Origin of the sequence: Pseudoalteromonas piscicida (assembly GCF_000238315.3) — a bacterium.
GTDB classification, from domain to species: domain Bacteria; phylum Pseudomonadota; class Gammaproteobacteria; order Enterobacterales; family Alteromonadaceae; genus Pseudoalteromonas; species Pseudoalteromonas piscicida.
This window is the reverse complement of the sequence record NZ_CP011924.1, coordinates 2935001-2992671: the sequence shown is the minus strand read 5'-3', so window position 1 is coordinate 2992671 and position 57671 is coordinate 2935001. Positions and strand designations below refer to the sequence as shown.

At 44.9% G+C, this 57671-nt stretch carries 49 protein-coding genes and 1 pseudogene (1 of these 50 cut by a window edge); 37 read left to right on the top strand and 13 right to left on the bottom strand.

Annotation, left to right across the window (positions count from 1 at the left end; all coding sequences use genetic code 11):
* Positions 1-975, top strand: the 3' portion of a protein-coding gene (locus PPIS_RS13935; protein ID WP_010378197.1) for a mechanosensitive ion channel family protein. It extends 255 nt beyond the left edge of the window; 975 of the gene's 1230 nt are visible here — the last part of the coding sequence; the start codon falls outside the window, past its left edge; its stop codon occupies positions 973-975.
* A 24-nt stretch (positions 976-999) separates the two neighbouring features.
* Here PPIS_RS13935 and chrA read toward each other — a convergent pair whose 3' ends face one another.
* The gene (gene chrA / locus PPIS_RS13930) at positions 1000-2130 is read right to left on the bottom strand and encodes a chromate efflux transporter (protein WP_010378199.1); all 1131 of its coding nucleotides are present in this window, start codon (positions 2128-2130) and stop codon (positions 1000-1002) included.
* Positions 2131-2232: 102 nt separating this feature from the next.
* Between chrA and PPIS_RS13925 the strand changes: the two genes are divergently transcribed.
* Both PPIS_RS13925 and PPIS_RS13920 read left to right on the top strand, forming a co-directional pair.
* Complete coding sequence (locus PPIS_RS13925; RefSeq protein WP_010378201.1) at positions 2233-3024, top strand: substrate-binding periplasmic protein; 792 nt, start codon at positions 2233-2235, stop codon at positions 3022-3024.
* A gap of 83 nt (positions 3025-3107) precedes the next feature.
* A complete protein-coding gene (locus tag PPIS_RS13920) occupies positions 3108-3734 on the top strand; it encodes a YiaD family glycine zipper/OmpA-like lipoprotein (RefSeq protein WP_010378204.1) in 627 nt (208 codons plus the stop codon).
* 34 nt (positions 3735-3768) lie between these two features.
* Here PPIS_RS13920 and PPIS_RS13915 read toward each other — a convergent pair whose 3' ends face one another.
* Positions 3769-4113 (bottom strand): rhodanese-like domain-containing protein, encoded by a 345-nt coding sequence (locus tag PPIS_RS13915; protein ID WP_010378206.1) that lies wholly within the window; start codon positions 4111-4113, stop codon positions 3769-3771.
* A gap of 37 nt (positions 4114-4150) precedes the next feature.
* Positions 4151-4303: a YgaP family membrane protein gene (locus PPIS_RS13910; RefSeq protein WP_010378208.1), complete on the bottom strand. Its 153-nt coding sequence runs from the start codon at positions 4301-4303 to the stop codon at positions 4151-4153.
* Between the two features lie 329 nt (positions 4304-4632).
* On the opposite strand from PPIS_RS13910, the gene PPIS_RS13905 reads away from it, so the two are divergent.
* The 5 genes and pseudogenes from PPIS_RS13905 to PPIS_RS13885 all read left to right on the top strand — a co-directional run bounded on the left by PPIS_RS13905 (position 4633) and on the right by PPIS_RS13885 (position 10569).
* Positions 4633-4938 (top strand): ArsR/SmtB family transcription factor, encoded by a 306-nt coding sequence (locus tag PPIS_RS13905; protein ID WP_010378211.1) that lies wholly within the window; start codon positions 4633-4635, stop codon positions 4936-4938.
* A 15-nt stretch (positions 4939-4953) separates the two neighbouring features.
* A pseudogene (locus PPIS_RS13900) lies at positions 4954-5616 on the top strand (efflux RND transporter permease subunit); the annotation flags it as partial.
* A 290-nt stretch (positions 5617-5906) separates the two neighbouring features.
* The gene (locus PPIS_RS13895) at positions 5907-6212 is read left to right on the top strand and encodes an ArsR/SmtB family transcription factor (RefSeq protein WP_010378211.1); all 306 of its coding nucleotides are present in this window, start codon (positions 5907-5909) and stop codon (positions 6210-6212) included.
* 15 nt (positions 6213-6227) lie between these two features.
* Positions 6228-9533 carry an efflux RND transporter permease subunit gene (locus PPIS_RS13890; protein ID WP_010378214.1) on the top strand — a complete coding sequence of 1102 codons (3306 nt, stop codon included), beginning with the start codon at positions 6228-6230 and terminating at the stop codon, positions 9531-9533.
* A complete protein-coding gene (locus tag PPIS_RS13885; RefSeq protein WP_010378216.1) occupies positions 9523-10569 on the top strand; it encodes an efflux RND transporter periplasmic adaptor subunit in 1047 nt (348 codons plus the stop codon). The genes PPIS_RS13890 and PPIS_RS13885 overlap by 11 nt, the downstream gene beginning before the upstream one ends.
* A gap of 17 nt (positions 10570-10586) precedes the next feature.
* Here the strand turns inward: PPIS_RS13885 and PPIS_RS13880 are convergent, their stop codons facing one another.
* A complete protein-coding gene (locus PPIS_RS13880) occupies positions 10587-11264 on the bottom strand; it encodes a nitroreductase family protein (protein ID WP_010378219.1) in 678 nt (225 codons plus the stop codon).
* Between the two features lie 151 nt (positions 11265-11415).
* On the opposite strand from PPIS_RS13880, the gene PPIS_RS13875 reads away from it, so the two are divergent.
* From PPIS_RS13875 to PPIS_RS13855, 6 genes are all read left to right on the top strand, one after another.
* The gene (locus PPIS_RS13875) at positions 11416-12297 is read left to right on the top strand and encodes an ABC transporter ATP-binding protein (protein ID WP_010378221.1); all 882 of its coding nucleotides are present in this window, start codon (positions 11416-11418) and stop codon (positions 12295-12297) included.
* Positions 12298-12308: 11 nt separating this feature from the next.
* Positions 12309-15878, top strand: a complete 3570-nt coding sequence (locus tag PPIS_RS13870; protein WP_010378223.1) for an ABC transporter permease/M1 family aminopeptidase — start codon at positions 12309-12311, stop codon at positions 15876-15878.
* Between the two features lie 59 nt (positions 15879-15937).
* Positions 15938-16276, top strand: coding sequence for an ATP-binding cassette domain-containing protein (locus PPIS_RS25710; RefSeq protein ID WP_321527285.1), 339 nt, complete (start codon positions 15938-15940; stop codon positions 16274-16276).
* Positions 16277-16341: 65 nt separating this feature from the next.
* The gene (locus tag PPIS_RS25705; RefSeq protein WP_407873785.1) at positions 16342-16896 is read left to right on the top strand and encodes an AAA family ATPase; all 555 of its coding nucleotides are present in this window, start codon (positions 16342-16344) and stop codon (positions 16894-16896) included.
* Positions 16886-18082 carry an ABC transporter permease gene (locus PPIS_RS13860; RefSeq protein ID WP_010378225.1) on the top strand — a complete coding sequence of 399 codons (1197 nt, stop codon included), beginning with the start codon at positions 16886-16888 and terminating at the stop codon, positions 18080-18082. The genes PPIS_RS25705 and PPIS_RS13860 overlap by 11 nt, the downstream gene beginning before the upstream one ends.
* Before the next feature lie 87 nt (positions 18083-18169).
* Positions 18170-18832 (top strand): fumarylacetoacetate hydrolase family protein, encoded by a 663-nt coding sequence (locus tag PPIS_RS13855; protein ID WP_010378227.1) that lies wholly within the window; start codon positions 18170-18172, stop codon positions 18830-18832.
* Positions 18833-18866: 34 nt separating this feature from the next.
* On the opposite strand, the gene PPIS_RS13850 is transcribed toward PPIS_RS13855, so the two are convergent.
* The 4 genes from PPIS_RS13850 to PPIS_RS13835 are packed head-to-tail and all read right to left on the bottom strand — an operon-like array spanning position 18867 to position 35529.
* On the bottom strand, positions 18867-20120 hold the full coding sequence (locus PPIS_RS13850; protein WP_010378229.1) for an MFS transporter: 1254 nt from the start codon (positions 20118-20120) through the stop codon (positions 18867-18869).
* Positions 20117-24229: a non-ribosomal peptide synthetase gene (locus tag PPIS_RS13845; protein WP_010378231.1), complete on the bottom strand. Its 4113-nt coding sequence runs from the start codon at positions 24227-24229 to the stop codon at positions 20117-20119. Before PPIS_RS13845 ends, PPIS_RS13850 begins: the two co-directional genes overlap by 4 nt.
* Positions 24230-24232: 3 nt before the next feature.
* Positions 24233-30544: a non-ribosomal peptide synthetase gene (locus tag PPIS_RS13840; RefSeq protein WP_010378233.1), complete on the bottom strand. Its 6312-nt coding sequence runs from the start codon at positions 30542-30544 to the stop codon at positions 24233-24235.
* Positions 30535-35529 (bottom strand): non-ribosomal peptide synthetase, encoded by a 4995-nt coding sequence (locus PPIS_RS13835; protein WP_010378235.1) that lies wholly within the window; start codon positions 35527-35529, stop codon positions 30535-30537. The genes PPIS_RS13840 and PPIS_RS13835 overlap by 10 nt, the downstream gene beginning before the upstream one ends.
* Positions 35530-35691: 162 nt before the next feature.
* Here PPIS_RS13835 and purT point away from each other — a divergent pair, with 162 nt between their 5' ends.
* Together purT and PPIS_RS13825 are read left to right on the top strand one after the other, a co-directional pair.
* The gene (gene purT, locus PPIS_RS13830; RefSeq protein ID WP_010378237.1) at positions 35692-36879 is read left to right on the top strand and encodes a formate-dependent phosphoribosylglycinamide formyltransferase; all 1188 of its coding nucleotides are present in this window, start codon (positions 35692-35694) and stop codon (positions 36877-36879) included.
* Positions 36876-37769 (top strand): aldo/keto reductase, encoded by an 894-nt coding sequence (locus PPIS_RS13825; RefSeq protein ID WP_010378240.1) that lies wholly within the window; start codon positions 36876-36878, stop codon positions 37767-37769. Before purT ends, PPIS_RS13825 begins: the two co-directional genes overlap by 4 nt.
* A 268-nt stretch (positions 37770-38037) precedes the next feature.
* Here the strand turns inward: PPIS_RS13825 and PPIS_RS13820 are convergent, their stop codons facing one another.
* The 4 genes from PPIS_RS13820 to PPIS_RS13810 form a co-directional block, all read right to left on the bottom strand.
* Complete coding sequence (locus PPIS_RS13820) at positions 38038-38727, bottom strand: hypothetical protein (RefSeq protein ID WP_249031218.1); 690 nt, start codon at positions 38725-38727, stop codon at positions 38038-38040.
* A 40-nt stretch (positions 38728-38767) separates the two neighbouring features.
* Positions 38768-38938, bottom strand: coding sequence for a hypothetical protein (locus tag PPIS_RS25145; protein ID WP_155940712.1), 171 nt, complete (start codon positions 38936-38938; stop codon positions 38768-38770).
* 346 nt (positions 38939-39284) lie between these two features.
* The gene (locus tag PPIS_RS13815; RefSeq protein ID WP_010378243.1) at positions 39285-39956 is read right to left on the bottom strand and encodes a TorF family putative porin; all 672 of its coding nucleotides are present in this window, start codon (positions 39954-39956) and stop codon (positions 39285-39287) included.
* A gap of 269 nt (positions 39957-40225) precedes the next feature.
* Entirely contained in the window at positions 40226-41392 is a 1167-nt protein-coding gene (locus PPIS_RS13810; protein WP_019647582.1) for a hypothetical protein, read from the bottom strand.
* Positions 41393-41591: 199 nt separating this feature from the next.
* Between PPIS_RS13810 and PPIS_RS13805 the strand changes: the two genes are divergently transcribed.
* The 3 genes from PPIS_RS13805 (at position 41592) to PPIS_RS13790 (ending at position 45141) form a co-directional block, all read left to right on the top strand.
* A complete protein-coding gene (locus tag PPIS_RS13805) occupies positions 41592-43535 on the top strand; it encodes an AsmA family protein (RefSeq protein ID WP_010378247.1) in 1944 nt (647 codons plus the stop codon).
* Between the two features lie 229 nt (positions 43536-43764).
* Complete coding sequence (locus tag PPIS_RS13800; RefSeq protein ID WP_010378249.1) at positions 43765-44223, top strand: hypothetical protein; 459 nt, start codon at positions 43765-43767, stop codon at positions 44221-44223.
* 453 nt (positions 44224-44676) lie between these two features.
* Positions 44677-45141 (top strand): hypothetical protein, encoded by a 465-nt coding sequence (locus PPIS_RS13790; protein ID WP_010378252.1) that lies wholly within the window; start codon positions 44677-44679, stop codon positions 45139-45141.
* Here PPIS_RS13790 and PPIS_RS13785 read toward each other — a convergent pair.
* Positions 45138-47690: a serine/threonine-protein kinase gene (locus tag PPIS_RS13785; protein ID WP_010378254.1), complete on the bottom strand. Its 2553-nt coding sequence runs from the start codon at positions 47688-47690 to the stop codon at positions 45138-45140. The genes PPIS_RS13790 and PPIS_RS13785 overlap by 4 nt on opposite strands.
* Before the next feature lie 167 nt (positions 47691-47857).
* Between PPIS_RS13785 and PPIS_RS13780 the strand changes: the two genes are divergently transcribed.
* The 18 genes from PPIS_RS13780 to rplQ all read left to right on the top strand — a co-directional run bounded on the left by PPIS_RS13780 (position 47858) and on the right by rplQ (position 57588).
* Positions 47858-48697, top strand: a complete 840-nt coding sequence (locus PPIS_RS13780; RefSeq protein WP_010378255.1) for a polysaccharide deacetylase family protein — start codon at positions 47858-47860, stop codon at positions 48695-48697.
* 413 nt (positions 48698-49110) lie between these two features.
* The gene (gene rplN, locus PPIS_RS13775) at positions 49111-49479 is read left to right on the top strand and encodes a 50S ribosomal protein L14 (protein ID WP_010378257.1); all 369 of its coding nucleotides are present in this window, start codon (positions 49111-49113) and stop codon (positions 49477-49479) included.
* 10 nt (positions 49480-49489) lie between these two features.
* Entirely contained in the window at positions 49490-49804 is a 315-nt protein-coding gene (rplX, locus tag PPIS_RS13770; protein WP_010378260.1) for a 50S ribosomal protein L24, read from the top strand.
* Positions 49805-49819: 15 nt separating this feature from the next.
* Positions 49820-50359 (top strand): 50S ribosomal protein L5, encoded by a 540-nt coding sequence (gene rplE, locus PPIS_RS13765; RefSeq protein ID WP_010378262.1) that lies wholly within the window; start codon positions 49820-49822, stop codon positions 50357-50359.
* A gap of 10 nt (positions 50360-50369) precedes the next feature.
* Positions 50370-50675 (top strand): 30S ribosomal protein S14, encoded by a 306-nt coding sequence (gene rpsN / locus PPIS_RS13760; protein WP_010378264.1) that lies wholly within the window; start codon positions 50370-50372, stop codon positions 50673-50675.
* A gap of 20 nt (positions 50676-50695) precedes the next feature.
* The gene (gene rpsH, locus PPIS_RS13755; RefSeq protein WP_010378266.1) at positions 50696-51088 is read left to right on the top strand and encodes a 30S ribosomal protein S8; all 393 of its coding nucleotides are present in this window, start codon (positions 50696-50698) and stop codon (positions 51086-51088) included.
* 13 nt (positions 51089-51101) lie between these two features.
* On the top strand, positions 51102-51632 hold the full coding sequence (gene rplF, locus PPIS_RS13750; RefSeq protein ID WP_010378268.1) for a 50S ribosomal protein L6: 531 nt from the start codon (positions 51102-51104) through the stop codon (positions 51630-51632).
* A 9-nt stretch (positions 51633-51641) separates the two neighbouring features.
* Entirely contained in the window at positions 51642-51992 is a 351-nt protein-coding gene (gene rplR, locus PPIS_RS13745; protein ID WP_010378271.1) for a 50S ribosomal protein L18, read from the top strand.
* Positions 51993-52001: 9 nt separating this feature from the next.
* Positions 52002-52508 carry a 30S ribosomal protein S5 gene (gene rpsE / locus PPIS_RS13740; RefSeq protein ID WP_010378273.1) on the top strand — a complete coding sequence of 169 codons (507 nt, stop codon included), beginning with the start codon at positions 52002-52004 and terminating at the stop codon, positions 52506-52508.
* A gap of 6 nt (positions 52509-52514) precedes the next feature.
* Complete coding sequence (gene rpmD, locus PPIS_RS13735; protein ID WP_010378276.1) at positions 52515-52694, top strand: 50S ribosomal protein L30; 180 nt, start codon at positions 52515-52517, stop codon at positions 52692-52694.
* A gap of 4 nt (positions 52695-52698) precedes the next feature.
* The gene (rplO, locus tag PPIS_RS13730; protein ID WP_010378278.1) at positions 52699-53133 is read left to right on the top strand and encodes a 50S ribosomal protein L15; all 435 of its coding nucleotides are present in this window, start codon (positions 52699-52701) and stop codon (positions 53131-53133) included.
* A gap of 11 nt (positions 53134-53144) precedes the next feature.
* Positions 53145-54473, top strand: coding sequence for a preprotein translocase subunit SecY (gene secY / locus PPIS_RS13725; RefSeq protein WP_010378280.1), 1329 nt, complete (start codon positions 53145-53147; stop codon positions 54471-54473).
* 22 nt (positions 54474-54495) lie between these two features.
* A complete protein-coding gene (rpmJ, locus tag PPIS_RS13720; RefSeq protein WP_002959476.1) occupies positions 54496-54609 on the top strand; it encodes a 50S ribosomal protein L36 in 114 nt (37 codons plus the stop codon).
* Positions 54610-54740: 131 nt separating this feature from the next.
* The gene (gene rpsM, locus PPIS_RS13715) at positions 54741-55097 is read left to right on the top strand and encodes a 30S ribosomal protein S13 (RefSeq protein ID WP_010378282.1); all 357 of its coding nucleotides are present in this window, start codon (positions 54741-54743) and stop codon (positions 55095-55097) included.
* A 13-nt stretch (positions 55098-55110) separates the two neighbouring features.
* Positions 55111-55497 (top strand): 30S ribosomal protein S11, encoded by a 387-nt coding sequence (gene rpsK / locus PPIS_RS13710; protein ID WP_010378285.1) that lies wholly within the window; start codon positions 55111-55113, stop codon positions 55495-55497.
* A 21-nt stretch (positions 55498-55518) separates the two neighbouring features.
* Complete coding sequence (gene rpsD, locus PPIS_RS13705) at positions 55519-56139, top strand: 30S ribosomal protein S4 (RefSeq protein ID WP_010378286.1); 621 nt, start codon at positions 55519-55521, stop codon at positions 56137-56139.
* Positions 56140-56163: 24 nt separating this feature from the next.
* Positions 56164-57150 carry a DNA-directed RNA polymerase subunit alpha gene (locus PPIS_RS13700; protein WP_010378288.1) on the top strand — a complete coding sequence of 329 codons (987 nt, stop codon included), beginning with the start codon at positions 56164-56166 and terminating at the stop codon, positions 57148-57150.
* 39 nt (positions 57151-57189) lie between these two features.
* Complete coding sequence (gene rplQ / locus PPIS_RS13695) at positions 57190-57588, top strand: 50S ribosomal protein L17 (RefSeq protein WP_010378290.1); 399 nt, start codon at positions 57190-57192, stop codon at positions 57586-57588.
* Positions 57589-57671: the final 83 nt, after the last annotated feature.

Below are 57671 nucleotides of genomic sequence, written 5' to 3'. Positions count from 1 at the left end.
TTTTCCGCCTACCACGAGCGTCTATTTGTCGCGCCTGCTTGGGTGTTTATCGTGCTGGAAACACTGGTGTATGTCATGTTGGTGGTGGCATCTGGATTTTTATTTAGTAGTTTAGTCAATTTAGGTAATGGCGTTTATAACCTCTTTCCATTCGCCAAAGAAGTGCCGATCCAAGGGATTATTCAGGTAATTAAGCTACTGATATTTATAGTTTGTTCTATATTGGTGGTCAGTATCTTGGTAGATAAATCACCAACTTATATTCTTTCCGGTTTTGGTGCTATCGCGGCAGTCATTATTTTGGTATTTAAAGATACGATTTTGGGATTGGTTGCGAGTATCCAAATAGCAGCCAATCGACTGGTAACCACTGGCGACTGGATCCAAGTTGACGCATTTGGTGCAGATGGCGAGGTGATTGATCTGGGTTTAAATACCGTTAGGGTACGTAACTGGGATAACACCGTCACCACCATACCAACCTATATGCTGATCTCTGATTCATTTAAAAACTGGCGTGCCATGCAAGAGTCAGCAGGACGCCGTATCAAACGCGCTATTCACATTGATTTTACTAGCATTGAGCCGTTGCCTGAGCAAAAGCAAGCGTTGCTAACCGAGCAGTATCCACTGCTGGAAAAGCTTGAAGATGTACCAAGCGATATCACCAACTTAGGCTTATTTAGACGCTATGCAGAGGCCTACTTGAAGCAGCATGATGCCATCAATCAAGATTGTTTATGTATGGTCAGGGAACTTGCCCCCACGCAACATGGTTTGCCTCTAGAGTTTTACTGTTTTAGTCGCGATAAGCGCTGGGTGTTTTATGAGCACCTACAAGCCGATATTCTGGACTACATGCTAAGCGTAATGCCTGCATTTGGGTTACGTCCATACCAAAGTGTGAGTGATTACTTCGGTGCACACCGCGTGAAGGTGCGCGCCGGTAGCAAACCTGACGCAACTTCAGAATAATCAGCCAGGCCACTGAAAGGTGGCCTATACACTTCCAGCGATAACCCCAAACACCATAAAGGCGATAAGCAACTGCCATATCGCGGGCTTTAACCATTTAAGTGCTACAAAGCCTAATATCACCGCGATGATATCGAGCAAGCTATGCACCGCAGAAAGCCAAATTGGTTGATAAAACGCAGCGGCTAAAATCCCCACAACACCGGCATTTAAGGCCGCGCTAATGCTGGCAAACCTTGGCAATGCAATAAGTGATTGCCACTGTTGGTTAAACGCCCACATTAACAGTAGGCCCGGCAAGAAAATAGCGAGCGTTGCAATTGCTGCGCCCAAAATGGGATGGGTATTGTCGACAACGGCGCCTAAAAAGCTTGCGATGGTAAACATCGGCCCTGGAATGGCTTGCGCGGCAGCATAAGCCGTTAAGAAGGTTTCTTGCGCGACTCCCTCTACACTGGTTTGTAGTAGCGGTAGCACGACATGACCGCCGCCAAAAACCAAGGAACCTGCTTGATAAAACTCGGCAAATAGTTGATTTGGTAGCGCGGCAAAGGTTAACGTAAATAGGCCAATAAATAGCGCAAATACAGACCAATTGATTTGGCTTTTTGATTGACTCGGTTTACTTGGCGCATTGCTGAATGAGTAAAAGTAACCCGCGACGACAAGCACCATAAGTACACCCAATTGCGCGCTTAAATTCGGCAGCATCAACAGCGTGAATGTGGCGAAGAATGCGACGAATTTGAGTGCTGTGGTTTTACAAAAGCTTTTCGCCATACTCATTACCGCATCGGCAACGATGACAACAGCAAACAATTTCAACCCATCGATGACATTCAACGCAGTGCCCGAAAGCTGCTCAGCGGTTAATGCCAGCATGACCATGAGCAAAAAAGACGGTAGCGTAAACCCTAAGAAGGCGGCGATCCCTCCTAGTATTCCAGCTTTTTCTAAACCAATCGCGAATCCTACTTGGCTAGAACCTGGTCCTGGCAGTATTTGTGACAGACTGATCATACTGGCATAGCGCTCGTTACTCAGCCATTTTAAGTTATCGACAAAGTGTTTTTTAAAGAATCCAAGATGAGCCGCAGGCCCCCCAAAGCTCGTACATCCTAATAACAAAAACTGGTAAAATATTTTCAGAAACATAGTGTACCTTGTGATATTGTTAACCTTATATCTTCACAATTTTATATGACATATTTATGACTTTTGGCGCGAGTGCGCCTCAGTTGGATAAGTATTATGCGAATGACTTTTTTATCGCCGTGTTTACTTTTTTTGTTGGCGAACTTCTCTTGTTTTGCTCAGCAAATTAATGTCGCTGTTGATCACGCGCCACCATATAGCATTATTGAAGACAGTGGTGAAGTGCAAGGTTTAATCTTAGATATATTGGCAACAGTACAGGCTCAAGCTGGTGTTGATTATCAAATAAATGCCGTTCCCTGTCCTTTCTCACGCTGTATGCGGATGATAGCGCAAGGTGAGGTAGACGTCATGGGTGGTTTGATCCGTACGCCTCAACGAGAAAAGTTAATCGACTTTGTCGAACCCGCCTACATGGCGCTGACATCTTCGTTCGTGTTTTACGCTAAGCAAGACAGCGATATTCGGGTGGAGCAATATACGGATCTTTATACCAAGCGGATTGCAGTGATGCGTGGCGGCGTTTTTTACCCTCGCTTTGATGAAGACCGTCAACTCAATAAAGTCCCTGTGTTTAGTGAGCAAGTGGCGTTTGATTTATTGCTTAAAGGACGTGTTGACCTTGTGATCGCAGTTGAAGACACCGCTGAGGTGGCGATGGAAGTGCTTGGTCAGCCCATTGAAAAGTTGAAAAAAGTCTCCTATCACCACGCTCAGCCGATTTATGGCCATATGGCAATGAGCAAACGCTTCAGCGGCACCGAGCTTGCGCAAACCATTCGTTTAACGATGAAGCAATTGGCTGAGAGAAAGCAGCTTGATGCTGTGGTTGCAAAATATAAACTGCCACCAGTTTCTGAGCATATAAGCGACTTAATCCCTGCTCATCCTTAAAAAAACCGGCAAGGCTTCAGCCAGAGTTAATTGTTTATTGCAACAATATAGACAATCAAGTTGAAACGAACTCAGGTGGGAAGATGATTGCAAGAAATATGTTAATTGGTGCAGCCGTTGTGGTTGCTTTGTCTGGATGTGAAATGAATAACACAGGTAAAGGTGCGGCGATTGGTGCTGCAACCGGCGCGGTGTTAGGTAAGGCTACTGGTAACCACAAAGATAAGCGTCTTGCCATTGGTGCTGCGGTTGGTGCAATTGCAGGTGCCGCAATTGGTAACTATATGGACAAGCAGGAAGCCGCTTTTAACCAAGAGCTCGCGGGCACGGGAGTTGAGGTGGTTCGTGAGGGTGACCAAATGCGCTTAGTGTTGCCATCAAACATAACCTTTGCGACAGGTAAGTCAGCTATCAGCCCAGGCTTTTACAATACGCTTCAAGGCATCGCGCGTGTGATGCAGCAGTACGATAAGACATTCTTAACGATTGTCGGGCATACAGACTCTACTGGTTCAGCGAGCTTCAATCAGACTTTGTCTGAACAGCGCGCGAATAGCGTAAAGCAGTATTTATTATCGCAGCAGGTACTTCCTGCGCGTTTGTACGCAGAGGGCATGGGTGAGTCTCAGCCAATCGCGAGCAATAGCACCGAGCAAGGTAAGGCACAAAATCGCCGAGTAGAAATTAAAATTATTCCAAACCGCGCGTAGGAAAAATCAAGGAGTGCTGCACAGCACTCCTTTTTTATAAAGTGTCACACACCACTTCAGCTTTGCAGGTAATTACGCTGACATTTGTATAACCGATACGTGTTAGTTGCTCTGCGGCAAAAATAGCACGGCCACCAGCAGCACAGTGTAAATAAATTGGCCTGTCTGCGTCTTTTTCTAGCTCTGGAAGCTTAAATTCTAGCAGTCCTCTTGGGATATTTACCGCGCCGTTGGCTGCTTTTTGACTATGTTCAGCCGGCTCTCTCACGTCGATAACCAGACCATTGTTTTGTGCAATCTCTGATTTTGCTTGTACCGCGTCAATGCAGCGTTGATTAGGCTTAACTGTCTTTAATACATCTTGGGCAGATATCAGCATATATAGCTCCTTATTGGGTTATCGGTTTCATTATGACTCACCTTTCCTGAATGCCAAGTTTCTTCAATATAACGATCATAGGGCACCAGTTAGTAAAAGCAGACTGCACTAAATTGACACAAATAAACACACTAAACCAAACCCAATGTGGGCTGACAAAATGTGTGAGCAGTAAAGAAATGGCAAACATAACACCAGCGATTAATCTAAATAACCTGAACTTCGGATAATTAATGCCTTTCTAGCAGCCAGTTTTAGCGCTAACTGCGTTGAATTCACTTCCAATAGCTCGCTATTGGTGCGTAAATTCGCCTTGTTTTCCCTAAATCTTGCTGGCTAGACAAGAAGAAAAGCCTTTTTGACTAAAAATAATGAATTAGCCATTTCTTATCCAAACCTCAGGTTAACGAGGATGTAAGGTCATAATGAGTGTCACCTTAAATATTAGATTTTTCTAATATTAGACATTGCTAATGTTTGTGTCTATACTTTAAGCGTATTTATTTTTTGGGAGTCAACATGGAACTGCAGCAAATGGCGCAAAATGCCGAACAGGCAGAAGCCTTGTTAAAGCTTATGGCGAATAAAAATCGCTTGATGATTTTGTGTGCATTGCAAAAGCAAGAGCTCAGTGTTAGCCAGCTTAATGAAATGGTGCCGTTAGCGCAGTCTGCCTTATCACAACATTTAGCCAGCATGAGAAAGGCACAAATCGTGGCGACTAGGCGTGAGGGGGCGACGATTTATTATCATGTTAAAGATAGCCGAGTCGCTGTACTACTCGATAGTTTATATCAGCTGTTCTGCGCCTCAAGTGCAGAGTAACTAGGAACGAATGAGATGCAAAAGTTAGATGGTGTCATTCGGTATGCTCTACAAGGCAGTTTGCCAACGATTATCTTCTTGTGCGCTGTGGTACTTGGATTATTTGCATTGCAAATGACACCAAGAGAGGAAGAACCACAGATAGTGGTGCCTATGCTGGATATTCATGTGTCGGTACCAAATACTGCCTCACCAGAAGTGGCACGATTGGTCACCACTCCACTTGAAAAGTTACTGCTGCAAATTCCAGGCGTTGAACACGTCTATTCTACGACCCAAACCGGTGGTACGGTTGTCACGTTAAGGTTTCATGTGGGTGAAGACAGAGAGAAAGCCATTCTCAACACCTACACTAAGCTGTATGCCAATCAGCATACTATGCCGGGAATTGTCACTCAGTGGCAGATCCGTCCAATAGAAGTCGATGACGTTCCGATTCTTATGCTCGGACTGACAAGTTCAAAGCCGCAACTATATGATGACTACGCGCTAACGCGCTTTGCACAAGAACTAGCTATCCAGTTACAGAGTATCGCAGATACCAGCGAGGTTTCGGTTATTACCGGGCGCACGAGAGCACTTAGGGTGGAGTTGAACTTAGCTGCGCTTGCCGCACATCAAACAACACCTATGGATGTTTTAGGTGCTATCCAAAGTAGTAATCTAGTGACACGGATAATTAATGCCTTTCTAGCAGCCAGTTTTAGCGCTAACTGCGTTGAATTCACTTCCAATAGCTCGCTATTGGTGCGTAAATTCGCCTTGTTTTCCCTAAATCTTGCTGGCTAGACAAGAAGAAAAGCCTTTTTGACTAAAAATAATGAATTAGCCATTTCTTATCCAAACCTCAGGTTAACGAGGATGTAAGGTCATAATGAGTGTCACCTTAAATATTAGATTTTTCTAATATTAGACATTGCTAATGTTTGTGTCTATACTTTAAGCGTATTTATTTTTTGGGAGTCAACATGGAACTGCAGCAAATGGCGCAAAATGCCGAACAGGCAGAAGCCTTGTTAAAGCTTATGGCGAATAAAAATCGCTTGATGATTTTGTGTGCATTGCAAAAGCAAGAGCTCAGTGTTAGCCAGCTTAATGAAATGGTGCCGTTAGCGCAGTCTGCCTTATCACAACATTTAGCCAGCATGAGAAAGGCACAAATCGTGGCGACTAGGCGTGAGGGGGCGACGATTTATTATCATGTTAAAGATAGCCGAGTCGCTGTACTACTCGATAGTTTATATCAGCTGTTCTGCGCCTCAAGTGCAGAGTAACTAGGAACGAATGAGATGCAAAAGTTAGATGGTGTCATTCGGTATGCTCTACAAGGCAGTTTGCCAACGATTATCTTCTTGTGCGCTGTGGTACTTGGATTATTTGCATTGCAAATGACACCAAGAGAGGAAGAACCACAGATAGTGGTGCCTATGCTGGATATTCATGTGTCGGTACCAAATACTGCCTCACCAGAAGTGGCACGATTGGTCACCACTCCACTTGAAAAGTTACTGCTGCAAATTCCAGGCGTTGAACACGTCTATTCTACGACCCAAACCGGTGGTACGGTTGTCACGTTAAGGTTTCATGTGGGTGAAGACAGAGAGAAAGCCATTCTCAACACCTACACTAAGCTGTATGCCAATCAGCATACTATGCCGGGAATTGTCACTCAGTGGCAGATCCGTCCAATAGAAGTCGATGACGTTCCGATTCTTATGCTCGGACTGACAAGTTCAAAGCCGCAACTATATGATGACTACGCGCTAACGCGCTTTGCACAAGAACTAGCTATCCAGTTACAGAGTATCGCAGATACCAGCGAGGTTTCGGTTATTACCGGGCGCACGAGAGCACTTAGGGTGGAGTTGAACTTAGCTGCGCTTGCCGCACATCAAACAACACCTATGGATGTTTTAGGTGCTATCCAAAGTAGTAATCTAGTGACACGAGTGGGACAAGTGACGGCAGGCAGTAACACGATTGCCTTTGAATCTGGTGATGTCCTTCGTAATAAGTCAGCACTTGAAGGTCTCACGGTGAATGTAATCAATGGCCGTGCCATAGTTTTAAAAGAAGTTGCTCGGGTTATTGATGGTCCTAGTGAACCCGATAGCTATCAGTGGTTAGCAAGCAGCGACAGTCAGGCTGATGCACCATTAGTGACGATTGGTGTGGCGAAGCAAAAGGGAAGTAATGCGGTAACGGTTGCAGAGCAAAGTTTAGCGCTTGTAACCCAGCTACAACATGAGATCCTTCCCGCTGAGGTATCGGTAAAAGTACTAAGAAACTATGGTGAGACGGCCAATGACAAAGTCAATAATCTTACCTCTAGCTTGGCCTTTGCGGTATTTACCGTTGTGGTATTTGTCGGTGTATTTTTAGGTTGGCGGCCTGCCGTTGTGGTTGGTCTTGCTGTGCCAATTTGCTATGGCATTACACTTGGGTTGGACTTTGCGTTTGGTTACACCATTAATCGGGTCACCTTGTTTGCGCTTATTTTGTCTCTGGGATTGTTAGTCGATGACCCAATCACTGGGATTGATAATATTAGCCGTTTTATTCATCGCGGCGCGGCGGCTGACACAGATCATAACATTGTCGCTGCTATGGTCGAGATCAAATCTGCGCTTTTGATGTCAACGTTAACTATCATCATGGCGTTTATTCCATTGGCGTTTATTACTGGCATGATGGGCCCATATATGGCACCGATGGCATTTAATGTTCCCATTAGTGTCATTGCCTCGACGTTGGTGGCTTTTTTAGTGACGCCTTGGCTGTCTAAAAAGTTACTCAAAGCGGATTCAAAAACAAGTGAAGTCGCGCCTCAAGACTCGTACTACAGCAAAATCATGCTGCCAATTTTACAAAACCCACGCAAAGCCAAGTGGTTATTATGGGGCGTGTTAGGGTTATTTGTTGCGAGTGTGAGCCTCCCTATTTTTAGAGCCGTACCACTGAAATTGCTGCCGTTTGACAATAAAAGTGAAATCCAAGTACTGATAGATATGCCTGAGGGCACCAGCCTTGAGCAAACGGCCGCAATGACGAGGCAAGTACAGCAAATCGTTTGGTCAGAAGCTGAAGTGACCGACATCGCCGCTTTTGTCGGTAAGCCTTCCAGTATGGATTTTAATGGTATGGTGCGAGGCTATTATCGTCGTAGTGGTACGCATCTTGCCGAACTTAGAGTTTTACTGGTGGATAAGCGTGAACGCGAACATCAATCTCACGCCATCGTCATGCGACTGCGTGAAAAGCTTCAGCCTTTTAACCAAACTTTGACGCAAATAAAAGTGGTGGAAGTGCCACCTGGACCTCCGGTATTAAGTACACTCGTTGCAGAGGTTTATGCAGATCCGTTTGTTGCTCGTGATACGCAAGAGCAAGCAGCCCAGAGGTTAGCGCATCGTTTAAGGCAGGAGCCACATGTGGTTGAGGTTGACACCTCAATGGCTTCGCCAACATGGTTAAAGCGGTTTGTGGTTGATAAACAAAAGGCCGCGTTATCAGGTGTGGCCACAGGGGATATTAATCAATCTCTAGTAGTTGCAAGCCGCGGCATGTCAGCAGGCTTTTTATATACTCAAGGTGAGGTCGCAACGGTGCCCATCGAGTTAGGTGTGAGTTACGCGCAGCGTAATCAGTGGCAAAACGTATTGGCGATGCAAGTTCGTGGTCGTCAGGAGTTGGCTAAAACCACTCAAGAATATGGCTTAGAGCAGGCTGCTAGGCCCCTTGTGGCGATTGGTGAACTTGGCGAATTAACATCTATCCCTACGGCTCCCGTGATCCTTCGAAAAGACCTACAAGAGGTGATTTATGTGTTTGCGGAGCTAAATGGCCGCACGCCAGCTGAGGTGATTGCCGATGTGGTTGCGGATGAAAACCAACAGGTAACGCCGAGCAATTGGACGTCTCGTACCTTTCTACAAAGTGGCGGTGGAGTCATTTGGTCGATGTTAGAAGGAACCCACTATACCTTTAAAGGCGAAGGTGAGTGGCGCATTACCATAGATGTATTTAGGGATATGGGGATCGCATTTGCATTTGCACTGGTGGCGATATTTATCATCCTGCGGATACAAACGGCATCTAGTAGCTTATCACTTATCATTATGTCGGCTATTCCCCTCACCATGATAGGGATTATGCCGGGCTTTTGGTTGCTCAATCAATTTGGTGAGCGTGTGATTGCAGGTGCGCCAGAGCCCGTGTTATTTACAGCGACCGCGATGATAGGGATGATAGCGCTGGCCGGAATTGTGGTGAGAAATTCTCTGATTTTGGTGGAATTTATTAATCAGTCTCGCGCGGCTGGTATGGCACTTATCGACGCATTGATTGCGGCGGGAAGTGTAAGAATGCGACCAGTATTACTTACAGCAGGTACGACGTTATTAGACAACTTGGTGATTATCTTAGATCCCGTTTTTAGTGGCCTCGCCCTTGCTATTATCTTCGGGATCATTGCTTCAACGTTATTTTCACTGTTAGTCGTGCCTATCGTTTATTACTTAGTATTCAAAGAATCATCGACATCTAATCAATCCCTTAATACCTCATCAGTTCAGGAGTCTTCTCATGTCTCGTAATAAAATCTTTATTCCTGTTCTTGCTATTTTTTGCCTATTATTGATGGTCGTATGGCTTGCTGGTGGATTCCAAAATAAGCTAGCTCCGGGTAATAAGTCCGAACTTCCAGCTTATCAAGGAGCACGTTATACCGTTCAAAAGTCGCTGATTGCGATGATTGAACAAGTGCCTGCGAGTGTGGTCGCAAAAGAAAATACGTTAGTGTCCAGTCGGTTATTGGCGGAGCTTAAAACGCTTAACGTCAGAGCCGGTGATAAAGTCACTGCGGGACAGCTGATAGCAACACTCGATGATGCCGAGCTTAAAGCTGAGCTGCAAAGAGTGGCGGCGCAGCAAGCGGCGAATTCAGCCAAGCTAGAGCAAGCAACTAAGCAATTAGTACGCAATAAATCTCTTAATGAAAAAGGGCTTATCGCGATTAACCAAGTGGATGAATGGCAAGCCACTGTGAACGAGTTACAAGCACAAGATAAGGCATTGCAAGAAGCGTATCGCAGTGCTGAAGTCGCGCTGGGTTACACGCAAATCACAGCCCCTATTTCGGGTAAAGTGGTGGCGCGTTTACAAGAGCCGGGCAGCATGGTTAGCCCCGGTGGCGCCATTATATCGCTATTCAATCCATTACAATTACAGATTGAAGCGCCAATTCGCGAGAGCCAAGTTAAGCATATTCAGTTAGGAAGTGAGATTAAGGTGCGCATACCTGCGCTAGATATAAGCCAAACCGCGCGTGTGTCGGAAATGGTGCCAATTGCCGACAGCCAAGCGCGTAGCTTTATTATTAAATTGGATATGCCTTTGCTGAAAAATGTGGTGCCTGGCATGTACGCGCTGGTTGAGCTTGTGCTTGGCGAGCAGGCGGTTATCCAAATTCCAACGAATATGATCAGCAAGTATGGTCAATTGGCGATGGTTGAAGTAATAGAAAGTGGCCTGCTTCACAAACGCTACCTCAGGTTGGGCGAAGAGACTGGTAATAAAACGATTGTTATCAGTGGCCTAAACGAAGGCGATCAGCTAGCTGTGCAGCGATAGTTAGCTGATCTGAACTATTAAATAAACGAAGCGATTTCGGCGAGTGATTTTTTCACTGTTGCGTGCTCTGGAATAGTTGCATCTTCACTGGGATAGCCCGCAATCAATAACATATAAGGACGTTCGTTATCTTTATCTCTACCGCACAACTCGCTTAAAAAGCTCATCGGTTTAGGTGTATGGGTCAGTGTGGCTAGTCCTGCATTATGCAGGGCTTGGATAAGAAACCCAGTAGCTATCCCAACCGATTCATGGACATAGTAGTTGGTATTTTTGTCTTCCGCGTGGATCCCACCTTTTTTCTGACTAAAAATAGCGATAAGCCAAGGTGCATGTTCTAAGTAGGGTTTTTGTGCATTTGTGCCCAAAGGTTTTAACGCATCCAACCACTCATCTCCGGCACGGCCTTGGTAAAACGAGCGCTCGAGGTCCTCGGCTGCAGCTCGGATCTGCTTTTTCTTTTCTGCGCTGCCAATCGCCACGAAATGCCATGGTTGATGATTTGCACCACTGGGGGCTGTGCCCGCTGCTTTGATACAGGTTTCGATGATTTCTTGCGGTACTGGGCGGTCGCTAAAAGCACGGATACTATGACGTCTCTTACTGTTTTCCAAGAATGCTTCCGCGCGACTTAGCATTTCTTCGTGAGGGTATTCAATAAAATCCGTCAGTGGGTGGTTGGCGTGATCTTGCATGTTAGTTTTCCTTGGGTTTTGTAAACTAAGAACGTTTCTTAGTGTTTCAGTGTTTACTTTTATTTGCAATTGATATGTTTATGTTAATTGTCACTAACCTAGGTAAATGTTATAAAAAGGACAATAATAAAAATCCGAAAAGGAAATAAAAATGCTCGAAATATCAGGACTTTCAAAAACCTATGATAATGGTGTTCATGCTTTGAGAGGTGTAAACCTGACTATTCCAAAGGGAATGTTTGGTTTACTTGGACCCAATGGCGCTGGAAAATCATCGTTGATGCGCACGATTGCCACATTACAGTCAGCGGATGCTGGCACCATACAGTTCGATGGTGTGAATGTCTTAAAAGAGCCCAAGGCACTCCGCGCTCGTCTAGGCTATCTGCCGCAAGATTTCGGTGTTTACCAACGTGTTAGTGCGTATGATTTATTGGATCATATGGCAATTTTAAAAGGGTTGAATAATAAAAAAGAGCGTAAAGAAGCCGTTGACGGGTTGCTCGCACAAACGAACTTATATGATCACCGTAAAAATGCGGTCAGCGGATTTTCCGGAGGTATGCGTCAACGTTTTGGTATTGCCCAGGCATTACTTGGCGATCCTGATTTACTTATTGTGGATGAACCGACTGCGGGATTAGACCCAGAAGAACGTAATCGTTTTCACAACCTACTCGTTGGTTTAGGTGAGAGTAAAGTGGTTATCTTATCAACGCATATCGTGGAGGATGTATCTGAGCTATGTCCGAATATGGCCGTGCTGGCGAGCGGACAAATTTTACTTGAAGGTAATCCTATTGCACTCACTGAGCAGCTACAGGGGAAAATCTGGCGTAAGTCGGTCACACTTGCGGAAGCGAAAGAAGTAGAGCAAAACCTACCGGTTATTTCTAAGCGCTTATTCGCGGGTCAGACTTTACTTAACGTATTTGCTGATCAAGCACCTGAAGGGTTTGAAGCGGTACCTGCCGATTTAGAGGACGTTTATTTTTCTACTCTGCATACTCATCGAAATAATCAAGCAGCGTAAGGAGTAGGCAGATGCTATTTAAAATGATGCGTTTTGAGCTGCGGTATTTTGTCCGTCAGCCTTCCTTTTATGTGACTTCTCTGATTCTATTTTTGCTCACCTTTTTTGCCTCAGTTTCGGACTCCGTACAGATTGGTGGTGGCAGTAACGTCAATGTAAACTCGCCCTTTGCCATCTTGCAAACTGTTGCCATCATGACCATTTTTTCCATCTTTTTGGTGGTTAACTTTGTTGGTAGCGCTGTAATAAGAGACGATCAAAGTAAGTTCAGTGAACTTATTTTGAGTAAGCCCTTGCACTTAGCTCAATATCGTTTAGGTCGATTTTTCGGTGCATATCTTGTCACCTTGCTGGTATTTTCAATGTGTTTAGTGGGGATCTGGGTAGGTTCTGGTATCGGCGGGTTAGTCGGTTGGTTGGATACCGAACTGATCGGGCCTAATAAACTCAGCTATTACCTAACGCCACTATTTGTCATCGCGGCCCCTTCACTGTTCTTTATGGCGAGCCTATTTGCGCTGGTGGCGCAAAAATTTAGAACCATGATAGCAATGTACTTGGTTGCTGTGGGTTTGTTTGTGACTTATCTTGTGGCAAATAGTATTTTTTCAGATATCGAATACCGTACTATTGCTGCATATTTAGACATGTTTGGCCTATCAGCTATTTCGGCGCAATCAGAATATTGGACCATTGCAGATCGCAATACGTCAGTCATAAGCCTAGTTGATGAACTGCTCTATAACCGCTTAATTTGGATGTCAGTTGCACTGCTCAGTTTAGGTGCTTTAGCCTTAAATACTTCTCATTATTTACCGCAAAAACAAAAAACCAAGAGCAAAGCCAAAGAAGATGGTAGCCAAGCGTCGGCATTACTGAATCGTTTTGATTTTAAAGCGAGCGTAGGTAGTAGTTGGGTGCACTTTTGTACCAGAACCACTTTTGAAGTAAAGCAAGTGCTTAAAAGCTATCCATTCTTAGTGCTATTAATTTTGGCGGTGGCAACCTTAATACCTGCATTGGTTGGTTCATTTAATTGGTATGGCACAGAAGTATGGCCAGTGACCTTTAGAATGGTAGAGCTTATCCACGGCAGCTTCTGGCAATTATTGGTCATTGTGTTGGTGTACTACAGCGCTGAGCTGGTATGGCATGATCGTGATTCGCGAATGGGAGACATTGTTGACTCTTATCCTGTTGCAAACTGGGTATTTTGGGGCTCTAAATACATAGCCTTAGTTGCGGTGATGACGCTGCTATGTGTATTTGGTAGCTTGATAACCATTAGCTATCAACTATTGTCGGGTGTGACACAGATAGATCTTGCCCAGTATATTGTGCGCTTGGGTTATTTGTATGTGTTAGGTTTTGCTTTCCAAACCACCTTAGCATTTTTGATACAGGTGATGAGTCCGAGCAAATACATGGGTATGGGAATATATGTCGTTTATTTCATTATTTCGATAGTCCTGACCAACTTTGGTTTTGAGCACAACATGTATCACTTAGGCGAAACTTCCCCAGTGCCGTACTCAGATATTAATGGTTATGGTCATTTCCTCAGCGCGGCACATTGGTACAATGTGTACTGGTTTGGTTTTAGCATGATGTTAGCGACACTAAGCTATGCACTTTGGCCTCGTGGTGCGGGGCAAACGCTGAAAGCACGTATTGCACTGATGGGCTATCAGTTAGGTAACGCTGGTAAAGCGTTATTGGCTTGTGGTGCTTTAATCTTCGTGGGTAGTGGTGGCTACATTTACTACAACACGCAAGTGGTCAATGAGTTTATTACACAAGATGAAGCTGAAGATATCGCAGAGCAATATGAGCAACAATTTGCCCAGTATCGAGATGACCCTGTACCAATCACGTTAGATGTACAGCTCAATGCTGAGGTATTTCCAAAGACACGTCGTATTGAAGCGCAGGTAAAGCTGTTGGTTGAAAACCGCTCAGATAAAGAGATTACTCGCTTCTTGGTCAATAAACCTGATCATACATTAGAGTGGCAAGTTGAAATGGCTGGCGCTACGCTTGGTGAAGAGGATAAAATCTTTAAGCATGCTTGGCTTGAGCTCTCACAACCAATGACACCGGGTGAGCAGCGTGAAATTACGATGTCAGTTGTACGGCAAACACTTGGCTTTGTAGATAGAGGCAATGATGAAACCTTGGTGAACAATGGTACTTTCATCGATAACACGACGTTGTTCCCGACATTTGGTTACAGCATCTATAAGCAAATTCAAGACAAAAGTGAGCGCCGCCAGCGCGGCCTTGAACCACTAAAACGTGGTAATAAGATTGAAGAAACACACTATCATCATGAACCATTATTTGCGGAAAATTTCGTCACATTCGCCGCAACGGTGACGACGGATGAATCGCAAGTTGCGATGGTGCCGGGCTATTTGCAATCAAAATACAGCAAAGACGGCCGTACGACCTATGTCTATGAAATGGATGCGCCAATGCTGCACTTCTATAACATCTTGTCAATGGATCTTGAGGTGAAACAGGAAGAGTATAAAGGCATTGCGCTCGAGGTTTACTACCATAAAGATCATGCCTGGAATGTCGACACTATGCTGCAGTCGACTAAAGACTCTATTGATTATTTCACGCGAGAGTTTGGACCTTACCAACATAAGCAAATGCGTATTATTGAGTTTCCTCGTTACCGAGACTTTGCGCAAAGCTTTGCCAATACAGTGCCTTACTCGGAAAATATTGGCTTTTTGACGGACACCCGTAACCCAGACAATATCAATGTACCTTACTATGTGACGTCACATGAGCTGGCGCACCAATGGTGGGCGCATCAGGTGATTGGTGCTAATGTGGAGGGGTCAAATACCCTGTCGGAAATGTTGTCGCAATATTCAGCCATTATGGTGATGAAAGAAAAGTACGGCGAGCATAATCTCCGTAAATTCTTGAAGTATGAACTAGACACCTATTTAAGTGGACGAGGTTCTGATCCGTATGAAGAGCGGGCGTTATCCAGAACAATCGGTCAGCAGTACATTCACTACAATAAAGGTTCTGTCGTGATGTTAGCGCTGCACGATTTACTTGGAGAAACGCGACTCAATAGCGCACTAAGAAGCTTCTTAAATGACTATCGTTTTAGAACTGATATCTATCCAACAACACTCGACTTTTTGACTTACTTAAAAGCGGGGGCTTCAGAGCAAGAACAAGTATTTATCGAAGATCAGTTCAATGCGATTACGTTGTATGAGCTTAAGCTTGCAGGTGTTGAAGTGCAAGAAGCGACGCAAGCGGGAGAACTTCATACAGTGACCTTAACGGTTGAGGCTGCGAAAAAGCATGCAGATGGAGAAGGTAACGAAGAAGAAATTCCGCTTAATCAAGAGATTGATATAGCCTTATTCTCTGCCGATCCGAACAACATTCAAAGTGACGAAACACTGCTATATCTACAAAAACACGCGATCACATCGGGTGAAAATAAGATTGAGCTGAAAGTAACAGAGTTACCGAAATTTGCGGGAGTTGATCCGTTTGTAAAACTGATTGATAAGAAAACCGCCGATAACATCAAGTCACTCTAATCGATATATAGGTAGGAGAGGGCTTTTCGAAAGCCCTCATTCGTTTTTAAAGGAAAGTTATGCCAGATTTATTGCAAGTAACAGGGGTGTCGAAGCAATATGTTTCGGTAAAAGCAGTAGACAATCTAAGTTTTAGCGTTAAACAAGGTGAGATCTTTGCACTACTGGGCCCCAATGGTGCGGGTAAATCATCCCTCGTGAGAATGCTGGTTGGATTTACCTATCCAGATAGCGGCACAATCTCCGTCAATATTGATGGGCAAGCATATCAATCGATCCCTCATCAAAGTTTAGGTTATCTCCCTGAAGATAGAGGGCTGTACGCTGAAAAAACCGTGCAGCAGAATTTGCTCTATTTTGCCAAGCTACGCGCGGTGTTGAGAAAAACGCAGCGCTAGCACAGATAGAGTCTTGGCTAACGCAGTTTGACTTAAGTGACAGAGCGCATGAGCGGTTGAAATCGTTGTCAAAAGGCAATCAGCAAAAAGTACAGTTAATATCGGCAGTATTGCACAAACCCAAGGTTGTATTGCTTGATGAGCCTTTCTCTGGTCTTGACCCCATCAACCAAGAAAAGGTGGTGGTGTTTTTAGAAGCGTTAAAAGCACAAGGCATGACAGTTATTTTAAGCGCACATCAGATGGCGATGGTAGAAAAGCTTGCCGATCGAATGCTGTTAATGAATCACGGGCAAGCCGTGCTTTATGGCACATTAGCCGAAATAAAACAGGACGTTGGTGTTGGCATCGACATCACAGTGAGTTTCAGTGAGGCAACGAACTACGCAGAGCTCAATTTAGGTAACTACAGGGTCGCGTGTACTCAATTAAGTCAGAATAAGATTAAGTTTGAGTTGAGTAACTCCTCAGAGCTTAATTTACTGCTCGCCGATTTGTCTAAATCAACGACTTTGCAAGGAATAGAAACCAAAACGATGGACTTGCATCAACTCTATCTAAAAGCAATCGAATCCCATCAAGGCAAAGTGCAATCTCAGGAGAATATTCATGTCTCATAAGCTGCAACAGATACTGCAAGTGACCAAATGGGAGTTTATGTACTTTTTTAAACTCAAGCAGGAGCTGATCGGTAAAGCAATTATGCTGGCGATAGGCTTGCTTATCTATTTTTGGCAAAGCACTTCGTTTTTTGAACCTGAGCAATATGTTATCGCGACACCATCCGCCATGAACTTAACTCAGCTACCTGAGCCTTTGCTTCTAAAGCGAGTTGATGCTTCAAAAGCTGAGCTTCTGACTCAGTTAGAACAAGAGGAAATTGACGGTATTTTGATACTTCAAGCCCAAGCGGGTGAGGCGTTACAGTTTGAACTGATTACCACGGGTAAAATGTCTTGGCAGAATGAAGTTGAGGTAGCGCTTACGCAGTTTTACAGCAACGAACTCGCACAGAGCTTTAATTTATCTGCCGCTCAGCTCGCTTTGTTACAGCAACCTGTGAGCGTTTCCAATCAATATACCAAGGATGCGGTTAAGGAGGCACACAACCAGTCTTCGATGACAGCATTTGGCGTGATGCTATTGATGCTCATCGGTATTTTTACGTCATTTGGACAGATCTTCGTGTCTATCACCGGAGAAAAGCAGCAGCGTGTTACCGAGCAATTATATTCTTGTATGAATGCGCAAACTTGGATTGACGGCAAAATATTTGGTCAAATGCTCCATTGTCTAAAGGCTATGTTGAGTACGTTATTTTCATTTTTGTTGGCGATGGCTTTTATACAAGTCGTTGTAAAAAACGAAGCCTTGGACTTTACGATGATAGACTTTGCAATGTTGCCTTGGTTTACTCTGTTTGCGATAGTCGGTCTTTATATGGCAACAGCCTTTATGGCAGCAATAGCCGCAGCTATTGACGATCCTAACCATAGTGGCAAGACAGGATTTATGATGATCCCTATATTGCCAATTGTTATCGCGTTTATGATTGTTGATAGTCCTAGCAGCCTTGCCGTGGATATTTTGAGCCTTTTCCCGCTTACCGCATTTGTGGTGATGCCAGTAAAAATGGCATTAATTGAAGTACCCATTTGGCAAGTGTTATGTGCGTTGGTCAGCGCATTACTTGGTTGCTACCTTATCCGTGTTGCCGCAGGACGTTTGTTTAAAGCGGGTATGGTGATGTATGGCAAGGAACCCTCAATTAAGGATATGGTGCGCTGGGTCTGTAAACCGGAATAATACCGTTTATATGATAACTTGCTAGCACAACGCTTTGGTTATGGTACGCTCCATAACCGGAGCTTATGGCCGTACAGAGAGGGTGAAATGTATCAACATATTGATAATGAAAACAATAAAATAAGTCTACCAGCGGGAAAAATCGTTTGTGTTGGTAGAAACTACGTAGCGCATGCCAAAGAGCTAGATAATCCCATTCCAAGCAGTCCGCTGTTGTTTATCAAACCAGCAACGAGCTTAGTACCATTTAATAATGAAATGATGTTGGACGCCGCACTTGGCGAACATCATTATGAGGCCGAGCTTGCACTATTGGTAGGCACCAAAATTGATGCAAAAACCCCTGAGCCTCTCAAGCATATCGCTGGAATTGGGCTGGCACTCGACTTGACATTACGAGACTTACAAAGTGAGCTAAAAGCACAAGGACACCCATGGGAGCGGGCAAAGGCCTATGATAATAGTTGCCCAACGACGCCTTTTGTACCATGTGATGAAAACACCTTTGCTGAGAGTATTGAATATCGTTTTTGGCAAAATGGAGAGCTTAAACAGCATGGTGACTCTAGCTTAATGATTTTTCCAATCACTGAGTTGCTAATGGACATTGCTCGTTACTTTACGCTTCAGCCAGGAGATATTGTCTTAACAGGAACGCCAAAAGGGGTAGGGAGCCTAGCACATGGCGATGAACTTACGCTGCAGCTGAAAAGCCATACTCCTTGGCATGGCAAAGTTGCGATAGATTAGATTCTCGCTTTTATGTGCATCGCTGCGTAGTCTGTTACGACTGCGCAGCAACGAGCTCTGCTTCCGGTTGATTGATTGTGCTCGAGCAGCACAGCATGATAGCAACGAGTGAAATTGCGCCTAATATTATCCAGCTGATAGTCAGGCTGACGTAGCCCAAAAGTAAAGCGGTTAACGCAGAGCCGAGCAAGCCACCAAAGCGAGTGGTCAGTGACATGATAGACTCCACACTGGCTCGCACGTTATCGCTACTCAGTTGATGTTGTAGTTGCAGTTGTGCCGGTTGCGCTAGTCCCATACAAAGATAAAAGCACAGCAGAGCTACAATCAGTAATGGTAGTGACGTAACCCAAGCAAGTAACAACACAAAGACTAATTTGGCGAAATGAGCGAATGCCATGACATACCCTAAGCGTTGACCAAATAGAGAACAGATCGGAGCGCTGATCGCAGCAGCGACGCCATTTAATACAAATCCAGCTGCCATCATTGCTGGGAATATCCACGCAATAGAGTCAACTGGTGCACTACTATAGTGCTCTGCTAGGGCAGGCCAAAACTTCTCTATGCTGCTGGCAACAGGGATTGCAAAAACAATCACCAACAACAGCCTTTGCATACCACTTTGCTTACAAGTCGCCAGCATGGCCTTAGCTTGGCTAATCATTCCTTTCTCAACTACGTCTTGCTGAGGTTTAGTTGACTCTTTCACCACGACAAAAGTACATGCAAATACCACACACAATACCGCTATCGAAATCAGGATTAAGGCTTGATACAAGTGGTTGAGCTGTTGTGTTGGGCTAGCCGAAAACGCCAAAAAGAGGGCGGCAAATAAAGCGGCACTGGCGCCGATAAGATAGCCAATACCATACACTTTACCGAACCCTTTATTCAGTGGTTCGTCTCCTTCAAGCTTTTGATAAGTTTCAACAAACCATGCGTTGAGCGTGCCAGTTAACGATGCCTGACTTAATCCCCAACATGCCATGGCTAAGCTGACGTGCCAAAAGTCTTCACTCAACAATAAAAGTAAGTTGCATACAGCGGCAAACACCAAAGAAGCTAAAAATACTTTGCGGCGACCAATGGCATCTGCCGCAATACCACTTGGTACTTCAAACACCACGATAGTGATAGCCATGACCACCATAGCTAAGGCCACATCTTGCAATGCTAGGCCTAAGTTCAGCATATAAGGCGTAAAAATAGGGAGCACCAGCATACTGGCAAACATAGTTAACCCAAGGTGGATGCCGTATCGTGTAGCAAATTGTGAACGAGTCATGCGCGTTGCTCCACTGTGGTTGCGGCGCTATTCGTTTGCTGCATTAACGCATTAATATGTGACGCGATGATGGATAAGTCTTTAGCGTCAGTCATGATTTCATCGTGTGCACTTTCAAGCGCAATATAGTCTGCATTGGCAAGTAAATTTTCAAAACCATTTCTGTCACTTGCAAACGTCCGCTTATACAGTGAAGGTGTGTCTTCCACTTGATGGATCAACCTCAGTGCCGGAAGTGGAATGGCCTCATCACTGACATGATCGGCGATAAAGAAGCTCACAGGGAAGGTAAACGCCGTCGCGGTTTGAAAGTATTGAGTAAAGTCTAAAAATGCTCGGGCGATAGGTTTAGCGTCATCGTCTTGCGAACGGATATACTCTTCTTCGGCGGCCTGACGCGCTGCTGAAGTAAGTCTTGGTAAGACGGGGTCAATCAAAAAGCAGTGGACAATTTCTCTACCCATTTCGGCCAAGTAACGCGCCACTTCCAGTGACAATGCCGCACCTTCACAAAAGCCGCCCAAGTAAAGTGGGCCAGTTGGCGATACCTCTGTAATACGCTGAGCATAATAGCGCACCATAGTATGCAAGCTGATATGTTTGCCTGTGAACAGTTTGATATTTTCTAATGCGTGAATGCGCAGGTCGGGCGCGAGTTTTTCACACAGAGGTGCAAAGCTATCAGCGGTTGCTGCTGCGGGCATGAGATGAAGCAGAAACTCACTCTGCGGTGCATTGAAAAAACGTGAAGGAGCGAAATGCTCATGGGCAAGCGCAGCGTCAATTGCTTGACTTTCACTCATGGTGGCAAAATCAAGTCGGGTCTGATTATCAATAAATCTTGCCAGTTGCTGCACTGATAGGTGTTCAAGGATAAGTTGTGGCGTTAGCTGCCAATTACGCTTGCTTGCAGCCCCACAAAAGCTTAATAAACTAATGGAGTCGGCACCTTGCTCAGTTACTGCCGTCGCACAACAAAGTGGATTCTGGCCTAAAACATCCTGCCAAATGGTCAGCACTTCCTTCTCTGTGTTGGTTTGTGGCACAACGAGTTGATGCTGCTTTAGCTCAGGTTCTGGCAGCTTAGTTTTGTCGAGCTTGCCGTTGAGCGTTAACGGTAACGCCGAAAGTACATTGAAGCTATGTGGCATCATATAACTAGGAAGCTGCTTGGTAAGCTGAGTTTTACAGTGGCTGAGTACCGCAGCTTGATCGGCCGCGGGTTTGATGACCAAATATGCATGCAGCAAGGTCTGAGCCTGCTGCTTTTTAGCAATAACCGCACAGCTATCTATATCCGCCAGCTGATTAAGGTGATGCTCAATCTCTGCCAACTCAATTCTAAAGCCTCGCACTTTGACTTGTTGATCGCCACGGTTGATATAACACAGTTGCTGTTGTGCATTCCAATACACTAAGTCGCCCGTGCGATAGTACTTTTGCATAGAGCCAAACAGATTTAGGGATACAAACTTTTCGCTGTTGAGTGTTGGGTTATTGAGGTAACGTGCAGCCACGCCATGCCCACAGACCACTAACTCGCCAGGGCAACCAAGTGGCAGTAATTCGTTATTGCGACCGACTACAGCTACCGCGCGCCCTGGGATTGGCTTGCCGATTGCTATCTCAGACTGCTGTTTAGACATCGTTTGCACTGTGGTAAATGTGGTGCACTCAGTCGGACCATAACCATTGATAAAGTGTTTTGGACAAGATGTGGACGCCAGCAATTTATTTACTATCGACTCTGTTAATGCTTCACCACCCACGAGTAAATGAGTCAGAGAAGCGAAAATATGCTCGTCTTGCAGCAACAAAGTGTCGAACAGTGAGCGGGTTAGAAACATCGAAGTGATATTCAACGTCTGCAATGTTGCACGGAGCTGCGCTGCAGAATTAAGGCTGTCCTGATAGCCTAAGTGCACCTCAGCACCGTTGAGTAATGCGCTCCATATCTCAAATAGAGTGGCATCAAAAGCTGGGTTTGCGAGTTGAATAAAGCTATCTTGGGGCTGATGCTGGTAACTATGATTATCGAGTGCCAAAGAGCTAATAGCGGCATGAGAGAGCAATGTGCCTTTAGGATTTCCTGTCGTACCTGAGGTATAAATAATCGTCGCGACTTCGCTAGGTGCGATGCACATAGGCTCAAAACCCGCCGTGATATCAGTATCTGCCAGACTTGTATCACAGAAAACTTCAGCGATATTGGTGTGGTTGAGTGTTGCCAATGTTTGGCTATGTTCATGCAAGGAGACTATTACGTCAGCATTACTATCACTCAGTTGATATTGATGACGCGCCACTGGGTCTTTGAGCGATAGCGTTGTGTATGCCGCGCCGATTTTTAGTGCCGCCAACATGGCAATCACAAATTCAATGTCGTTTCGCATGTAGAGTGCAACGACTTTGGGTTCAGGGCAGACTGCCAAGATTGCATTGGCAAGTTGCTTGGCTTGGTTATCAAGCTCTTGGTAGCTCAAGGTTTGATGGCGATTACTGATAGCGGCTTTATCTGGATGGCGCGCTACTACTTCAGCAAACCGGTCGGTGATACTTGCCACGCTCGGATAAGCGTGTTGCATTCCACTTAATTGATATTGTTTTTGCTGCGCCGTGTTACTCAATAAAGGTAGGCTATAAAGAGGCTGTTGGGCGTTTTCAACTGTTAGATAAGCCTGTAAAACCGTTTGATATAACTCGAGGATCTGCTGCGCGTATGAGCTGGAAAAAAGTGCCGTGGCATAAGTTAACCCTAACTCTGTGGTCTTCCCTGCACTCAAGTGTAATGTTAAATCAAACTTCGCTTGGCATTGCTGGGTTAGATCAAGGTCAACGCTTTGCCATAAGGTATGATGTTGCTCAGGGGCAAACTGACTACTGCTAAACAACGTTTGAAATATCGGGTGCATGCTAGTGTCGAGCGGCACGTCTAAGCTATTCTTAATGGCCTCAAACGGTAAGGCCTGATGTTGCTTGGCTTGATTAACGACTTGATTAACTTGAGTGAACCAGCGCTCAAGTAACATCGTCATATCGATATCCGCTTTAATCGGCAATGAGTTAACAAAATATCCAAGTATGTTTTGCTGCAGTGCCGTTGGACGGTTCTCGCTTGGAATACCAACAACAAATTGACGTTGATGACTGAGTAGCGCAAGGGTGTGATACCAAGCCGCAAGCCCAAGTGTATTAATACTAATGCGGTGCGTTTTCGCTGTTTGTTGTAACTTTAGCGTCGTACTTTCATCTAGCACAATGCTCTGTATCGCGCCGCGATGATCAAAGGTGGCTGGGCGCGACTGAGTTTGCGCAAGTTTTAATGGTTCGTAATCAGCCAACTGAGTTTGCCAGTAACGTTGACTTGTTGCTTGTCGTTCACGCTGGCCGGGTGTTGCCATGTAATAAGCATAATCACTAAATTGTAGACTCAGAGGTCGATTCTCTCCCTCATAGAGTGACGTCAATTCCTGTAAAAACAATCCCAAAGACCATCCGTCAAAGGCAATATGATGCCAGACAAAAAACACATGTTGCTGCTCCTTTGAGGTGATGACATAGGCACGAAATGGTCGAGAATGCTGTAAGCTAAACGGCTCGTTAAAGAAATGCTCGCACTGCTCAAACAAGTTTAGATTACCAAGCTCATGATGCGTCACGACAAACGCCTCATTGGCAGGCTGTTGTATCGTCTTTCCTTGGTGATCATAGGCCACAACCATATCTAGCGCACTGTGGCGGATCACCAGCTGTTCTATTGCTGCTGTGAGTTTTTCAATATCGCAGTGCTTGGCGATTTTGAGTAGGCATGGAATATGATAAGTACTTGCCGCGTTGCTCACTTCTTGCGTAAACAGTAGTTGTTGCTGCCCAAGCGTAAGCGGAGCGCATCGGGTTTCCAATGGCAAGATAGACAGTTCATCAAAACGAGCTTTGCTATCTATGCCTTGCCTTGTGAGGTAGCGTAACAATTGTGGCTTATTCTGTTTTAACTGCTCAACAATTGCTTGGCCTTGTAAATTCACGTTGCTAGCAATTTTTAATTTATCCTCTTGCTGCCAAACGCTTATCCCACTTTGTTTTAGTTCATAAATAAATGATTCGATCATGCGTTATAACTCCATTTCAAATTCGCAGTCTTCGCTACTGGCGAGCGCGTTTAGCTGTTGTTCTACTTGCGTGGCAAATGCGTCAAGTTGTGGGTAAGTCAGTAAGGTCGCAACGGCAATTTCGTTGCCGAGCGCTTGACTACACAGAGCGGTAACTTGTGCTGCCTGTATGGATGAGCCACCCAAAGCAAAAAAGTCGTGTTGTAGGCCAATCTCAGAGATTTCAAGTACTTGTTGCCAAGCATTGGCGAGTTGTTGTTGTAGTTCCGTCTCTGGCGCGATATAGGTAATACTATCTTGCAGCGTTGGAATGATGAGCTGTGTGGTATCAAGTTTGCCATTTACTGTCATTGGAAGTGCGTCAATCTGTGATATCGCAGCGAGCTGCATATAGCTTGGGAGCTGTTGATTCAACCATTGGCGAAGGTCGTTTACATCACACTCAGTGTTGGCGTTAAGTACGACATAACCCAACAGCACTTTGCCTGTTTCACTTAAATGTAAGTGTGCAACGGCATGGTCAACATCTGGGTGCGCTTTGAGTTTATACTCGATTTCGCCTGGCTCGACGCGGTGACCATGTAAATCCCACTGTTTGTCAGCTCTGGCAACAAACTCGAATTCACCTTGCTGATTTTTACGCACTAAGTCTCCGCTGCGGTAGAGCTTTTCGTCAGAAAAGTGGTTGTTGTCACAGCGAAGGTGATAGTCAATATAGTGTTTTGCCGTTTGCTTTGGTGACTGCCAATAGCCCAAACCGACGCAATCACCGGCGATGTATAGCTCACCCAGCGCGCCGTCCGGTAAAATCCGCATAAAAGGGTCCAACACGTAGCATCGAGTGTTACGAATAGGCTTACCAATAGTGATAGGTGTATTGGGGTGTACTTCACTAAGTGTTGCGGTGACACTTGTTTCACTTAATCCATATTCATTGAAATGATGCTCTGCCAACTTGTGGCTGACTGGGTCTAAACGAGAACCACCGGCATACAATACGGTTAGGTTAATATCCGCAATCCACTTTGGAAACTGATTGATAAATACCGTAGGAATAAACGCAACATTGACCTGCTTAGCTTTGAGATAGCGGCACAGCTGTTGTGGATCTTTGCGTATTGGCTCTGGAATGATTTCCAGTTTGGCGCCGGCTGCTAGGGCTGGGAATATTTCGCAAATACAGGCATCAAAAACATATTCAGCATATTGACTGGTGACTACCTGAGTATTTCCCTCTAATTTATGGGTGTTGCGCTTCTCGGTGCAGAGGTTAGCAAGGCCTTGGTAAGACAGCATCGCCCCTTTTGGTTCTCCCGTCGTCCCCGAAGTAAAAATGAGGTAAGCCAGTTTGTCTGTCGCATGATTGTTGGCTGAATATGGCAGTAGTTGAGTAGTTTGCTGTAGTGTCTGTACATCAAAGGTCAGTGTTGGCAACGCATTCCAGCTGAGTGGTGTGCGACTAAGGAGCAGTTTTGCCTGCGCTTTTGCCATAATCTCTTGGCGACGAGCAACTGGATGATTGGCTGAGAGTGAGACAAAGGGCATGCCCGCTTTTAGCGCCGCTAGCATTGCTATGGGGGCTTCTATACCTTTATCAAAATAAAGTGCAACTGGCGAGCCTTCGTCATTGGTCGCAACCAACTGTGCTGCTAAGTGATCAGAAAACAAGTCGAGCTCGCGGTAACTCACGGTTTGCTCTGCGAAGCTTAATGCAGTGCGTTCTGGATACGCTGCTACTGTCTTCGCAAATTGCACTAAAAAAGCGTCATTTGGTTGTGATAATCGAGTTTCTGAGATGACTTGCTGTAGATTCTCAGTACTAACTAAAGGACATTGCAGTAAAGGCTTCTCGTTGTACTGACAGAGATTTTCAAGATAACGGCAGAAAAAGTGCACAAATTGTTGGCAGCGGGAAGAGTGATAACGACTGCGAGCAACAATAAGCTGACCAATCAGTTGGTCTGGCATATCTTTAATCACCAAATTCCAGTCAAACTTGGCTGGGTGATATTGGTTTTGCTGGGCGGTGCCGCTGGCGACTTCAAAATGTTGATATTGCGCTGTTGGTAGTGAGAACTGATCAAAGGTAAAAAACACTTGGAACAGTGGCGATACACCCACCTCTCGGATCAACCCAAGTTGCGCGGCAATTGACTCTAATGGCAATTGTTGGTGAGATTTTGCCGCAAGTAACAGCGTTTGGCTTTGTCTTAGGTAGTCAGAAAAACTCTTATTTAAGTCGACACGCAGCGGCATCGGTAAGGTATTAACAAAGTAACCGAGTGTATCTTTAAATGCCGAGTCGCGGTTATCAGTGGGGGAGCCAACGACAATACTTTCACGACTATCCCAAGCACATAATGCGAGCTGAAAAGCACACAGTAGTAAGTTGTACATAGATACCTGATGTGATTTTGCCAGCCCCCTTAACTCAGCAGTTAGTGTTGCTGAGAGGGTAAAGGGGAATGTTTCACCTTGATGATCAAACAAAGCCTGTCTTGGCTCATCGGTTGGCCATGGGGTGACATCAATATCAATCAAGTGTTGCTGCCAAAATGCTGCGGCTTCGTCGTATTGTTGTGTTGATTGCCAATATGCATAGTCGCGAAATTGCAGTGAGGTTGGGGTAAGCGTGTGTCCCGATAGCAGCGTGTTCAGCTCATCCAACAATACTTGTGTAGACCAGCCGTCGAAGGCTATGTGATGAAATACCAGTAACACGCCAAATTCATCATCTTGGTGATACAGTCCGAGCCGCAGCGGCGCATCATTTTCAAGGTCAAATGTCTGAGCGATAAATTCACTATGCGGCGTGTTTATTAGAGTTTCGCATGTTGGCACGCCTTGCTCATCTTTATATGCCCAGCGACCTTGTTGCTGTTGAGTATAGCGGGTGCGCAAAATAGCATGACGCTCAACCAGTTGATAGATTGCGTGTCGTAAGGCTTGCTGTTGTAGCTCACTTGGGCATTTAAGCTGTAAGGGGATATGAAAAGCGCCAGATTGTGTTGCTAATTGCTCGCTGGTGAGCATCGCTTGCTGCTGCGCGGGCACGATGATTTCATCAAGTGATTGCGATGTTGATGCGATCGGTAAAGGCTTGCAGGCGTTGCTAACTTGCTGTGATACCAGTTGCGCTATCGTTTTGCTTTGCAAAAACTGACTCAAACTAATGTTAACGTTACAGCTAGTGTGCATTTTAGCGACCAATGCCATTGCACTTAGAGAATGGCCGCCCAAGGCAAAAAAGTCATCATCAATACCTACGAGCTCAACCTCAAGCTGCGTCTGCCATAGAGCACAAAGCTGCTGCTCTAATGGCGTGCGTGGTGCTCGGTATGGTGTCTGTGATACTAGTGCGAGGCTTGGTAAGCTGCGGCTGTCCACTTTACCAGAGGCGAGCACAGGCAATTGTTCGAGCCAACACGTGGCACTTGGCAGCATATAATCTGGTAATTGTGGTTGTAGCCACTTCACAATCTCGGTGTGAGAGAGGGTTTGCTCACCAGTGAAATAAGCAATGAGATGGTTGTTTTGCTGTACTTTGACGCAAGCTTGGTTGATTTGCGGGTGCAGGTTAAGTAAGTGTTCTATTTCTTGTAGCTCGATGCGATAGCCACGAATTTTTACCTGCTCATCGGCACGTCCTAAAAATTGGATCTCGCCGTTTGCCAGATACCGCGCCTGATCGCCCGTGCGATACATACGTGTTCCGTGCCAGTTAATAAAGCGCGATGCCGTCTGCTCTGCAAGGTTAACATAGCCTCGTGCGACACTCGCGCCACCAATCAGGATCTCTCCTTGACAAAAGGGTGGCAGCGCCTTGAGGTTGGCATCAACGATCTGAATATCAACATGAGCCAGCGGTGCGCCAATATTATTGAAATAGCGTGATTGTAGCGGCTGGTGGTTTGCTGTTGCGGTTACCGTGGTTTCGGTCGGACCATATTCAATATGAAGAAGAGGCGTCCATGCCTCCATGAGATTGCGGTCACAAGGCTCGCCACCGGTGATCACACGCTGTAGTGCATGATGCTGGGGCGGCGTGCCGATGGCACTTAAAAATGCCGGAACTGTAACTAAGTGACTGACCCGTTGGTTAACGAGCGTATCGCTTATCATAGCTGGCGACTTTGCACTTGCCTCATTTATGATCACCCAGCACGCACCGTTGAGCAGCGTTAAAAAGAGTGGCTCTACGGACGCGTCGAAAAAGTATGGAGCCAGACTCAGTGTTTTTTCACTTGAGTTAAAATCGTAAGCCGCAGTTGCGCTTTGAACCAAAGCCTGAACTTGCCGCTGTTCTACCATAACGCCTTTTGGTTTGCCGGTACTTCCAGAAGTATAAATAATATATGCAAGTGATGAATGGCACGGTGAGTGTGCTTGAGCTGAATTGAAAACAGGAGCTGGTTGTTGTGCTAACTCGTCAATGTTTTGCACATTTGTGATTGCGCTAAAACACATAGCCGTATTCAAGGTTGCTTGATGACAAAGTAGCAGGTTGGCACCACTGTCTTGCAACATAAACTCACTACGTGCTTGGCCTTGCTCTGGATTGAGCGGTAGATATCCAGCACCCGCTCCAAGTGTTGCTAATATGGCGACTATCATCTCTGGACTGCGCTCAAACATCAGCGCGACCACAGGGCTTTGCTCGTGGGTTAACTGTGCTTGGAGTTGCACAATCAGGTGCTGAACACGCGCAGCGAGTGTTTGGTAAGTAATAACCTCATCGTTGCTTTGTAATGCTGGTGCATCTGGAGCTGCTGAGGCGCAGGCTAAAAATTGTTGATATAGCGATAGGGTTGGAGTTTGCTTAAGGGTGGTCGCTGGTGGTGTTGTACCAGTGTGAGAAGTTGATAATTGCTCAAGAGCGACGTCGCTGTGCTCTACCTGCTGTACCAATAATTGCTGATAGGTGTGGGCAAATTGCTGTGCAAATGCATCATCAAACTTATTGGGATCAAGACTTATCTGTCCTTGCAAATTTGTATTGCTATCATCAAATGCCAGACGGAAATCACATTTAATCGGGTTATATAAAGACTCGTTGGTAAAAGCATCAACTGCTGAAAATGGTAACGCAAACTCGTCCATCAGCTCGCTGGCAAATCTCTGTACACTAAACATCAGGCTTGGCTGAGGTGAGTGTTTGCCCTCACTCAAACAGGCAACTTGTTGATCATAAGGATAACTTTGGTATTGTTTTGCGGCGCGCACGGTCTCATGAACTTGCTGCACGAGGCTGGCAAAATTTTGGCGATAATCTAGCTTCACTCTAAGCACTAAGGTGTTGACAAAAAAGCCAATCATTTCTTGCGTTTGCGGGTGATCTCGATTATCCGATGGCGCACCAATCACGATGTCTGTTTCACCGCTATGCAGTGCCAAAATATAACAGTAATGGGCAAGCAACACGCTGTACACTGTGGTATTTAATGATTTTGCTAGGGCACGCAATGCCTGACTTTGCTGTGGTGAAAATGCAAAATAGTGCGTGAGCGATTCGGTTTCGTGTGTTTGTGTAGCGAACAGCGGTGCAATTTGTGTGGCATGAGCGCCTGCAAGTTGCGTTTGCCAATAACTGTGTGCAGCGCTTTGTTCTTGCTTTTGTTGCCACTTGGCAAAGTCAAAATAACTTAATGGCTTAATGCTTTCTCCTTGTAGCAAGCTAACCAGATCGCGCAACATGACTCGCATTGACCAAGCATCAAAGACGATATGATGCCAAAGGAAAAGCATAAAATGCCTTTGCTCAAGCTCAATAATACAGACTCTAAAGGGAGCTTGAGTATGGAGATCAAACGGCGTGTGAATGTGCTCTCTTACCAGTGTTTGTACATGAGTCAAAGTGATTGCTCGGTGATACTCGACCGCAAGAGGTTGTAAGGTTGCTCGGCAGTTAAAATGCTCAGCATCGGTTTCAATCACACTCGTTAGGATAGGGTGATGGACAAGCAGCTGTGCTAGTGCCGAGATTATGTCTTGTTGCTGCGCTGGATCATTCAGCTCAACCAGCATTGGAATATGATAAGCACAAGACTTTGGTGCACGTTTGTCTACATACAGCAACCTTGCCTGGGCATTGGAAAGCGGCACTGGTTTTAATAATGGCCAACTTAAAAAGGCTGCTTCGGAGCAGATCTGGTGGGCGCTTAGTAGCGCCAATAATTCAGCTTTATGCGCTTTGAGTGCCGTGAGCAAAGTTGGCGCTACGTTACCCTCATATCCCAGTGCCAAGGTATTTTGCTCAGACACCCACACGCGCAACTGCTGCGCGTGAAGGTCGTTTAGTAAAGATGTTAACTCCATGACTGTAGCTCCATCACCTGTGAAGAGGTGGTGGCAGGTGCGTCTTGAGATTGGGTGATATCACTCAACTCTATGGTGTCTAGGTATTGTGCCAGAGCTGCAACCGATGGGTTGGCAATGATCGCTGATAGCGGGATGGCAATCTGATGCCATTTATGGGCATTGCGCACGAGCTGCACCGCTAAGATGGAGTTTCCACCTAGACGATAGAAATTATCATGGATACCGACTTGTTCCAGTTCTAATGTGGTTTGCCAAATTTGGCAAAGCGTCTGCTCAAGCACTGTGCGCGGCGCGGCGTATTGGTTTGATGATGACATCTGCGGTAGCGGTAGTGCTTTGCTATCTAGTTTACCGTTTACGGTTAGTGGCATCGCCGTGAGTTGGGTGATGCTATCCGGTACCATATATGCTGGCAGCTGCGTTCGTAGATGGTTAAGTAATTGCTCGGCGTCAAAATAAGCATGACTTTCCATCACAGCATAGCCACTTAGCGCCGTTTGATTTTGGCGTGTATAGGTGATCACTGCGGCTTCTTTAACACCGCTACAGCTGAGCAATTGGGATTCGACTTCACCAAGCTCGATACGATGACCCCTGATCTTCACTTGGTTATCCAAACGACCTAGGTATTCTAAATGACCGCTTGGCAATAATCTGGCGTTATCACCGGTTTTGTAAACGCGGGTGAGTTTGCCATTGAGCGTTAGCTCAAAAAAGCGAGTAGCGCTCAGCTCAGGTTGATTCAAATAACCAATCGCCAAACCTGCACCAGAGATAAACAGCTCTCCCGGACAACCCACAGGTACGGGACGTAGCTGACTATCCAGCACCCAAGCCTGCATATCATTGAGCGGCACGCCAATGTCAGCAATCTGGGTATTCATGTTAGGGTGCAAAGGTTGATAGGTGACATGTACCGTGGTTTCAGTAATACCGTACATATTGACCAATTGAATACGCTGACCAAAGCGTTGCCACCAAGGACCCAGTTTATCGTAGTTGAGCTGCTCACCACCAAAGATCACAGTGCTAAGGCTATCGAGCGACGCCGCCGCAGAAATGGCAACATCACTAAAATTATAAAATGCACTTGGAGTTTGGTTAAGCACGGTGACAGCAAATTGCTCACACTGCTTTACAAAACCAAAACTATCTCTTGCTTCTTCGTAGCTTGGAATAAACAACCGACTGCCATGACACAGTGCTCCCCATATTTCCCAAACACTAAAGTCAAAAATCGTATCGTGATAAAGCACCCAGGTATCTTCGCTATTAAAGTGGTAAAGCGGTTGACTGGCAGATAGCAAGCGCGCAACATTTTTATGGCTTTGAATAACGCCTTTAGGTTGGCCCGTCGTACCTGAGGTGTAAATGATGTAGGCTGCAGAATCAGGCGACGGTTGGCAAAGTGCAATATCGCAAGGCGCGAATGTATTATCCAAGTTTAACAGTGGCCAATTTGATTGCTCATTTTCGCTCAAGCTTTGCTGACTTATGGTGTTGGTTAATACTAACTTGAGCTGAGCATCGTCAATAATAAAAGCATTGCGGGCAGCTGGCGCTCTTGGCGATAGCGGCACATAAGCGGCGCCAGCTTTCATGATGGCAAGCATAGCAACAACAGTGTCAATGCCGGGCTGCAGGTATAGGCCGATATACTCAAGCGTGCCATACTGCTTAAGAATATGTGCAGCAAGGCTGTCTGAACGAGTACTCAGCACCTGATAGCTTAACTCCGTTTGACTGGTGATAAGTGCAGTTTGCTGGCTGCGAGACTGCGCGTGATGCGTAAATAGTGACAGTAAATCTTGGCTTTGGTGCTGCGCTATTTGAACATCGCGTTCAACATGGCTTTGTAAACTCAACTGTTCAAGTGGTAATTGCCCATCAACGCTGATAAGTTGCGCGAGAATATGACTAAAGTTGTCACTTAAGGCATCGATAAACCAAGGATCGTAGCGGTTTAAGTCAAACTCCCATAACATAGTGACCGAATCATCCTGATCTTGCCCCATACGGGTAAGCACCACGATATTAATCTCAAACTTCGCCGCTTGACTGCTGATCGCCTCGAAATACTCAATATCATCTAACCCCGGAAGCGTGAGCTCTGGCAGTGGTGAATCATGGAAGCTAAAACAGATCTGGAATAACGGGTTAACGCCTTTGATGCGCTCAGGGTTTACATCCGCGACGACTTCAGTAAATGGTAGGGTTTGATTGGCCAGCATATCGTTACTGACTTCAAAACAATGCTGTACCAGTTGTTCAACAGACATTTCTGGTGTTTGCTGAACTCGCGCCACTACGGTGCTGACGAGCATCCCAATGGTATCATCCACATTGGTGTAGCCTCGGTTTGCAACGCCAGAACCAATACAAATATCCTCATCGCCACTAAAGCGCGAAAGGACAATATTTAATGCCGCAAGGGCAACGGCGAATGGCGTGATCTGATGCGCTTGGCTGTAGGCTTTTAAATTGTTCCATAGCGAACGAGGCAGTTTAACCCGGTGTGCGCGACCACGTTCGGTTGCGGTTTCGCCGAGACGAGAAACAGGCAAGTTAATACGGCTCGGTGCGTCTTGAAGTTGTGCTTTCCAAAATTGACGTTGCAGCTCGGCTTGCTCTGTTCCCAACCATTGATGCTGATAGGCTGCGTAATCGGCGTATTGTGTGATTTCTGGCAAAGTACCTTGGCTTGCGCCATTCAAGCGCTGTTTATAACAACTAAATAGGTGATCAAGGAAGATGTTAGAAGACCAACCATCATGTACTAAGTGATGTTCAATATGAATAAGTACATGTTTAGATTCGCTAATTTTTACAATTGCCCAGCGTGCCAGCGGTAATTGGTCAATCGCAAAAATATCATTCATATGACCATTAACGAGTTTGTCGACCTCAGCTAACGCTTGTGCTTCTTGATACTCACTAAAGTCAAAGTAAGGCACGTCTTGCTGGTAGTGCTTTGCAATATACTGCAGCGGCTCATGTAAGTCGTAGCTAGTACGGAAAATCGCATGGTTATCAACGATATCTTGTAATGCGCCTTGTAGTGCAGGTACATTTAAATCGCCACTGAAGGTGATAGTACACTTTGCATGATAGGCTTTATCGCTTGGATCGGCTTTGGCTAAAAACCAAATCGCGCGTTGTTGCAGTGATAGCGGGGCGACCTCCTCAAAATCGGCACCGCGCTTTGGAATCGCAATGGTTTCAAAGTGTTGAGTTTGCATTGCTTGCCATACTTGTCCAGCACTACGATAGCGATAGATTAGATGTGTTGGCACGCTTAAGCCGAGCTGCTGAAATAACTGGTTGCTAAGGTTGATTGCAGAGATGGAGTCACCACCTTGTTGGAAAAAATCTTGTTGCCAGCCAAGACCAGGCAAACAGAAACCTTGGAACTGCGCTAAAAAAGCTTGTTGTTCTTGGCTAAGCTGATCTTGTGGTTGGTCTTGTTGGCTACTTAATTCGTAATTAGCGAGTGCGCGGCTATCTACCTTCCCGTTTTCGGTCATGGGTAATGAGTCTAAACATTGATAGTGATCTGGCAGCATATAGTCTGGCAGTAGCTTTTCTGCTAACTGGCTGATGTGTTGTCCAAGGTCTGCTGTAGGTTCACTATGAGGAACGATAAATGCCACCAAGAACTTAGCATTACCTCGTTGTACTACTTGGCAGCTTGCAAGTTTTACCGCCTCATGTTGGGCAACAACTTTTTCTATTTCACCTAACTCAATACGAAATCCGCGTAGCTTAATTTGGTTGTCATTACGACCAACAAAATGATAATTATCACCGTCAAAACTTACTAAGTCGCCAGTTTTATAAAGTCTAGCGAAGTGCACAGGGTCGACTTCTGCTTGATAATAGGGGTTTGCGATAAATCGAGATTTTGTGAGCTCAGGACGGTTTAAGTATCCTTTTGCTAAACCTGCACCACTAATATAGAGCTCACCGATAGCGCCATTGGCTACTTGTTGCAATTGCTCATCTAGCACATAAAGTTTGGTATTCACAAAAGGTTGACCAATATTAAATTCGGAGTCGGCATTGGTATATTCATTGGCGCAGGTGCACACGGTATATTCGGTAGGACCATAACCGTTAAACACTCGCGTGACTTCTGAAAGTCGAGAAAGCATTTCTAGATTTGGGGTTTCTCCTGCGACGATTAATTTGCGCATAGAGCGCAAATCTCGGGGGTCCATCAAAGCCAGCAATGCAGGAGGGATAGCGCCAAATTGAATCGCATTCTTTGAGATCAATTGGCTTAGCGCTTTGGCATCACGTCGCTCGGTTTCTGTCGTTACAAATACAGTTTGGCCCAACATGATATGCACGAGCAGCTCAAATACACTGGCATCGAAAATATAAGAGGCAAACATCATAACGCGGTCAAGTTGGTCTAGTTCAAAGCGGCCAATTTGTGACTCGGCTAAATAAAGTAAATTTTGGTAAGGTACTTCTACGCCTTTTGGCGTGCCAGTGGTGCCCGAGGTGTAGATCACATAGGCAATATCACTCATTTTATAATCAGGAGTAACAAAGGCTTGCGTTGCAGGAGATTCGATCAACACTTGAGGCGTGTGGCCAAATTGTGGCAGCGCTTGATAATGCCCATGAGTGACGATAAGCGCCGGTTGGCTATCTTCAAGAATAAACTCGCAGCGAGCTTTGGGTGCCTCAGTGGAAATAGGGATATAACCCAATCCTGATTTGATTGCCGCTAAGATCCCCACGACCATATCAATGCCGCGCTCGAGATATAGTGCCACATAAGGCGATTGAGATTGGCTCAGGTTCGCTTGTTGCTTAATATTCGCGGCGACTCGTGTTACCTGCTCTTCAAGTGCTTTATAGGTGACTTGCGTACCGTTAAATACCAGTGCAACTTTATTGGCGTATTGGCTGAATGCTTGCGTTAGTAAGATCTGTGGCTGAGTGCTGTAATCAATAGGAGACTGGGCGGTCATTGAAGTAATCCTTTAAATATAAAAATGCTCTTTGTGTACAATATGTAAAGAATGTGTTTGAAATGTGTATTTTGTGATTTTGAGTTGGATTGCCGTCTTCTCAGCTTTTGCATATGACAAAAAGTCGCTACCATGGGGCATCAAACCAACCAAGGAATCATCATGAAAATCAAACCTCTGGGCACGCCCTTTTCGGCAACTGCTTGCAAAGTATTACTCTGCGGTGGTGGCGAGTTAGGAAAGGAAGTCGTTATCGAATTTAAGCGCTTAGGTGCAGAAGTGATTGTCTTAGATCGCTACGACAATGCGCCAGCGATGCAAGTGGCAGATCGCAGCTATACCTTGTCTATGTTGGATGGTGAAAAACTCAAAGCGATTATTGAACAAGAGCAACCTGATTATATCGTGCCGGAAATCGAAGCCATTGCGACGGATAAGCTGGTGGAATTAGAGACTGAAGGTTACACGGTGGTGCCAACCGCCAAAGCGACTCAATTGACCATGAACCGTGAAGGGATCCGCCGTCTTGCCGCTGAAACGCTTGGACTTGCGACTTCACCCTATCAGTTTGTTGACACCTTGGCAGACTTTAATGCTGCTGTCGCGCGTATCGGCATGCCGTGTGTGGTTAAGCCTATCATGAGCTCGTCAGGTAAAGGGCAAAGTGTGATTAAAAGTGCCGCGGATATCGAAGCGGCTTGGCACTATGCTCAAGAAGGTGGGCGTGCAGGTCAGGGCAGAGTGATTGTGGAAGGTTTTGTTGATTTTGACTACGAAATTACGCTGCTAACCGTACGCCATATCGATGGCACGAGTTTTTGTGAGCCAATTGGACATGTGCAACAAGACGGTGATTATCAGCAAAGCTGGCAGCCGCAGCAGATGTCAGCACTCGCGCTCGAGCGCAGTAAAGCGATGGCTGAAAAAGTCACGGCTGCACTGGGCGGTCGGGGTCTTTTTGGCGTTGAACTCTTTATTAAGGGTGATGAAGTTTACTTCAGCGAAGTCTCACCAAGGCCACATGATACCGGCATGGTTACGCTTATCTCGCAAGATTTAAGTGAGTTTGCGCTGCATGCTCGGGCAATTTTAGGTTTGCCTATCCCCACTATTCATTTCAATGGGCCATCGGCATCTAGCGTGATCCTTGTCGAAGGGGAATCAACACAATTACAGTTCAACAATCTTGCACAGGCGCTTGCAGAGCCACTAACGGATATTCGTTTGTTTGGTAAACCAGAGGTGAGTGGCAAGCGCAGAATGGGTGTGGCGTTAGCGCGCTCAGACTCGGCTGAAAGTGCTGTCGAGAAAGCCAAGCAAGTGGTTGCACAAGTAGGAATTACGTTATGAACGCAAACACCCGCGTACTTGACCCATTAGTATTGGGGTTTTGGCGGCTATTAGATTGGCAAATTACGCCGCAAGAAAATTTACGTTTTTTAAAGCAAGCGATTGAGCTTGGAATACGCGATACTGATCATGCTGATATTTACGGTGAGTATCAGTGTGAGGCGGAGTTTGGCAAAGCCTTAGCGCTTGAGCCCAGTATTCGAGAGCACATTCAGATCATCACTAAATGTGGCATTAAGCCCGCATTTCCGAGCTTGGGATTAGCGGGAAAGGCGAACCACTATGATTCGAGTAAAGCGCATATCATTGCCCAAGCGCAGCAGTCACTAAAGCATTTCGGCACGGATAGGCTAGATGTGCTGTTGATCCATCGCCCGGATTATCTGATGGATGCTGATGAAGTTGCCGATGCGTTTAATACCCTCAAACAAAACGGCGATGTGCTGCATTTTGGGGTCTCGAACTTTACACCCAGCCAGCTTGGTTTATTGCAATCGAGACTTGATTTCGCTTTAGTGACCAACCAAATTGAGTTTTCACCTTATGAGATGAAAGCGCTTGACGATGGCACGCTTGATCAGTGCCAACAACTAGGCATGAATCCTATGCTGTGGTCGCCGCTGGCAGGGGGCAGAATATTCTCCAGTGAAGATGAAAAAGCCAAACGCCTGCGTGCGGTGCTACAGCAAGTGGCTGAAGAGATTGGTAGCACTGAAATTGATCAAGTGATCTACGCATGGCTTGCCATGCATCCATCGAAACCTGCCACTGTGCTTGGAACGGGAAATATTACTCGAGTTGCCAGCGCGTTTGCTGCACAGTCACTTAGCATGAGTCGCGAGCAGTGGTATCGCATTTGGTCGGCGTCTACCGGGCATAGCGTACCATAAATCAGCGCCTTAAGAATTATTGAGGATAGACTGTACGATTAAGCAAGTACAGCTATACTCAAATGCCGCTGTTGATAGAGGGTAGAACAGTAAACGTTGGAAAATAGGTGTTGGCGATAAAGTTGACAGATCGTTAATTAATCTCACCAACACCGGATCGTTGATGTGAATACACATTCTGAAAAATGCTTAAAACTTTTTGAAAGTGAATTCATTGCTGTTAGGACTAAAACTTTTTATTAAAAACAGTAGTAACCCGAATCCCAGGTTAGTCTGTTAATGTCAATTTGCTGGGATCATCGGTTGCAATGTATAGCCCTTTAAAAATCGTTTCTCCATACTCGTTTGTTTGTTTGCTCTGAAATGAATAGTTTTTATCGAACTCAGACATATTGCTGAGCACATCAGTATTGCTATCAGAACCGACCACAAGCTCTAACATACAAACTCTTGCTGCACATTTGAATGTTTCATCTAGTATATGAACTGCTTCTAACCGTGCTTGTATAAAAGTTTGAAGTTTCGCTTCACGGTCATTTGCTAAATCTGAGTACTCGACAAGGCTCATCTGTTTGAGTATTTCATTGGTATCAGCCCTAAAGAAAGATTCTAAGCGAGACCGATAAAGACTTTCTTGCTGTGTGTTATTATTGATAAATTGCGCATTGAAATTGACTAGACTTAGTGGTTGGGCTGCGCGTTCCGTGATATTTTCTTGAACTGCTACTTCTGTTTGTGTAGCTGAATCAAGGGGATCATTTTTAATCTTATTTTCTTGAGTACTGGAGACTGCTATTTTTGTACTGGATACACTTGGTGAATAGTTTAGGCTGGGTGCTATTTCAGTATTTTGGCTAATTGACGTCATGGGGGAGTTTGTCTCAGAGCTCAAGACATAAACACCTGCACTGATAGCAATAGCAAGAGACAATACTAAGGTTAATTTTACTTTCATCATAATCCTTATATGCCATATAGCAGCGCTATATGGGATAGTTTTAGTCTATATTCATTGGAGGATTTAAAACACACTGAATTTGGCCACCACCTGAACACGAGAAGTTGATAGAGCCATGATCAACTGTCATGACCCGACACGACATTGCAAGTGCACTATGGGCAAACGTTAATGCGAGAGTCACAAAAGCGGTAGCTATTAATGATTTCATTTAATTAATATCCTTTTTCCTAAAATGGGGCCTGAATGTTATCGCTTGTTTTTTTAAGTGTAAACTTTTTGTTTGCTTCACTGCTGAACAGCTTATTCGCGCTTCACTTATCTTAAGTCTTTATTAGGTGTGGTTAGAATTTAGTTCAATCGAGCAAAAGGATTAAGTTCCTGTTTTGATTTATAAAACAAGCTGATGACTACAGAGGGAGACGGTGAAAGCCTTGCTTGGAAACTTTTGAATTACTAATAATATAAAGTATAAAAAAGGGCCTTTCGGCCCTACGTGTTGCAGCAAGTAAAAAATAAGGTGATGCGGCTGTCACAGGACCGCTCACCTTTGGTCATCACAGATTAAAATCTAATCCATAACTTACATATGCTTTAATATCGTCGCTACTGTCTAGGTCGGTTTTTACTAATCCGAAGGTAAAACCTTGCGTAGATAAACTCACCCCGTAATCCATATAAGCGTCGTCTTCTCCTGTCCACTCAAGCACTGTGTCTCCGCTGGAGCGACCAATATGTAGAGTTAATTCACTGTCTTTAAAAATGGGGAAGCTGGCCGACACTTCGGCATATAGCATGTCTTCTTCTGTGGTTGAGTCGCTTTGCGCGGTGGCTAGGTGGCTGAGTTTAAACGTAAAGTATTGCCAACCAAGCGCGGCGTAAATCTCGCCAAAATCAATATCTCCACTGGCATCGGGATAGGCGTAGTGGATATAACCAAAATCAAAACTCATGCCCTTGATTTCGCCAGCGTAACCCGCGTACAGATCCATTTCGTAACTGGCGGAGTCGCCAAAGTCGATGTTAGAGACCCAAGTGCCCGCATAAAACCCAGACTCATTGCTATAATCCAAGCCGCCAGACACCGCTGCGCCGTCATCAGTCTGGGTGATACCACGCCAGTAGTAATTTGAGCTTGCCGCAATATTTGCTGTTACTTCCGCCTGAGCAGAGACACAAAAGCACGCAGTCAGGCCGCCGAGTAGCATAAGCAAAGGTTTGTTTTTCATTCTGTTTTCCCCATTGAACGCAGAGTTATTATTCGGTTGTTGTCATTGCATTTTCTGCAAAGAGTAAGTGCAAGGGGGAGGCCAATGTCAGGAAATAGCGGAGAATTTATTCTATGTTACTAAAAATATTGGAATTTAATTTCTGAGTTTCGAAAGTAGGACAGAGTGATTTGCATAAACGTTGCACATGGCTGGTGCAAAGTACCATAGCTTGCACGATATTAATGCAAGCTATGAATTGCGCTAGCCGTTATTGAAGTTTAGGTTAGTTATCCAAAGATGGTGCGCATTAGGCTGATGGTTTCATCAACACTGCGGCCTTTTTCCACTTCAGCGACTATCGAGTCACGTTTGGTGCGAATATGCTCTGGAATAGACTCATCCGCGAGTGCGCGGTCGACTAACACTTCTGCTGACTCTTTACCGCGGCGTACTGTTTTTTTGCCACCACTGGTGCCGCTGCGCTGAGGTTTATGCAGTAGCTTAAAGTAATTGGAGTTAGTGGCGGTGTCTTTATCCGCGTAATAAAACAGGCATGGTAGCAGCGCTTTAATTTCAGCAAGTTGCGTTTCAAACTCATCCACAGGAGTGGCCATCGTATACCATGGCATTGCTTTAATGGTGCTGACGACATCGGTCCAGTAACGCTCAAAATCGCGATTGTTAAGTTTAGCAACACCAAATGCTTGGCACAAAGCGTCAAGCTTGCTCGAGGTTATTGGCGTGAACACATCAGGGCGACGCATTGCTAATAGGCGAGTAGCTGGTGCAAGCGTTGGCTTTTCCTCGCTGCCAGCAAAGGCACTTAAATACCCGACCATAAATGATTGGTAATGTTCGAGCGTCACGTCACCTTCTGCCGGGATTGCGGCTAGCGCTTCATCAAAAGCACCCGGAAGGTCGTCTAATAATTGATGAAAGCCTTTTGCACTTTTGGTGGAGGCAAACCACTCTACGTCAAACTGATACACGCTGGTATCTAAATTTGCAGCATGCTTACCGCTAAAGGCGAGGCGATCTTCTTTGATCATGTCTTTAAGTGGAGTGCTGCGCATTGGTTTAAGGTATTCAATCAGTTTTAATTGCTCATCTAGTGCAATCACTTCTTTGTGACTGGCAATAAATGCAGCCACCACAGGCCAAGGCGCAATGCGTAACGTCTTGAGTTGTAAAAAGCTAATCGCTGCGATGAGCAGATCTTGTAGCTTTTTCACTGTAGGTAATTGATGGTCATCCAGTAAATCAAAATTGATACGATTTTTCGCCACATCAAGCAGTTCATAACACCAACCAAGAAAATCTTCAGGGTGATTTTCCACCTTAACCGCCATCAGATTAAGGCTGATCTCCGTGGCTTGTTTGAGGATATTTTGATAAATCTGACTTTCTTGTTCGCCCAAGGCCATGTTTGACGGTGATATGAGCAGTTTCTTCATGCGGGTTAGATACTCCAAGTTTGATTAATAAACCAACCAGTAAAATATAGCTAATGACGCTAAAAACTGGCAAGGGCGAGGATCATACCGATTAGTCAAAAGGTTGCAATCGCTCAGTACAAATTATTTGCCTTTATTCATGGTATATTCGACTACAGCCGTTATCATAAAGAGAACCAAGCCTTACGAAGGAAAAGCAATGAACCGGCTAGTTAAAATCGTAGGCGCCATTGTCGCGCTTATTATTATTCTTGTTATCGCAGCCCCGTTTTTAATCCCCAAACAGGCAATTATTGACCAAGTCACGTCACAGGTTGAGTCAGTGACAGGTAGAAAACTGTCGATCGATGGCGACTCTGACATCGGTATTTTCCCAACGCTGCACATTGAGCTAAACCAAGTGCGATTTGCCAACATGGCAACGGGCAGTCGCCCAGATATGTTTGCCATGGAGCAACTTGCCGTGCATATTCCGTGGTTAAGTGCGCTGTCTGGTGAAGCTAAGCTTGAGCGCTTTGTGATCAATAATCCTAAAATTATTCTAGAAACCGACAAACAAGGTAATGCTAACTGGCAGTTGCTACCCACCAGTGCAGAAAACGCGCCAACGGCGCAAACCAGTTCACAAGGTAATATGCAGTTACCGGAAGGCTTAGATGTTAGCCTTGGCGAAGTGGCGATTTATGGTGGCTCGGTGACTTACCTTGATGGTGTGACAGGCGCTGAATATCAGGTAACTGATTTAGACATTAGCGTGATGCTATCGTCACTGTACCAACCACTAGAAGTCGACGGTAAGCTGACTTTTCAAGGTCAAACTTTTAACCTAGTTACTACACTCGATAATCCAGCAAAGGCGGTAGAAGGTGAAACCTTTAATGTTGAACAACAAGTAAAATCAGCGCTGTTCAACCTTGACTATAAAGGTGAAATTGCAGAGCAAGGTAAAACCATTCGCGGTCAATTAGCTTTGACTGGCGACTCGATAAAAGCGCTAGCTAAGTGGCAGGGCGTTGACCTAAAAGCCAAAGAAAATGCGTTCAACGACTTTGGCCTAAACGCTAAAATGACGATGCAAGGGCAAGTATTTACGCTCAACGCCTTAGAAGCGACCTTGGACGAATTGGTAATAAAAGGTCAAAGTACAGTCACCCTCTCAGGTAAGCCTGATATTACCGCGAGTGTTGACCTTGGCATGTTAGATCTTAACCCTTATTTGCCAGAACCTGTGGAAAAACCACAAACGCAACCTGAGTCAGAAGGCGCACCAGCACAGCCTATAGTGTGGGATGACACTGCAATTGATTTGTCAGCACTTAATAGCCTCAATGCGAATGTGAAGATCACTTCTACAGGGCTACGTGCGAGAGAAATTAAGCTTGGCGAAAACCAAATCAGCTTAGTGCTTAACTCAGGTAAGGCGACACTGAGCCTAGATAAGTTCCAAGCCTATGAAGGTCAGGGTAAAGGTAAGGTTGTTGTAAATGCAGCAGCAAAACCTTATGCCATCAGTACTGACTTTGCATTAACAGCAATTAACGCTGAGCCACTACTGACCGATGCTATTGGCTTTGACAAAGTATTGGGTAAAGGTAGCCTTAATTGGGCGTTAAACACGCAAGGTGTCAGTCAAAAGCAATTTGTGAATGCCCTTGGTGGTAAATTAGGTTTTGAGTTCAAAGATGGTGGCGTAAAAGGCGCTAACCTTGCTGAGATGATCCGTAAGGGCAAAGAGATGCTCAAAGGCGATTTCTCTTCGGTATCGCAAGGACTCAATGCCAATTTCGACCCAGATCAAAAAACCGACTTCTCAGCCATGACTGGCACCTTTGTCTTTACCAAAGGCGTAGGTCAAAATGATGACTTCTCGTTGGCAAGCCCGTTACTACGAGTGACAGGCAAGGGCACCGTTGATTTACCACAAACTTTAGTAGATTACCGTGTGGTGACTGGAATTGTTGATACCATTGAAGGGCAAGCCAGTAGCGATGACAGTACCGGTTTTAAAATTCCGGTGCGGATCAAAGGTCCATTCCACAAAGTTGAAACTAGCCTAGACCTAAAAGAAGCGGCCAAAGACAAAGCCAAAGACAAGGTTAAGGATAAGGTAAAAGACAAACTTAAAGGTTTGTTTGGTGGATAGATCTTTATGACGCTTCAATAAACAGCTCATCTGTTTGTTTTAAATCAATTTCAGCTTAACAAGGGCTTGCCGATGGTAGCCCTTGTTCTATATTCATCGTGAGTTAATTATCTATATGTAGTTATAGTGAGCTTATGCCTATAAGTTGTAATCTACAGCAATAGTATTACTGCTATTCATGTGCTTAAATGGATGCGGATAGCTCTACAAACAAAGGAAGGATAAAATAATGAGTACACCTACTTATTTACTCGAATACATGGTGACCCCAAAAGCTGAGGGCGACTGGATATATGACGATAAGCCAGTTAAACTTAAATTAGCTAAGGGTGAAAGCGCTGTTCTAACCTATAAGCTCGTTACCGATGAAGCTGGCTGGAGCTTTGCTGAAAACGGTACTTACTTTATCGAGGCGCAAGACAACTTCAATTATAACCTTACAAGCACATTAAAAGATGAGTTAACAGTTGAGGTTAAGATTGAGGCATTGAATGTTGCGAATACGCTAAGTGAAAATGATATCAAAGGGCTTTCAGCTGACCCCGGTGCGCGGGTTGTTACACTAGTGAGGAATAACAGCTCAAATATTGAGTTCAGACTTGTTGCTCAAAATGATTCTGCAAATGGTGCCGTGCGCTATTTCTCTCAAGATCCAACGATTGTTATCGAGGATACAGAGCCAAACTAGAGATCTGATTCAGAGCGCTGCAGCGCTCTGAATAGTTGTGCTTCTCCAGCAGGTCATGGAACTCAACTATCCCGCACAACGGATCAAACCACTTCAAATTAAAAACTATACAACTCAGCTTGAATCCAAGTTAGCTTCTATTTGTATAACTGTTAAACTCTCCCCCTATTAAGGTCATGATAAATGAGCTTACAAAAGGCAGCTCATATAGCTCAGAAGCTTCTGGTTTTACGAGTTGAATCAACCTTAGTGCCTCGGTACTACAACCCAGATGCACAAGAGCCTGCACTTTTATTAACTTATCAATTGGCTTATTTGGGGTGCCTAAAAGTTCTATCAGTGAGCTTAAGACTAGCTTATGCCTAAAAGCTGTAACCAACTGTAATAGAATTACTGCTATTCATGTGCTTAGATAGATGTGAACAGCTCTACAAACCAACGAAGGATAAAATAATGAGTGATCCTATTTTACTAGAAATTACAGTGGCACCAGAAGCGGATGGTAATTGGGTATTTTCTAATGAAGATAAACCAGTTGAACTTAAATTAGCTAAGGGTGAAAGCGCCAAGATAACTTATAAGATTGTTCCTGATGGTTGGAATTTTTCTGAAAACGGTACTTTTTTTACTGAGGCGCAAGACAACTTTAATTACAATCTAATTAGTGATGTTTCTGAAGATAGACTCTCAGTGACTGTGACGATCCAAGCAATAAACCTCGAACACACTATTTCATCAGAGCAATTACAGAAACTGATAGCAGAACCAACGATCGCCATGCCAATTGAGTTGACGCATGACCATAATTCCAAAGTGGACTTCCGCTTGGTTGCTGAGAATGTGACTGCTAATGGGGTAATCCGCTATTTTTCTCAAGATCCAAGGGTGATAATTGACAACCCAGATGGTCCAGGTTAATTCGTAATTTGCACTTGGCACAGATAGGTAAAATGCTCTGTGCCAATTCTTAATTCAAGTGATGGCGAGTGGCATAGTGTCCTGAACCATGACAAGCGATAAAAAGACGGGCTCCAGCCTAAATCAATGCTTTTTTTCAGTGAAGCCATTGCGGAATACTTTTCTTCTATCAGTGTTTGAATTAACGATTTTACGTAAAAAGCTTCAGCTGAATCGGGATACTCAGCCAAATATTCATCAATTGCTATTAATGCCTCTTGGTGCTTACCTAGGTGTGCTAAAGCTTGGATGCGCACGACTTCAACTTGGCTTGCTGAATCACTGGCTAAAATTTGCAGATACACTTCACTGGCTTTCGCCTTCTCACCCATTAGTGAGTAAATGTCTGCATAGTTAAGTAAGATTTCTACATTGCTGGGCGCCAACTGAGAGGCTCGTTCAGCAAACTCTAGTGCCCGTTCTAAATCACCTAATAGCATCAATACAATGGCATAATTATTAAAGGTAGCCGTACTTGTATATGAGCGCTTAACTAAAGCTTGATAAGATTTTTCTGCGTCATGGAGCTTACCAAGTAGAAGAGAGATATCGGCAATGGCCTTCAGTGTTTTCAGGTTATCAGGGCCGTAGTGGCTGGCTGCTCGTAAGTACGGCAAGGCTTCTTCATATTGGCCAAGCTTCATGTTGAACAGAGCTGCATTGCGGATGACTTTTAAGGTCGGTCTAAGTTCATAGGCAAGCTCAGTGTGATGAAGTGCCGAAGTGTAATCGTTTATTAAATGATAGTAGATGCTGATCAGAGCGTGCTTTTGATACTCGTCCTTGGCTGAATTCTGAATTGCTAAAAAGGTTCCTTTGGCACGGATTTTGTCTTTTGCAAACGCATAAAAATCGAGATAGGAACCTTGAATAATTGTACTTGCTTTTAATCTCTTGGGGGCTTGCTGTAATACTTGTTCCCAGTTTAGAAGTATTTGATCATTTGAACTATCTTCATACAACTGAGTCGCGAGTTCAGAGTAAAGTGAATACAGCGGCAGGAAGTCCGGCGCAGTATCAATCAGCGTTGTTAACTCTTTTAATATCGTAGCGCGGTCCGCCTCTTTTACTAAACTAGCATCATGCAGTGTGGCGTAGTTATTCAGTAATGTTTTATTGCTTGTGGCTAAATCAGTTGAGCCTCCGGTTAATGAAGTGAGGGCCGAGGCTGTAATAGCAAAAACACGACTGTAGTTTTCACTCGATGTCATCGTTCGCGCACTACTAATTAAGGCTCCATTAGACGCATCAACTAAGTCGATAACGATGTCACAGCTTTGAATATTACAGTCTAGTTTTATAGTAATGAGCTCATTACTATTTAACGCTCGCCCCAATGCCTTTAATGGTGCGTCAACACCAATAAATTTTTGTGTTTGATCTACTTCACTGTCTGAAATGAAGACGTAATCATTATTACTTAAAAAATGTTGTTTAAGTGCGTCGTTAATTGCTAACTCTATGTTTTGTTGATGCGCTTCAAGTAGTTGAAAAGAGTTAGTGAATTTTATCGGTAGCGCTGCAATATAAACCTTGGGTTTGGTTTCCTGCCAATACCAGTACCCACCAACGGCTAAGCACACTAAAAAGGTGAAAAGTGCTGCAATACCTAGTTGCTTGTTACGTGCTTTGGCTTTCTCTCTGGCTCTATCTCGTAGCTCTATTTGTTCAAGTGACACTGTCGCTTCGCTATTATCGTAGCTAAAGGCGTGTAAAATTTGCTTTAGCTGCTGACTGACTTCATTCGCGCTGCTTGGACGAGCGTTTTTGTCGTATTGCAATAAGCGATCAATAAGCTGTGCCAGTGCAGGGGGAATATCTAAAATACGTTTAGCACTTGCTTTTAACGGTTGGAACTTGATCTGTTCAGCAATAGATTTGTCACTGCCATCGTCAGCTTGTTCGAAATAAGGATGATGTCCTGCTAACAGTTGATAAGCTATTAGCCTAAATGAGAATAAGTCACTGCGACTCTCTAGCGTTTCATCACGAAGTTGCTCTGGTGACATTGCTGTGAGACTACCGTAACTGGTATGTGGACGAGAGGCTTGGTTGTCTTCTAATTGTGAAATACCAAAGTCGGCAATTTTGGCTATGCTCTGTTCATTAACCAGTATATTGCCAGGTTTTAAGTCTAAATGAAGAATGTTCTGGCCATGAGCTGAGGCCAGGCCATCGGCAATATGGCTTAGTAGCTCGACTTTTTGCTCGGTAGTTAATACGTGTGTTTTTGTGTAGTGCTGTAAAGTTGCACCTTGCACATATTCCATTTCCAAAGCCATTTGACCATCGCTTTCAAAGACATCATAAATTTGTACTATGTTTGGATGGTTAAAACGCGCTAACAGGCGGGCTTCGTTGAGTGCATCTGATTGCGTGTGCTGAGTTAGTGACATCACCTTTACCGCCACTCGGCGGCCTAATTTTTTGTCGGTAGCAAGGTACACTTTGCTCATTCCGCCTTCGGCGAGCAAGATCACGTCCTGATAGTATTCTTCTAACTTCAACACAGCGCTGTCTTTCTCTTTTATTATTGGGGTTAGTGTATCGCTAAAAATATTAAATTAGTACCATTTGCGTTGGACTTAATCGCAAATAACAAGTTGAAAATTTAACACTTTGTCATACTCGCAGCCGCATGTAGGTTATAAGGATAAACAACAATAAGGACAAGCAAATGGCAAAGTTATCTTCTAATTTAGTTTCTCACTTCAGTTTGGCCGCCATGATGGCAAGCGCTCTGCTCGTGAATACGTCTAGTATAGCGGCAGATAGCACACAAACCTTTAGTTACCCCAATAACGCGCGTAACGCAATAAGCCTTACGTTTGATGATGCAAGGCCAAGTCAAGTTGATGTGGGAGTGCCGCTACTCAATCGCCATAAGGTGAAAGGCACATTTTATGTTATGCCACCGCAGCTGAAAGAAAAGCTCGTATTGTGGCAAGCCGCTGTGAAGCAGGGGCATGAAATAGGTAATCACACCAGTGAACACTTATGTACGGGTAACTTTGCATGGCTAAGGGAAAAGGACAAAGGACTCGAACAGGTTGATTTGGCCTACATAGAACGCGATGTAGTCAGCACTACAAAATATATTGAAAAGCATTTAGGCGTAACCCCCAGAAGCTTTGCATATCCTTGCGGTAATACCTTTGTTGGTCGCGGCGCTGAAGTAAAAAGTTATGTGCCGGTGATTGCGAAGCATTTTGACAGTGGCCGTACGTGGTTAGATGAAACCGCTAATCACCCAACTTATACTGACTTTGCGCAGCTCACAGGAATTAGAATGGACGGTGTTAGTTTTGAAGAGCTAAAAGGGTTACTGGAGCACCTTAGGGCAAATAACAGTTGGATAATTCTTGCTGGACATGAGGTGGGCGAAAAAGGCATGTACACCGTCGATACCAAAATGTTAGACCAGCTTATTCCTTACTTACAGGACCCGAAAAATGGTTATTGGTTAGACACCGTAAGCAATGTGGGTGATTACATCAAAAGCAAAAGAGAGCCGTAGGTCGAGATTTATCTCGACTTCACTTTTTCTAAGATCTTCTCGTCGCTCTATATGGTTGTTTGCTCAAAGCTTGAGCTTGTTTGTGAGAAAAGGGTGATAAATTCTTGTTCACAGCCTACTAAGCGATATGCCTAAACAATAATCAAAATAAAATTTCCGCTGTAAACTTTGTTTAATATTTGCGCAAGTGGTTGAATTCTCGATTGCTTGCCGCCATATCCTCAAACTGTAATCGGTACGTCATGTTAACGCGTTAAATTAATTAAAAATTGAACTATCTTTGATGCGACATTGCTGATACAATTGCCCGCCCTTGAAAGACATAATCACAGTTTTTTGAGTGGAATTTAACCTAAATGCCTTGATTTTGAACGAAATCTAGGCGAGTTGTAACTACACCGGAGGTCATTAAGATGATCCAAATGCAAACTCAGCTGGACGTTGCTGATAACAGCGGCGCTCGCAAAGTGCAGTGTATAAAAGTCCTTGGTGGTTCGCACCGTCGCTACGCAGCGGTTGGCGACATCATTAAAGTTTCTGTTAAAGAAGCGATTCCTCGCGGCAAAGTGAAGAAAGGTGATGTTAAAAACGCAGTAGTAGTGCGTACTAAAAAAGGCGTACGTCGTCCAGACGGCTCTTTAATCCGTTTCGATAGCAATGCGGCTGTTATCTTAAATGATAACTTACAGCCTATTGGTACTCGTATCTTCGGCCCTGTGACTCGTGAACTTCGTACTGAAAAGTTCATGAAGATCGTTTCACTAGCACCAGAAGTACTATAAGGAGTCGATCATGGCAGCAAAAATCCGTCGTGATGACGAAGTAATCGTACTAGCCGGTAAAGACAAAGGTAAGCGCGGTAAAGTGCTTTCAGTTGTTACTGAAACTGGCCGAGTATTTGTTGAAGGCGTTAACATCATCAAGAAACACCAGAAGCCTGTACCACAACTACAGCAAGCTGGCGGTGTTGTTGAGAAAGAAGCGTCAGTCGACGTATCAAACGTAGCGATTTTCAATGCCGAAACTGGCAAAGCGGATCGTGTAGGTTTTAGATTTGAAGACGGTAAAAAAGTCCGTTTCTTCAAGTCTACCGGTAAAACTATTTAATAGTTGGAGTAGACGATGGCGAAACTGCATGAAGTGTACAAAGACAAAGTGGTAAAAGAGCTTCAAGAGAAGTTCGGTTACAGCTCTGTCATGCAAGTCCCTCAGATCGAAAAGATCACACTTAACATGGGTGTGGGCGAAGCCCTAGCTGACAAGAAAATTCTAGAAAACGCAGTAGCAGACCTAGAATCAATCTCTGGTCAGAAGCCTCTAGTGACTAAAGCACGCAAATCAGTTGCTGGCTTTAAGATCCGTGAAGGTTACCCAATTGGCTGTAAAGTAACCCTACGCGGCGAACGTATGTGGGATTTCCTAGAGCGTTTAGTCTCTATCGCGATGCCACGTATTCGTGACTTCCGCGGTGTTAGCGCAAAGTCTTTTGACGGTCGCGGTAACTACTCTATGGGCGTACGTGAACAAATCATCTTCCCAGAAATCGATTATGATAAAGTAGACCGCGTTCGCGGTATGGATATCACAATCACTACTTCTGCGAAAACAGATGACGAAGGCCGTGCGTTGTTAGAAGCGTTCAACTTCCCATTCAAAAAGTAAGGGTAGGGTTATGGCAAAGAATTCAATGAAAGCACGTGACGTAAAACGTGCTAAATTAGTTACTCAGTATGCTGAAAAGCGTGCTGCGTTAAAAGCTATCATCAGCGATGTTAATGCATCTGATGATGAGCGTTGGGATGCAGTGTTAAAGCTACAGTCTTTACCACGCGATTCTAGCCCTTCACGTCAACGTAATCGTTGTAACATCACGGGCCGCCCTCATGGTTACCTTCGCAAGTTCGGCTTAAGCCGTATTAAAGTTCGCGAAGCAGCGATGCGCGGTGAAATTCCTGGCCTTAAAAAGGCTAGCTGGTAATAGAATCACGGGAGTAAGACATGAGCTTGCAAGATCCAATTGCGGATTTGTTCACACGTATCCGTAACGGTCAGTCTGCGAAGAAGGTATCTGTTTCAATGCCAACTTCAAAGCTGAAAGTAGCTGTAGCTAAGGTACTTAAAGACGAAGGTTATATCACTGACTTCGCAGTATCTGGTGACGTAAAAGCAGAATTGACTATCGAACTTAAGTACTTCGAAGGCAAAGCTGTAATCGAAAACATCCAGCGTGTTAGCCGCCCTGGTCTACGTATCTATAAGAGACGTGACGAATTACCTAAGGTAATGGGTGGTCTAGGTATCGCTATCGTATCAACTTCTAAAGGCCTGATGACAGACCGCGCTGCGCGTACCGCTGGCGTTGGTGGTGAAATCATTGGCTTTGTAGCTTAATCGGAGGGGAACTATGTCTCGTATAGCGAAGGCTCCAATCAATGTTCCTGCCGGTGTTGAAGTTACAATTAACGGCCAGGACATCAAAGTTAAAGGCAAGAACGGTGAATTAACTCGCACAATCAACGATGCGGTTGAAGTTTCACTAAACGACAACGTTATCACTACAGCTCCTCGTGAAGTTGCTAATGCTTGGGCTCAAGCTGGTACTGCACGTGCGCTAATCAACAACATGATTGTTGGTGTTAACGATGGTTATGAGAAGAAACTACAGCTAGTAGGTGTTGGTTACCGTGCGGCAGTTAAGGGCAATTCATTAGATTTAACCCTTGGCTTTTCTCACCCAGTGAACTTCGAGATCCCAACAGGTATCACTATCGAAGCTCCAAGCCAGACTGAAATTGTTGTTAAAGGCGCAGACAAGCAGTTAGTTGGTCAAACAGCTGCTAACATCCGCTCATACCGTGAACCAGAGCCTTATAAAGGTAAAGGTGTACGTTACGCTGATGAGCACGTGCGTCGTAAAGAGGCTAAGAAGAAGTAAGGTAAGACGATGGATAAGAAAACAGCTCGTCTACGTCGTGCTAAGCGCACTCGTAGAAATATTATCGAACAAGGCACAACACGTCTTGTTATCCACCGCACGCCACGTCACATTTACGCTCAAGTAATCAATGCTGAGGGTAATGTACTGGCTGCTGCTTCTACTGTTGAAAAAGCAATTGTTGAAACAGTTAAAGGCACAGGCAACATCGAAGCGGCTCAAGCAGTTGGTAAAGCAATCGCTGAGCGCGTAGCTGACAAAGGCGTTGAAAAAATCGCTTTTGATCGCAGTGGCTTTAAATATCACGGCCGTGTGAAGGCGCTAGCTGATGCTGCGCGCGAAGCCGGTCTGCAATTCTAGGAGTAGACAATGGCTAACGTAGAAGCAAAAGCACAACAGCCTGAATTGGCTGAAAAGCTAATCGCGGTAAACCGTGTGTCTAAAGTGGTTAAAGGTGGTCGTATCTTTAGCTTCACTGCACTAACAGTAGTTGGTGATGGCGCTGGTAAAGTAGGTTTTGGTTATGGTAAAGCACGTGAAGTTCCTGCTGCTATTCAAAAAGCAATGGAAAAAGCACGTCGTAACATGATCACTGTTGAACTTAAAGGTAACACGCTACAGCACCCAATCAAGGGTCGCCACGCGGGTTCTAAAGTTTACATGCAGCCTGCATCTGAAGGTGCAGGTATCATTGCAGGTGGTGCGATGCGTGCAGTACTAGAAGTAACTGGCGTACAGAACGTACTATCTAAAGCATACGGTTCAACTAACCCGATCAACATCGTTCGCGCAACTATCGCAGCTCTAGAGAATATGAATTCTCCAGAAGGTATTGCTGCGAAGCGTGGTCTTAGCGTTGACGAAATCTTGGGGTAAGACACCATGGCAAACACAGTAAAAGTAACTCAAGTACGTAGCTCAATCGGTCGTTTACCGAAGCATAAAGCTACATTACGTGGCCTTGGTTTACGTCGTATCAACCACACTGTTGAGCTAGAAGATACGCCAGCAGTTCGCGGTATGATCAACCAAGTTTCTTACATGGTTAAGGTTGAGGGGTAATTCGATGAACTTGAATACACTTTCACCTGCTGCAGGTTCAAAAACAGCTGGTAAGCGTCTTGGCCGTGGTATCGGTTCTGGTCTTGGTAAGACTGGTGGCCGTGGTCACAAAGGTCAAAAGTCACGCTCTGGCGGTAAAGTACGCGTTGGTTTCGAAGGCGGTCAAATGCCTATGCAACGTCGTCTACCTAAGTTTGGTTTCACTTCACGCAAGTCTCTTGTGTCTAAAGAAGTGAATCTATTCGAAATCGCTAAAGTTGAAGGCGATGTGGTAGATCTAAACGCGTTACAGGCAGCTGGTATCGTTAAAAAGAACATCCAGTTCGTAAAAGTTGTAAAATCTGGCGAAGTTTCACGCGCTGTTACCGTTAAAGGCATGAAAGTGTCTAAAGGTGCACGCGAAGCTATCGAAGCTGCCGGAGGCAAGGTAGAAGACTAAGGAAGTACGCTATGGCTAAACCAGGTCAAGATATGCAAAGTGCACAAAGTGGGCTTGCGGAACTGAAGCGCCCATTACTATTCGTATTGGGTGCTATCATTATTTACCGTCTGGGCTCTTTTGTGCCAATCCCTGGGATTGACGCCGCTGTACTTGCCGAATTCTTCGAGCAACAAAAGGGCACCATTGTTGAGATGTTCAACATGTTCAGCGGTGGTGCGCTTGAGCGTGCATCGGTATTGGCGCTAGGTATTATGCCGTACATCTCGGCTTCGATTATTATGCAGCTATTAACGCACATACATCCTGCGATGATAGAGCTTAAGAAAGAAGGTGAGCAAGGGCGTAAGAAAATCAGCCAGTATACGCGTTATGGTACGCTTGTGCTTGCTACATTCCAATCGATAGGTATCGCTACTGGTCTACCTAACATGATGGAAGGCCTAGTTGTGAATCCAGGCTTCGGCTTTTATTTCACAGCTGTAGTGAGCTTAGTCACAGGAACTATGTTCCTTATGTGGTTGGGCGAACAAATCACTGAGCGTGGTATCGGTAACGGTATCTCAGTTCTAATATTTGTTGGTATTGTAGCTAACCTGCCGTCTGCAATTGGTTCGACAGCAGAAATGGCGCGCCAAGGTGATCTGCATATTTTAGCATTGTTATTGATTGCGGTAATCGTATTCGCTGTAACTTACCTAGTTGTGTTCTTCGAGCGTGGTCAACGTCGTATCGTTGTAAACTATGCGAAGCGTCAACAAGGTCGTCAGGTATTTGCTGCTCAAAGCACGCACTTACCACTAAAAGTTAACATGGCGGGTGTTATTCCACCAATCTTTGCTAGCAGTATCATTTTGTTCCCTGGTACAATAGCAAGCTGGTTTGGCCAAGGTGAAGGTCCGGTCGCTGATGTGCTACAAGCTATCTCAGCAGTATTGACTCCAGGTCAACCACTGTATGCGATGGTATTAGCTGCGGCTATTATCTTCTTCTGCTTCTTCTACACTGCGTTGGTGTTTAACCCGCGTGAGACAGCAGATAACCTGAAAAAATCTGGCGCTTTTATTCCAGGCATTCGTCCAGGTGAGCAGACATCTAAATACATTGATAAAGTGATGACACGCCTGACATTGGCAGGTGCTTTGTATATAACCTTTATCTGTCTGGTGCCCGAGTTTATGACTATGGCATGGCAAACGCCATTCTACTTCGGCGGTACATCGATTCTGATTATCGTTGTTGTCATCATGGACTTTATGGCACAAGTACAGACTCATATGATGTCACATCAATATGATTCTGTGCTGAAAAAAGCGAACCTTAAAGGCTACGGCCGTTAAGGTCAGTTTACGGAGTTGAGTAATGAAAGTACGTGCTTCCGTTAAGAAAATTTGCCGTAACTGCAAAGTAATCAAGCGTGCAGGTGTTGTACGTGTGATCTGCAGTGAGCCAAAGCACAAGCAAAGGCAAGGCTAAGCAAATTAAGTCGTGCAGGCTGAGTAACTTTACTTAGCCTGTTTCTTTGGTAAAACTTGAATGTCGGTTGGGTATCCTATACGGGCTTTCCAGCAAGATGATAATCAAGTTTATTTATAGGAGATATGTTAGTGGCCCGTATCGCAGGCATTAACGTTCCTGATCATAAGCATGCTGTTATCGGTTTAACAAGCATCTATGGTGTAGGTAAAACTCGCGCTAAGGCGATCTTAGCTGCGACAGGTATCGCTGAAACTACTAAAATCGGCGAGTTAAATGACGAAACACTTGACATCCTTCGTGAAGAAGTTGGCAAGTACACTGTTGAAGGTGATCTTCGTCGTGAAGTTACACTAAACATCAAGCGTCTTATGGACCTTGGTTGTTTCCGTGGCTTACGTCACCGTCGTTCGCTACCACTACGTGGTCAGCGTACTAAGACTAACGCGCGTACTCGTAAGGGTCCTCGCAAGCCTATCAAGAAATAAGGTGGGGTAAGTTATGGCAAAAGCACCAATTCGTCGTAAAAAGGTCAAAAAGCAGGTTGTTGACGGCATGGCTCACGTTCATGCATCTTTCAACAACACGATTGTGACCATCACTGACCGTCAAGGTAATGCTCTTTCTTGGGCGACTGCGGGTGGTTCAGGTTTCCGTGGTTCTCGTAAGTCTACTCCATTCGCTGCACAGGTTGCTGCGGAGCGTGCAGGTGTTGCTGCACAAGAGTACGGTCTTAAGAACCTAGAAGTATTCATCAAAGGTCCAGGTCCAGGCCGTGAGTCTGCTGTTCGTGCATTGAATGCTGCTGGTTACCGTATCACTAACATCACTGACGTGACGCCAATTCCACACAATGGTTGTCGTCCACCGAAGAAACGTCGCGTATAACAATAGGTTAGGAGAAAGAACATGGCAAGATATTTGGGCCCTAAGCTCAAGCTGAGTCGTCGTGAAGGTACTGACCTGTTCCTTAAAAGCGGCGTAAGAGCAATTGACTCTAAGTGTAAACTAGAAACAGCACCTGGTCAGCACGGCGCACGTAAAGGTCGTCTATCTGATTACGGTTTACAGCTACGTGAAAAGCAAAAAGTTCGTCGTATCTACGGTGTACTAGAAAAGCAATTCCGTAACTACTACAAAGAAGCTGCTCGCCTTAAAGGTAACACAGGTGAAAACTTGTTACAGCTTCTAGAGCAACGTCTAGACAATGTTGTATATCGCATGGGTTTTGCGAGCACACGTGCTGAAGCGCGTCAGCTAGTAAGCCACAAAGCGGTTATGGTTAATGGTCGTGTTGTTAATATCCCTTCTTTCGTAGTTACTCCTGAAGATGTAGTAGTAATTCGCGAGAAGTCTAAAAAGCAAGCGCGTATCATCGCTGCTCTAGAGTTGGCTGAGCAACGTGAAAAGCCAACTTGGATTGAAGTTGACGGTAAGAAAATGGAAGGCACTTTCAAGCGTCTACCAGAGCGTTCTGATCTGTCTGCGGACATTAACGAACAACTAATCGTCGAACTTTACTCGAAGTAAAGTTAAGAGTTAAGAGAGGATAAAATGCAGGGTTCTGTAACCGAATTCCTAAAACCAAGATTAGTCGATATCGACGCTGTAAGCTCAACGCGTTCTAAAGTAGTTTTAGAGCCTCTAGAGCGTGGTTTTGGCCACACACTAGGTAATGCTCTACGTCGTATACTTCTTTCATCTATGCCTGGTTGTGCTGTGACAGAAGTTGAAATTGACGGCGTATTGCACGAGTACAGCGCGAAAGAAGGCGTACAAGAAGACATCATTGAAATTCTGTTAAACCTTAAAGGTCTAGCGGTATCTCTAGAAGGTAAAGATGAAGTTTTCCTTACCCTGACTAAGTCTGGTGTAGGCCCTGTGACTGCGGCTGATATCCAGCACGACGGAGATGTGACTATCGCCAACCCTGAGCATGTCATTTGTCACTTAACTGCTGACAATAGCGAAATCAGCATGCGCATTCGTGTTGAGCGTGGTCGCGGTTATGTACCGGCGTCTAGTCGTTTATCCTCTGATGACGATGAGCGCCCAATCGGCCGTTTGTTGCTAGATGCATCATTCAGCCCGGTTGAGCGTATTGCGTACTCGGTTGAGTCAGCTCGTGTTGAGCAGCGTACAGACTTAGATAAACTAATCATCGATATGGAAACGAACGGCACTTTAGATCCTGAAGAAGCGATCCGCCGTGCGTCAACTATCCTTGCTGAGCAGTTAGATGCATTCGTAGACCTACGTGATGTTTCTGAGCCAGAAGAGAAAGAAGAGAAGCCGGAGTTTGATCCGATTCTACTTCGTCCAGTTGATGACTTAGAACTAACTGTACGTTCTGCAAACTGTCTGAAAGCCGAGCAAATTCAATATATCGGTGACTTAGTACAGCGTACTGAAGTTGAGCTTCTGAAAACACCAAACCTTGGTAAGAAGTCTCTAACTGAAATTAAAGACGTGCTAGCTTCACGTGGTCTATCTCTAGGTATGCGCCTAGAAAACTGGCCGCCTGCAAGTCTAGCTGAGTAATCTAAGTTACTATATTAGTTTAGTTAGAAGGATAGGGTCATGCGCCATCGTAAGAGTGGTCGTCAATTAAACCGTAACAGCAGCCATCGCAAAGCGATGTTTAGCAACATGGCTGGTTCTTTGGTGAAGCACGAAATCATCAAAACTACTTTGCCTAAAGCAAAAGAGCTGCGCCGTGTAATTGAACCTTTAATCACACTGGCTAAGACTGACAGCGTAGCAAACCGTCGTTTAGCGTTTGCTCGCACGCGTGATAAAGAAGTAGTTGGTAAATTGTTCACTGAGATCGGTCCTCGTTTCGCGGATCGTCCAGGTGGTTACACTCGTATTCTTAAGTGTGGCTTCCGTGCAGGTGACAACGCGCCAATGGCTTACATTGAACTACTAGATCGCCCAGCGACTGAAGAAGTTCAAGAAGACGCGCAGTCTGCAGAGTAATTAGTCTTATTAAAGACACAAAAAAAGCCGAGCATAGCTCGGCTTTTTCTTTTTCATAACCCGCACAGTACAACCTCTAGTCT

What these genes read in the sequence shown, in the direction of transcription:
- PPIS_RS25710 (WP_321527285.1), top strand. Translation starts at nt 15,938, where the DNA reads ATGCCAGATTTATTGCAAGTAACAGGGGTGTCGAAGCAATATGTTTCG.
- chrA (WP_010378199.1), bottom strand. Translation starts at nt 2,130, where the DNA reads ATGTTTCTGAAAATATTTTACCAGTTTTTGTTATTAGGATGTACGAGC.
- rpsH (WP_010378266.1), top strand. Translation starts at nt 50,696, where the DNA reads ATGAGCTTGCAAGATCCAATTGCGGATTTGTTCACACGTATCCGTAAC.
- rpmD (WP_010378276.1), top strand. Translation starts at nt 52,515, where the DNA reads ATGGCAAACACAGTAAAAGTAACTCAAGTACGTAGCTCAATCGGTCGT.
- rplR (WP_010378271.1), top strand. Translation starts at nt 51,642, where the DNA reads ATGGATAAGAAAACAGCTCGTCTACGTCGTGCTAAGCGCACTCGTAGA.
- PPIS_RS13820 (WP_249031218.1), bottom strand. Translation starts at nt 38,727, where the DNA reads ATGATGAAAGTAAAATTAACCTTAGTATTGTCTCTTGCTATTGCTATC.
- PPIS_RS13780 (WP_010378255.1), top strand. Translation starts at nt 47,858, where the DNA reads ATGGCAAAGTTATCTTCTAATTTAGTTTCTCACTTCAGTTTGGCCGCC.
- PPIS_RS13870 (WP_010378223.1), top strand. Translation starts at nt 12,309, where the DNA reads ATGCTATTTAAAATGATGCGTTTTGAGCTGCGGTATTTTGTCCGTCAG.
- PPIS_RS13915 (WP_010378206.1), bottom strand. Translation starts at nt 4,113, where the DNA reads ATGCTGATATCTGCCCAAGATGTATTAAAGACAGTTAAGCCTAATCAA.
- PPIS_RS13880 (WP_010378219.1), bottom strand. Translation starts at nt 11,264, where the DNA reads ATGCAAGATCACGCCAACCACCCACTGACGGATTTTATTGAATACCCT.
- PPIS_RS13825 (WP_010378240.1), top strand. Translation starts at nt 36,876, where the DNA reads ATGAACGCAAACACCCGCGTACTTGACCCATTAGTATTGGGGTTTTGG.
- rplF (WP_010378268.1), top strand. Translation starts at nt 51,102, where the DNA reads ATGTCTCGTATAGCGAAGGCTCCAATCAATGTTCCTGCCGGTGTTGAA.
- PPIS_RS13805 (WP_010378247.1), top strand. Translation starts at nt 41,592, where the DNA reads ATGAACCGGCTAGTTAAAATCGTAGGCGCCATTGTCGCGCTTATTATT.
- PPIS_RS13895 (WP_010378211.1), top strand. Translation starts at nt 5,907, where the DNA reads ATGGAACTGCAGCAAATGGCGCAAAATGCCGAACAGGCAGAAGCCTTG.
- PPIS_RS13790 (WP_010378252.1), top strand. Translation starts at nt 44,677, where the DNA reads ATGAGTGATCCTATTTTACTAGAAATTACAGTGGCACCAGAAGCGGAT.
- PPIS_RS13810 (WP_019647582.1), bottom strand. Translation starts at nt 41,392, where the DNA reads ATGAAGAAACTGCTCATATCACCGTCAAACATGGCCTTGGGCGAACAA.
- PPIS_RS13815 (WP_010378243.1), bottom strand. Translation starts at nt 39,956, where the DNA reads ATGAAAAACAAACCTTTGCTTATGCTACTCGGCGGCCTGACTGCGTGC.
- rpsE (WP_010378273.1), top strand. Translation starts at nt 52,002, where the DNA reads ATGGCTAACGTAGAAGCAAAAGCACAACAGCCTGAATTGGCTGAAAAG.
- PPIS_RS13800 (WP_010378249.1), top strand. Translation starts at nt 43,765, where the DNA reads ATGAGTACACCTACTTATTTACTCGAATACATGGTGACCCCAAAAGCT.
- rplX (WP_010378260.1), top strand. Translation starts at nt 49,490, where the DNA reads ATGGCAGCAAAAATCCGTCGTGATGACGAAGTAATCGTACTAGCCGGT.
- PPIS_RS13875 (WP_010378221.1), top strand. Translation starts at nt 11,416, where the DNA reads ATGCTCGAAATATCAGGACTTTCAAAAACCTATGATAATGGTGTTCAT.
- rplQ (WP_010378290.1), top strand. Translation starts at nt 57,190, where the DNA reads ATGCGCCATCGTAAGAGTGGTCGTCAATTAAACCGTAACAGCAGCCAT.
- rplN (WP_010378257.1), top strand. Translation starts at nt 49,111, where the DNA reads ATGATCCAAATGCAAACTCAGCTGGACGTTGCTGATAACAGCGGCGCT.
- PPIS_RS13850 (WP_010378229.1), bottom strand. Translation starts at nt 20,120, where the DNA reads ATGACTCGTTCACAATTTGCTACACGATACGGCATCCACCTTGGGTTA.
- purT (WP_010378237.1), top strand. Translation starts at nt 35,692, where the DNA reads ATGAAAATCAAACCTCTGGGCACGCCCTTTTCGGCAACTGCTTGCAAA.
- rpsK (WP_010378285.1), top strand. Translation starts at nt 55,111, where the DNA reads ATGGCAAAAGCACCAATTCGTCGTAAAAAGGTCAAAAAGCAGGTTGTT.
- PPIS_RS13860 (WP_010378225.1), top strand. Translation starts at nt 16,886, where the DNA reads ATGTCTCATAAGCTGCAACAGATACTGCAAGTGACCAAATGGGAGTTT.
- PPIS_RS13700 (WP_010378288.1), top strand. Translation starts at nt 56,164, where the DNA reads ATGCAGGGTTCTGTAACCGAATTCCTAAAACCAAGATTAGTCGATATC.
- secY (WP_010378280.1), top strand. Translation starts at nt 53,145, where the DNA reads ATGGCTAAACCAGGTCAAGATATGCAAAGTGCACAAAGTGGGCTTGCG.
- PPIS_RS13910 (WP_010378208.1), bottom strand. Translation starts at nt 4,303, where the DNA reads ATGTTTGCCATTTCTTTACTGCTCACACATTTTGTCAGCCCACATTGG.
- rplE (WP_010378262.1), top strand. Translation starts at nt 49,820, where the DNA reads ATGGCGAAACTGCATGAAGTGTACAAAGACAAAGTGGTAAAAGAGCTT.
- PPIS_RS13890 (WP_010378214.1), top strand. Translation starts at nt 6,228, where the DNA reads ATGCAAAAGTTAGATGGTGTCATTCGGTATGCTCTACAAGGCAGTTTG.
- PPIS_RS13840 (WP_010378233.1), bottom strand. Translation starts at nt 30,544, where the DNA reads ATGGAGTTAACATCTTTACTAAACGACCTTCACGCGCAGCAGTTGCGC.
- rplO (WP_010378278.1), top strand. Translation starts at nt 52,699, where the DNA reads ATGAACTTGAATACACTTTCACCTGCTGCAGGTTCAAAAACAGCTGGT.
- PPIS_RS13920 (WP_010378204.1), top strand. Translation starts at nt 3,108, where the DNA reads ATGATTGCAAGAAATATGTTAATTGGTGCAGCCGTTGTGGTTGCTTTG.
- PPIS_RS25145 (WP_155940712.1), bottom strand. Translation starts at nt 38,938, where the DNA reads ATGAAATCATTAATAGCTACCGCTTTTGTGACTCTCGCATTAACGTTT.
- rpsN (WP_010378264.1), top strand. Translation starts at nt 50,370, where the DNA reads ATGGCAAAGAATTCAATGAAAGCACGTGACGTAAAACGTGCTAAATTA.
- rpsD (WP_010378286.1), top strand. Translation starts at nt 55,519, where the DNA reads ATGGCAAGATATTTGGGCCCTAAGCTCAAGCTGAGTCGTCGTGAAGGT.
- PPIS_RS13905 (WP_010378211.1), top strand. Translation starts at nt 4,633, where the DNA reads ATGGAACTGCAGCAAATGGCGCAAAATGCCGAACAGGCAGAAGCCTTG.
- PPIS_RS13845 (WP_010378231.1), bottom strand. Translation starts at nt 24,229, where the DNA reads ATGATCGAATCATTTATTTATGAACTAAAACAAAGTGGGATAAGCGTT.
- rpmJ (WP_002959476.1), top strand. Translation starts at nt 54,496, where the DNA reads ATGAAAGTACGTGCTTCCGTTAAGAAAATTTGCCGTAACTGCAAAGTA.
- PPIS_RS13925 (WP_010378201.1), top strand. Translation starts at nt 2,233, where the DNA reads ATGACTTTTTTATCGCCGTGTTTACTTTTTTTGTTGGCGAACTTCTCT.
- PPIS_RS13855 (WP_010378227.1), top strand. Translation starts at nt 18,170, where the DNA reads ATGTATCAACATATTGATAATGAAAACAATAAAATAAGTCTACCAGCG.
- PPIS_RS13885 (WP_010378216.1), top strand. Translation starts at nt 9,523, where the DNA reads ATGTCTCGTAATAAAATCTTTATTCCTGTTCTTGCTATTTTTTGCCTA.
- PPIS_RS13835 (WP_010378235.1), bottom strand. Translation starts at nt 35,529, where the DNA reads ATGACCGCCCAGTCTCCTATTGATTACAGCACTCAGCCACAGATCTTA.